Source organism: Providencia sp. PROV255 (assembly GCF_028478065.1).
Taxonomy (GTDB): Bacteria; Pseudomonadota; Gammaproteobacteria; order Enterobacterales; family Enterobacteriaceae; genus Providencia; species Providencia rettgeri.
The window spans coordinates 461,370-519,040 of the sequence record NZ_JAMPMI010000009.1 but is presented as its reverse complement, the minus strand read 5'-3'; the positions used below and the strand labels follow the sequence as shown (position 1 = coordinate 519,040).

General features: G+C 41.2%; 49 protein-coding genes and 1 pseudogene (2 of these 50 cut by a window edge). 25 read left to right on the top strand and 25 right to left on the bottom strand.

The window, feature by feature from the left end:
* On the top strand, window positions 1–74 hold the final stretch of the coding sequence (queE, locus tag PR725_RS11575) for a 7-carboxy-7-deazaguanine synthase QueE (protein ID WP_109911999.1). The gene continues 598 nt to the left of window position 1, outside the view; the window shows 74 of its 672 coding nt (coding positions 599–672); the start codon falls outside the window, past its left edge; the stop codon is at window positions 72–74.
* Between the two features lie 65 nt (window positions 75–139).
* Here the strand turns inward: queE and PR725_RS11570 are convergent, their stop codons facing one another.
* Together PR725_RS11570 and queD are read right to left on the bottom strand one after the other, a co-directional pair.
* Complete coding sequence (locus PR725_RS11570) at window positions 140–757, bottom strand: YagU family protein (RefSeq protein WP_004913904.1); 618 nt, start codon at window positions 755–757, stop codon at window positions 140–142.
* Between the two features lie 368 nt (window positions 758–1,125).
* Window positions 1,126–1,491: a 6-carboxytetrahydropterin synthase QueD gene (gene queD / locus PR725_RS11565; RefSeq protein WP_004913900.1), complete on the bottom strand. Its 366-nt coding sequence runs from the start codon at window positions 1,489–1,491 to the stop codon at window positions 1,126–1,128.
* A gap of 344 nt (window positions 1,492–1,835) precedes the next feature.
* Here queD and cysJ point away from each other — a divergent pair, with 344 nt between their 5' ends.
* The 15 genes from cysJ to rpoS all read left to right on the top strand — a co-directional run bounded on the left by cysJ (window position 1,836) and on the right by rpoS (window position 17,610).
* Window positions 1,836–3,641 carry an NADPH-dependent assimilatory sulfite reductase flavoprotein subunit gene (gene cysJ, locus PR725_RS11560; RefSeq protein ID WP_123382446.1) on the top strand — a complete coding sequence of 602 codons (1,806 nt, stop codon included), beginning with the start codon at window positions 1,836–1,838 and terminating at the stop codon, window positions 3,639–3,641.
* Window positions 3,641–5,374 (top strand): assimilatory sulfite reductase (NADPH) hemoprotein subunit, encoded by a 1,734-nt coding sequence (gene cysI / locus PR725_RS11555; RefSeq protein WP_110732231.1) that lies wholly within the window; start codon window positions 3,641–3,643, stop codon window positions 5,372–5,374. The genes cysJ and cysI overlap by 1 nt, the downstream gene beginning before the upstream one ends.
* On the top strand, window positions 5,371–6,105 hold the full coding sequence (gene cysH / locus PR725_RS11550; RefSeq protein ID WP_110732230.1) for a phosphoadenosine phosphosulfate reductase: 735 nt from the start codon (window positions 5,371–5,373) through the stop codon (window positions 6,103–6,105). Before cysI ends, cysH begins: the two co-directional genes overlap by 4 nt.
* 497 nt (window positions 6,106–6,602) lie before the next feature.
* The gene (gene cysG, locus PR725_RS11545; protein ID WP_110732229.1) at window positions 6,603–8,015 is read left to right on the top strand and encodes a siroheme synthase CysG; all 1,413 of its coding nucleotides are present in this window, start codon (window positions 6,603–6,605) and stop codon (window positions 8,013–8,015) included.
* Window positions 8,016–8,028: 13 nt separating this feature from the next.
* Window positions 8,029–8,937, top strand: a complete 909-nt coding sequence (gene cysD / locus PR725_RS11540; protein ID WP_004913887.1) for a sulfate adenylyltransferase subunit CysD — start codon at window positions 8,029–8,031, stop codon at window positions 8,935–8,937.
* A 36-nt stretch (window positions 8,938–8,973) separates the two neighbouring features.
* A complete protein-coding gene (gene cysN / locus PR725_RS11535) occupies window positions 8,974–10,416 on the top strand; it encodes a sulfate adenylyltransferase subunit CysN (protein ID WP_109912004.1) in 1,443 nt (480 codons plus the stop codon).
* A 5-nt stretch (window positions 10,417–10,421) separates the two neighbouring features.
* Window positions 10,422–11,030, top strand: a complete 609-nt coding sequence (cysC, locus tag PR725_RS11530; RefSeq protein WP_109912005.1) for an adenylyl-sulfate kinase — start codon at window positions 10,422–10,424, stop codon at window positions 11,028–11,030.
* Window positions 11,031–11,190: 160 nt separating this feature from the next.
* On the top strand, window positions 11,191–11,478 hold the full coding sequence (gene ftsB, locus PR725_RS11525; protein WP_004260736.1) for a cell division protein FtsB: 288 nt from the start codon (window positions 11,191–11,193) through the stop codon (window positions 11,476–11,478).
* Window positions 11,479–11,545: 67 nt separating this feature from the next.
* Window positions 11,546–12,283 (top strand): 2-C-methyl-D-erythritol 4-phosphate cytidylyltransferase, encoded by a 738-nt coding sequence (gene ispD, locus PR725_RS11520; RefSeq protein ID WP_004913881.1) that lies wholly within the window; start codon window positions 11,546–11,548, stop codon window positions 12,281–12,283.
* Window positions 12,284–12,292: 9 nt separating this feature from the next.
* Window positions 12,293–12,805 (top strand): 2-C-methyl-D-erythritol 2,4-cyclodiphosphate synthase, encoded by a 513-nt coding sequence (gene ispF, locus PR725_RS11515; RefSeq protein ID WP_004260732.1) that lies wholly within the window; start codon window positions 12,293–12,295, stop codon window positions 12,803–12,805.
* Window positions 12,771–13,829, top strand: a complete 1,059-nt coding sequence (gene truD, locus PR725_RS11510; protein ID WP_109912006.1) for a tRNA pseudouridine(13) synthase TruD — start codon at window positions 12,771–12,773, stop codon at window positions 13,827–13,829. Before ispF ends, truD begins: the two co-directional genes overlap by 35 nt.
* Window positions 13,807–14,568 (top strand): 5'/3'-nucleotidase SurE, encoded by a 762-nt coding sequence (gene surE, locus PR725_RS11505; RefSeq protein WP_198634965.1) that lies wholly within the window; start codon window positions 13,807–13,809, stop codon window positions 14,566–14,568. The genes truD and surE overlap by 23 nt, the downstream gene beginning before the upstream one ends.
* Window positions 14,565–15,191, top strand: coding sequence for a protein-L-isoaspartate(D-aspartate) O-methyltransferase (locus PR725_RS11500; RefSeq protein WP_004913875.1), 627 nt, complete (start codon window positions 14,565–14,567; stop codon window positions 15,189–15,191). The genes surE and PR725_RS11500 overlap by 4 nt, the downstream gene beginning before the upstream one ends.
* 307 nt (window positions 15,192–15,498) lie before the next feature.
* Complete coding sequence (nlpD, locus tag PR725_RS11495; RefSeq protein WP_109912008.1) at window positions 15,499–16,569, top strand: murein hydrolase activator NlpD; 1,071 nt, start codon at window positions 15,499–15,501, stop codon at window positions 16,567–16,569.
* Between the two features lie 54 nt (window positions 16,570–16,623).
* On the top strand, window positions 16,624–17,610 hold the full coding sequence (gene rpoS, locus PR725_RS11490; RefSeq protein ID WP_102140104.1) for an RNA polymerase sigma factor RpoS: 987 nt from the start codon (window positions 16,624–16,626) through the stop codon (window positions 17,608–17,610).
* A gap of 79 nt (window positions 17,611–17,689) precedes the next feature.
* Here the strand turns inward: rpoS and miaE are convergent, their stop codons facing one another.
* The 11 genes from miaE to PR725_RS11435 form a co-directional block, all read right to left on the bottom strand.
* Window positions 17,690–18,454, bottom strand: coding sequence for a tRNA isopentenyl-2-thiomethyl-A-37 hydroxylase MiaE (gene miaE, locus PR725_RS11485; protein ID WP_117162675.1), 765 nt, complete (start codon window positions 18,452–18,454; stop codon window positions 17,690–17,692).
* A 1-nt stretch (window position 18,455) separates the two neighbouring features.
* A complete protein-coding gene (gene mutS / locus PR725_RS11480; RefSeq protein ID WP_123382378.1) occupies window positions 18,456–21,023 on the bottom strand; it encodes a DNA mismatch repair protein MutS in 2,568 nt (855 codons plus the stop codon).
* 426 nt (window positions 21,024–21,449) lie between these two features.
* Window positions 21,450–22,748, bottom strand: a complete 1,299-nt coding sequence (locus PR725_RS11475; RefSeq protein ID WP_210782330.1) for a c-type cytochrome — start codon at window positions 22,746–22,748, stop codon at window positions 21,450–21,452.
* Window positions 22,741–25,017: a xanthine dehydrogenase family protein molybdopterin-binding subunit gene (locus PR725_RS11470; RefSeq protein WP_248445563.1), complete on the bottom strand. Its 2,277-nt coding sequence runs from the start codon at window positions 25,015–25,017 to the stop codon at window positions 22,741–22,743. The genes PR725_RS11475 and PR725_RS11470 overlap by 8 nt, the downstream gene beginning before the upstream one ends.
* Window positions 25,014–25,487, bottom strand: a complete 474-nt coding sequence (locus tag PR725_RS11465) for a (2Fe-2S)-binding protein (protein WP_004913857.1) — start codon at window positions 25,485–25,487, stop codon at window positions 25,014–25,016. Before PR725_RS11465 ends, PR725_RS11470 begins: the two co-directional genes overlap by 4 nt.
* 381 nt (window positions 25,488–25,868) lie before the next feature.
* On the bottom strand, window positions 25,869–27,188 hold the full coding sequence (locus PR725_RS11460; RefSeq protein ID WP_272569068.1) for a cytochrome c: 1,320 nt from the start codon (window positions 27,186–27,188) through the stop codon (window positions 25,869–25,871).
* Window positions 27,189–27,199: 11 nt separating this feature from the next.
* Entirely contained in the window at window positions 27,200–27,766 is a 567-nt protein-coding gene (locus tag PR725_RS11455; protein WP_004260707.1) for a (2Fe-2S)-binding protein, read from the bottom strand.
* Window positions 27,763–30,681, bottom strand: coding sequence for a xanthine dehydrogenase family protein molybdopterin-binding subunit (locus PR725_RS11450; protein WP_110732224.1), 2,919 nt, complete (start codon window positions 30,679–30,681; stop codon window positions 27,763–27,765). The genes PR725_RS11455 and PR725_RS11450 overlap by 4 nt, the downstream gene beginning before the upstream one ends.
* A gap of 427 nt (window positions 30,682–31,108) precedes the next feature.
* Complete coding sequence (locus tag PR725_RS11445; protein ID WP_109912017.1) at window positions 31,109–32,344, bottom strand: c-type cytochrome; 1,236 nt, start codon at window positions 32,342–32,344, stop codon at window positions 31,109–31,111.
* Window positions 32,341–32,892, bottom strand: a complete 552-nt coding sequence (locus tag PR725_RS11440) for a (2Fe-2S)-binding protein (protein WP_109912018.1) — start codon at window positions 32,890–32,892, stop codon at window positions 32,341–32,343. The genes PR725_RS11445 and PR725_RS11440 overlap by 4 nt, the downstream gene beginning before the upstream one ends.
* Complete coding sequence (locus PR725_RS11435) at window positions 32,889–35,684, bottom strand: xanthine dehydrogenase family protein molybdopterin-binding subunit (protein WP_109912019.1); 2,796 nt, start codon at window positions 35,682–35,684, stop codon at window positions 32,889–32,891. Before PR725_RS11435 ends, PR725_RS11440 begins: the two co-directional genes overlap by 4 nt.
* Window positions 35,685–35,879: 195 nt before the next feature.
* Here PR725_RS11435 and PR725_RS11430 point away from each other — a divergent pair, with 195 nt between their 5' ends.
* Both PR725_RS11430 and PR725_RS11425 read left to right on the top strand, forming a co-directional pair.
* The gene (locus PR725_RS11430) at window positions 35,880–36,443 is read left to right on the top strand and encodes a nucleotidyltransferase family protein (RefSeq protein WP_004913840.1); all 564 of its coding nucleotides are present in this window, start codon (window positions 35,880–35,882) and stop codon (window positions 36,441–36,443) included.
* A gap of 9 nt (window positions 36,444–36,452) precedes the next feature.
* The gene (locus PR725_RS11425) at window positions 36,453–37,463 is read left to right on the top strand and encodes an XdhC family protein (protein WP_109912020.1); all 1,011 of its coding nucleotides are present in this window, start codon (window positions 36,453–36,455) and stop codon (window positions 37,461–37,463) included.
* A 69-nt stretch (window positions 37,464–37,532) separates the two neighbouring features.
* On the opposite strand, the gene PR725_RS11420 is transcribed toward PR725_RS11425, so the two are convergent.
* The 5 genes from PR725_RS11420 to gltS all read right to left on the bottom strand — a co-directional run bounded on the left by PR725_RS11420 (window position 37,533) and on the right by gltS (window position 43,430).
* On the bottom strand, window positions 37,533–39,194 hold the full coding sequence (locus PR725_RS11420) for an alpha-keto acid decarboxylase family protein (RefSeq protein WP_272537874.1): 1,662 nt from the start codon (window positions 39,192–39,194) through the stop codon (window positions 37,533–37,535).
* 256 nt (window positions 39,195–39,450) lie between these two features.
* Window positions 39,451–39,804: a RidA family protein gene (locus PR725_RS11415; protein ID WP_004913831.1), complete on the bottom strand. Its 354-nt coding sequence runs from the start codon at window positions 39,802–39,804 to the stop codon at window positions 39,451–39,453.
* Window positions 39,805–39,806: 2 nt separating this feature from the next.
* Complete coding sequence (locus PR725_RS11410) at window positions 39,807–41,048, bottom strand: D-amino acid dehydrogenase (protein ID WP_272569060.1); 1,242 nt, start codon at window positions 41,046–41,048, stop codon at window positions 39,807–39,809.
* 56 nt (window positions 41,049–41,104) lie between these two features.
* A complete protein-coding gene (locus tag PR725_RS11405; protein WP_004913826.1) occupies window positions 41,105–42,013 on the bottom strand; it encodes a LysR family transcriptional regulator in 909 nt (302 codons plus the stop codon).
* Between the two features lie 211 nt (window positions 42,014–42,224).
* Window positions 42,225–43,430, bottom strand: a complete 1,206-nt coding sequence (gene gltS, locus PR725_RS11400) for a sodium/glutamate symporter (RefSeq protein WP_272569057.1) — start codon at window positions 43,428–43,430, stop codon at window positions 42,225–42,227.
* Between the two features lie 857 nt (window positions 43,431–44,287).
* Here gltS and mdlC point away from each other — a divergent pair.
* The 3 genes and pseudogenes from mdlC to PR725_RS11385 all read left to right on the top strand — a co-directional run bounded on the left by mdlC (window position 44,288) and on the right by PR725_RS11385 (window position 46,670).
* Window positions 44,288–45,916 carry a benzoylformate decarboxylase gene (gene mdlC / locus PR725_RS11395; RefSeq protein WP_211889191.1) on the top strand — a complete coding sequence of 543 codons (1,629 nt, stop codon included), beginning with the start codon at window positions 44,288–44,290 and terminating at the stop codon, window positions 45,914–45,916.
* A 48-nt stretch (window positions 45,917–45,964) separates the two neighbouring features.
* A pseudogene (locus PR725_RS11390) lies at window positions 45,965–46,138 on the top strand (aminoglycoside adenylyltransferase domain-containing protein); the annotation flags it as partial.
* A gap of 61 nt (window positions 46,139–46,199) precedes the next feature.
* Window positions 46,200–46,670 carry a RidA family protein gene (locus PR725_RS11385; RefSeq protein ID WP_231137032.1) on the top strand — a complete coding sequence of 157 codons (471 nt, stop codon included), beginning with the start codon at window positions 46,200–46,202 and terminating at the stop codon, window positions 46,668–46,670.
* Window positions 46,671–46,727: 57 nt separating this feature from the next.
* Here PR725_RS11385 and PR725_RS11380 read toward each other — a convergent pair whose 3' ends face one another.
* Both PR725_RS11380 and PR725_RS11375 read right to left on the bottom strand, forming a co-directional pair.
* Entirely contained in the window at window positions 46,728–48,071 is a 1,344-nt protein-coding gene (locus PR725_RS11380; protein ID WP_109912024.1) for an NCS2 family permease, read from the bottom strand.
* Between the two features lie 32 nt (window positions 48,072–48,103).
* Window positions 48,104–49,879 carry an adenine deaminase gene (locus tag PR725_RS11375; protein ID WP_109912025.1) on the bottom strand — a complete coding sequence of 592 codons (1,776 nt, stop codon included), beginning with the start codon at window positions 49,877–49,879 and terminating at the stop codon, window positions 48,104–48,106.
* Between the two features lie 144 nt (window positions 49,880–50,023).
* Here PR725_RS11375 and PR725_RS11370 point away from each other — a divergent pair, with 144 nt between their 5' ends.
* The 3 genes from PR725_RS11370 to PR725_RS11360 all read left to right on the top strand — a co-directional run bounded on the left by PR725_RS11370 (window position 50,024) and on the right by PR725_RS11360 (window position 52,920).
* Window positions 50,024–50,950, top strand: coding sequence for a LysR family transcriptional regulator (locus PR725_RS11370; RefSeq protein WP_109912026.1), 927 nt, complete (start codon window positions 50,024–50,026; stop codon window positions 50,948–50,950).
* A gap of 164 nt (window positions 50,951–51,114) precedes the next feature.
* The gene (locus PR725_RS11365; RefSeq protein ID WP_196719109.1) at window positions 51,115–52,008 is read left to right on the top strand and encodes a hypothetical protein; all 894 of its coding nucleotides are present in this window, start codon (window positions 51,115–51,117) and stop codon (window positions 52,006–52,008) included.
* A gap of 177 nt (window positions 52,009–52,185) precedes the next feature.
* On the top strand, window positions 52,186–52,920 hold the full coding sequence (locus PR725_RS11360; protein ID WP_272569053.1) for a vWA domain-containing protein: 735 nt from the start codon (window positions 52,186–52,188) through the stop codon (window positions 52,918–52,920).
* Between the two features lie 117 nt (window positions 52,921–53,037).
* On the opposite strand, the gene efeB is transcribed toward PR725_RS11360, so the two are convergent.
* The 5 genes from efeB to PR725_RS11335 form a co-directional block, all read right to left on the bottom strand.
* On the bottom strand, window positions 53,038–54,312 hold the full coding sequence (gene efeB, locus PR725_RS11355; RefSeq protein WP_164528494.1) for an iron uptake transporter deferrochelatase/peroxidase subunit: 1,275 nt from the start codon (window positions 54,310–54,312) through the stop codon (window positions 53,038–53,040).
* An 11-nt stretch (window positions 54,313–54,323) separates the two neighbouring features.
* Window positions 54,324–55,226 (bottom strand): EfeM/EfeO family lipoprotein, encoded by a 903-nt coding sequence (locus PR725_RS11350; RefSeq protein WP_109912030.1) that lies wholly within the window; start codon window positions 55,224–55,226, stop codon window positions 54,324–54,326.
* Window positions 55,219–56,052, bottom strand: coding sequence for an FTR1 family iron permease (locus tag PR725_RS11345; protein ID WP_196719112.1), 834 nt, complete (start codon window positions 56,050–56,052; stop codon window positions 55,219–55,221). The genes PR725_RS11350 and PR725_RS11345 overlap by 8 nt, the downstream gene beginning before the upstream one ends.
* 11 nt (window positions 56,053–56,063) lie before the next feature.
* The gene (locus tag PR725_RS11340; protein ID WP_110732217.1) at window positions 56,064–56,399 is read right to left on the bottom strand and encodes a cupredoxin domain-containing protein; all 336 of its coding nucleotides are present in this window, start codon (window positions 56,397–56,399) and stop codon (window positions 56,064–56,066) included.
* A 95-nt stretch (window positions 56,400–56,494) separates the two neighbouring features.
* The gene (locus PR725_RS11335) at window positions 56,495–57,052 is read right to left on the bottom strand and encodes an iron transporter (RefSeq protein ID WP_004913787.1); all 558 of its coding nucleotides are present in this window, start codon (window positions 57,050–57,052) and stop codon (window positions 56,495–56,497) included.
* Between the two features lie 282 nt (window positions 57,053–57,334).
* Between PR725_RS11335 and PR725_RS11330 the strand changes: the two genes are divergently transcribed.
* Window positions 57,335–57,671 carry the 5' portion of a DUF7916 family protein gene (locus PR725_RS11330; RefSeq protein WP_272569049.1) on the top strand. 593 nt of this gene lie beyond the right edge of the window, so only the first 337 of its 930 coding nucleotides appear in the window; its start codon is at window positions 57,335–57,337; its stop codon lies beyond the right edge, outside the window.

Sequence of the window (57,671 nt, the reverse complement as noted above, 5' to 3'; positions counted from 1 at the left end):
TGTGTATTGCAACCTGCATTCAACGTAACTGGCGGTTATCGATTCAGACACATAAGTATTTGGATATTCAATAATAAAAATAGCGATAACCTAGCAGTAACCCCCAATAGTTTGAAAACGCTTATTGGGGGTCTTTAAATTATCTAAATGGTTGGTTTAATGGTACTTCAGGATCTGGCTCGTGAGTAATACGGTTACGTAAGTCACGGCGAATAATTTCAATAGACCAAAACCAAATTAAATGACCAAATATTTCTGACACATTCTCATACCATGGCAGGTCGAAAAGTGGAGGGGTGAGCCCCATTAGAGGGAATGAAATCATGTGGACAAATAATTGCGCCAGTGCACCTGCTAACAACCCTTGCCATAGCTTAATTTTAGGGAATATTTCAGCAACAATGCAATACCCGACCGCAAACACGATAGAAAATATGATGTGAGTAACACCCACAGAGTTAAAAACGTGCCCAGCAAAGGTATAAACTGCAGAGTTAGGATCTGCAATTCCTAACCAATCTCTTAAGAAAATATAAGGTGGATTGAGGAAATTGCGTGAGCAGTCAATTTGTTCTGCTGCACGAATCAGTGTTTCAGGTGAACAAGCGGCATTAAACATATCCGTTGGACTTCTTGGGGGTAATGGAACTTCAGCGCCCCACTTGACAAACGAAGAGACAATACCTGCAATTAAACCGATAAATGCTGCCAGCCCATAGCGCCTTCTGGACTTAGGTGTTTGTTGAAATAGATTCATTTTCCCTGCCTTATTAAAAGTAAATAATGATAAATAATAGATCAGGTTATAATTTGATGCACTATGTCAAATAAATGTTTTTATATCCTTAATGTTAAGGGGGGAATATCAGCCACTGATTTATTGCCTTAATCTCGACCTTAATAACGTATGGATCTTTAGGATTTAGCCTGTAAAAGGCAGTCAGGAAGCTTTCTATACAGCGTTGGGCATTGATATTGGTGATGAGTGATGGGTGATGAGTCGAAAGTGAGGATATAGGGATTTAGCCCCTCATTTATGTTCAAAACCTATTAGGCTTGCCGCTAAGTCAGCGGTCTGAGGAGCGTGTATCCCTATGTTATATGACTTTTTTAGCGCATTAACTTTTAAGCTTCCCCGCGATAGACGCAGCCTGCATTGCAGGTTTCTTTTACAGTAACCGCACTTAATAATGGTAGTAAAGGCTTAGTTTGTTGCCAAATCCACTGGGCTAACACCTCACTAGTTGGGTTTTCTAACCCTTCTATATCATTTAAATAGTGATGGTCTAAGCGTTCCCAAATAGGCTTAAAAGCGGCTTTTACATCGGAGAAATCAATAATCCAACCACTATGTGAGTCGACTTCACCGGTGATTTCTAAACGCACCATGAAAGAATGGCCATGGAGTCGGCCACACTTATGACCCTCTGGTACATGAGGAAGTTTGTGGGCGGCTTCGAAAGTGAAATCTTTATAGATTGTTGTGCTCATATGTGGCTCCTTGTTGTGAATAAACAGCGTATTGTACTGCATTTTTAGGTGAAAATATCTTTAATTACTAAAATAGCGTTAACCGCTTTTATCAATATGATCCATCAGTTAATTGCTTTAGGCTTTTTAGTTATTAATTATGGCTATCGTTTCTTATCCCATTATCTAGGGTTGTTATAACCTAACGGCATACCCTATATGTTTCAGGTACTGCGGTATTTTTTGCTTTATTACCCTAATTATTTGGGGGAATGAGCAGATGTTAGGTTGTCGGTCTTTTCTGGGGTAATGACATGGCATCGTTTTTTTAAATCAAAGATGAATAACGCTGGGGTTACAAGATAATGACAAAAAAACAGCCGCCATTAGCGGCGCTGCCAATATCTGTTGAGCAATTAACACGTTTACAGACGGCCGTTGATGATTTTTCATCTCATCAACTCGCATGGCTTTCTGGGTATTTGTGGGGAGTGGTAAATCAAAATACGCAAGTTGATGCATCGGTCAGTACGCCTGCAGTTACGCAAGACACTATCACAATTATCTCAGCATCACAGACAGGAAATGCACGTCGCCTATCAGAGCAGCTCAGAGAGCGCTTGGTTGCTGAAAAAATTAGTGTGAATTTAGTAAATGCAGGGGATTATAAATTCAAGCAAATCAACCAAGAGAAAGTGTTGGTTATTGTAGCGTCAACGCAGGGTGAAGGGGAGCCCGCCGAAGAAGCAGTTGCATTGTATAAATACCTTCATTCTAAAAAAGCGCCTAATTTATCACAGACCAGCTATGCGGTTTTCGCACTGGGGGATTCCTCTTACGAAAAATTTTGCCAAGCAGGTAAAGATTTCGATTCGCGACTTGCATCATTAGGGGCTATATCGTTAACCGAGCGAATTGATGCCGATGTTGAGTATCAAGCGATTGCGAGTGAGTGGGTTGAAAACCTCACACAAATTTTAAAAGCTCGCGTTCCTGCTCAAAGTGATAGCCAATTATTGGCGACTCAAACAGGAAGTGTGAATGAAATTCATTCATCACCTTATAGTAAAACTGCGCCATTAACAGCGTCTCTTCTGAGTAATCAAAAGATCACCAGTCGAGACTCGCATAAAGATGTTCGCCATATTGAAATTGATCTCGGTGACTCTGGTTTACGTTATCAACCTGGTGACGCGCTAGGTGTTTGGTTCGATAATGACCCTGCTTTAGTTGATGAGCTGGTGGCTTTGTTGTGGTTGCAAGGTGACGAAGAAGTCTTTATTGGTTCACAGCGCCATTCACTACGCGATGCACTAATTTATCAATTAGAACTGACACAAAATACCCCAGTAATTGTTGAAAAATATGCTCAGTTGTCAAAAGATGATGCGTTGTTGTCATTGATTAGCGATAAAGCCGCTATTTTGCACTACGCACAAAATACGCCAATCGTAGATATGGTACGCCAAGCGGCATCTCAGCCTACTGCCCAAGAATTTGTTGACCTACTGCGTCCGCTAACCCCTCGTTTGTACTCGATTTCTTCTTCCCAATCTGAGGTAGAAAATGAAGTTCATGCAACGGTTGGGGTTGTCCGCTATGAGATTGATGGTAAGGCACGTACTGGTGGTGCATCAGGTTTCTTAGCTGACCGCTTAAATGAGGATGATGAACTTCGCATATTCATTGAACACAATGATAACTTCCGTCTTCCACAAGACCCAAATACGCCTGTGATCATGATTGGCCCTGGCACCGGGATCGCGCCATTTCGTGCTTTCTTACAGCAGCGTGATAATGACGGTGCGACAGGGAAAAACTGGTTATTTTTTGGTAACCCACATTTTGTTGACGACTTTCTCTACCAGGTGGAATGGCAGCGCTATGTCAAAGACGGTTTATTAACCCATATTTCATTAGCATGGTCCCGCGACCAGCAAGAAAAAATCTATGTACAAGATAAACTTCGCGAAGAAGGTGAAGAAGTATGGCAATGGTTACAAGAAGGTGCGCACATCTATGTATGTGGTGATGCAAACCGGATGGCCAAAGATGTCGAACAGGTATTATTAGATATCGTCAGTCAATACGGGAACATGGATAGTGAAGAAGCTGATGAATTTTTAAGTGAGCTGCGCGTAATGCGCCGTTATCAGAGGGATGTTTATTAATGAGCAATGAACAACAACAAAAGCCCTTAATTGTCGAAGGTAAACTTGCTGACAGTGAACGCATGAAGCAAGACAGTAATTACTTACGTGGAACCATTAAGGATGACTTAAAAAATGGGTTAACGGGAGGTTTTGAGGGTGATAATTTCCTGTTGATTCGTTTTCACGGGATGTATCAACAAGATGACCGTGATATTCGTGCCGAGCGGGCGGAACAAAAACTCGAACCTCGCCATGCAATGATGCTGCGTTGTCGTTTGCCGGGCGGCATAATTACGCCCAAGCAATGGCTTGATATTGATAAGTTTGCCACGGAGCACACGCTGTATGGCAGTGTGCGTATTACGAATCGGCAAACATTTCAGTTTCATGGCATCCTCAAAGGGGATGTAAAGCCTGCCCATCAAATGCTAAGTCATGTTGGTTTAGATGCCCTTGCAACGGCGAATGATGTTAACCGTAACGTGTTATGCACTTCTAACCCTGTGCAATCCGAATTGCACCAACAAGCCTATGAATGGGCAAAGAAAATATCTGAACATTTATTACCGCGCACTAGTGCTTACGCGGAAATTTGGTTAGATAAAGAAAAGATAGTGACAACGGATGAAGAGCCAATTTTAGGGCAAACTTATTTGCCACGAAAATTTAAAACCTCAGTCGTGATCCCACCACTAAATGATGTGGACTTGCATGCAAATGATATGAACTTTGTTGCAATTGCCCAAAACGGTGAGTTGATCGGTTTTAACGTGTTGGTGGGCGGTGGCCTTGCTATGACTCATGGGGATACCGCAACATTTCCTCGCTTAGCCAGTGAGTTTGGGTTTATTCCATTAGACAAAACATTAGCCATTGCAGAAGCGATAGTCACCACTCAACGGGATTGGGGCAATCGAACTGAACGTAAAAATGCAAAAACCAAATATACCCTTGAACGTGTAGGAGTCGATACTTTCAAAGCAGAGGTCGAAAGGCGCTCTGGTGTAACTTTTGAGCCCATTCGGCCTTATCAATTCACTGAACGTGGTGACAAAATTGGCTGGCTCAAAGGGATTGATAATCGCTGGCACTTAACATTGTTTATTGAAAATGGTCGATTAATTGATTTAGAAAATAAGCCATTAAAAACCGGTGTGGCCGAAATTGCGCGTATTCATCAAGGTGATTTTCGTTTAACGGCAAACCAAAACTTAATTGTCGCGGGGGTGCCTGAAAGTGAAAAAGCGGCAATTGAAGCGATTGCCAGATCTCATGGGTTAATGAGTGATGACATAACGGCGCAACGTGAAAACTCCATGGCTTGTGTATCATTTCCAACTTGCCCGCTCGCGATGGCGGAAGCCGAACGCTTTTTACCTGAATTTATTAGTCAGGTGGAAAGTATTATGGCCTCTCATCAAGTGGCCAATGAACATATCGTTTTGCGGATAACGGGTTGCCCTAATGGCTGTGGGCGAGCGATGTTGGCAGAGGTTGGGCTGGTCGGTAAAGCTATTGATAGATATAACTTACATTTAGGTGGAAATCGCATTGGTACTCGTATTCCACGCATGTATCGTGAAAATATTAGCAGTGCGGAAATTCTAACCATTTTAGATGAATTAATCGGTGACTGGGCAAAGGCACGCTTGCCTGACGAAGGGTTTGGCGATTTTCTTATTCGCACCAATGTCGTAAAACCGGTATTGAATTCAGCCATCGATTTTTATGAGGTAAAGGAGGCGGTATGAGTCGACTTGAGCTAGCAACACTCACCGCACTCGATAAGCCCCAACAAGTCGCTTATCTCGCGGAGTTTAATTCCCAGTTAGAAGCTATGAATGCATTGCAACGGGTTGAGTGGGCGATTGAATATTTACCCGCAGAGTTTGTGTTGTCTTCCAGCTTTGGTATCCAAGCGGCACTAACATTGCATATGGTGACGCAAATTGTGCCAAATATCCCAGTTATTTTAACGGATACCGGTTATTTGTTCCCAGAGACCTATCAATTTATTGAGGCGTTAACAGATAAGTTGAATTTAAATTTACAGGTGTATCGAGCAAAGCAGTCACCTGCTTGGCAAGAAGCGCTATATGGTCAACTTTGGACGCAAGGGCTTGATGGTATTGAGCGTTATAACCAATTGAATAAAGTTGAGCCAATGGAGCGCGCGTTACATGAATTACAGGCACAAACTTGGTTTTCAGGTTTACGGCGAGAGCAATCAGCAAGCCGCGCAAATTTGTCTGTGCTAGGTATCGGAAAAGGCATTTTTAAAGTTTTACCAGTGATTGATTGGAATAATAAGCAAGTTTATGAATATCTAACAAAATATGATTTACCCTATCATCCTCTGTGGGAGCAAGGGTATTTATCGGTTGGTGATACCCATACAACTCGCAAATGGGAAGAGGGAATGAATGAAGAAGATACTCGTTTTTTTGGATTAAAGCGTGAATGCGGGCTGCATGAAAACTAAATACTCGTCATAATTCAAGCCGCAGCGTTGTTGGCTACGTGCATTCGCACTAGTCACATACTGGTGTATGCTCCTAGTGACTCATTTACTTGCCGCCTAGCTGCAACGTGAATTATTTAGAGTATTAATTTAGTCATAATTCAAGCCGCAGCGTTGTTGTCTACATGCAACTCGAATTATTTAGGGTATTGAATATAAGCAAATAATAACTAAATAAATAAAATATTTGTTTAATTACAAAGGAATACTTTTGTATTTAAAAAAGTATTTCAAGCTAATTATTAAATTAAATCAGTAATTAGTTAACTTGTTAAATTTAATCTAAGTTTTATTTTTTATTTGTATTTATCGATTTTCTATCAGGGTTGTGATGATTATTTGGCTTATTCCTTTCAGTTACAAGAAAGAGCTTTTTGTCATTTCAAACCTATTGTTTGAAGCCATATAGTCAATTTTATATTTCTTATAATCAGTTTATATAACGATGGGTGAGCAAGATGGATTATTTACCATTATTTGTCGATGTCCGCACGCGAAAGGTCGTGTTAATTGGCGGCGGTGTTGTCGCAGCACGAAAAGCAGAATTGCTAATAAAAGCACAAGCTGACTTAGTGATCATCTCACCGACGTTATGTACACAGTTACAAGCGGAGCACCAACAAAATAAATTTGTTTGGTTAGCTGAAGATTACCAATCCATTCATTTAGATGATGCTTTTTTAGTTATCGCAGCAACAGATGATGCATTACTGAATGAAACCGTTTTCTATGACGCTAATGAACGGAAAGTATTCGTTAACGTGGTTGATGACCAGCCGTTATGTTCATTTATTGTACCTTCTATTATTGATCGTTCCCCGGTGATTGTGGCGATCTCTTCAGGAGGGACGGCACCTGTTTTGGCTCGTTTACTTAGAGAAAAACTGGAAACGATGCTACCAACTTCCTTGGGAAAGATGGCAGAAATAGCCGGCCGCTGGCGTCATAAAGTCAAAGAAACACTAACGAGTATGCGTGAAAGGAAGCGCTTCTGGGAAAAAAGTTTCAGTGGACGTTTTGCTTCGCTAGTTGAAAAAGGGCAATTCAGTGAAGCGGAACAACAATTGGAACGTCAATTGTATGAACCTGATAACCATGGCGAATTAACCTTAGTCGGTGCCGGTCCGGGAGATGCGGGGCTACTGACGTTAAAAGGGTTGCGAGTTTTACAAAGTGCAGAGGTGGTTTTGTATGACCATCTGGTGAGTGAAGAAATACTCGAACTAGTTCGTCGCGATGCTGACAAAATTTGTGTTGGGAAACGCGCAGGAAATCACAGTGTTTCCCAAGAAGAAACCAATGCTTTGATCGTGAAATTTGCTCAACAAGGTAAAAAAGTGGTGCGCCTGAAAGGTGGTGATCCTTTTGTGTTTGGGCGAGGGGGAGAAGAGCTACAAGTTGCGGCACAAGCGGGGATCCCATTTCAAGTGGTTCCTGGTGTAACAGCGGCGATTGGTGCAGCCGCTTACGCGGGGGTTCCGCTGACTCACCGAGAGCATTCACAGAGTATTACGTTTATTACAGGTCATTGTCGTGAAAATGGAATGGAACTTGATTGGCAGGCGCTTGCTCGAGGGAACCAAACGCTAGCTATCTATATGGGCACCGTAAAGGCCGCGAAAATCAGCGAACAGTTGATTCAATTCGGCCGTGCTGAAAATACCCCTGTTGCTGTTATCGGCTGTGGCACTCGGCGTGAACAAAAAGTAGTGACTGGCAAATTAAACGAGCTTGAAGTATTAGCACAGCAGGCACCCGCTCCTGCTTTGATAGTGGTTGGTGAAGTAGCTGCATTGCACCAACAACTCGCGTGGTTTGGTTCTCAAACCGAAGACATCAGATGGCGCAGTGCCGTATTGGAACTGGCTTAAGTAAGGGGCTATCGTGAACGACAAAAAATTGACTCATTTACAGCAGTTAGAGGCAGAAAGTATTCATATTATTCGTGAAGTTGCCGCCGAATTTGCTAACCCAGTCATGCTGTACTCTATTGGTAAAGATTCCTCTGTGATGCTCCATTTAGCACGCAAGGCATTTTATCCGGGAAAACTGCCATTTCCTCTCTTACATGTTGATACGGGGTGGAAATTTCGTGAAATGTACGAGTTTCGTGATGCAACAGCAGAAAAATACGGTTTTGAGCTACTTGTTCATCGTAACCCTGAAGGAGAAAAGCTGGGGATCAACCCGTTTGTACATGGCAGTGCTAAGCACACCGATATTATGAAAACTGAAGGCTTAAAGCAGGCTTTGGATAAATATGGTTTTGATGCTGCATTTGGCGGTGCTCGTCGTGATGAAGAGAAATCACGCGCAAAAGAGCGGATCTACTCTTTTCGTGACCGATCTCATCGTTGGGACCCTAAAAACCAGCGGCCTGAGCTGTGGCATAACTATAATGGGCAGGTCAATAAAGGGGAAAGTATTCGTGTTTTCCCACTATCAAATTGGACAGAACTCGATATTTGGCAATATATCTATTTGGAAAACATCGATATTGTTCCCCTGTATTTTGCAAAAGAACGGCCAGTTATTCAGCGGGACGGTACTTTGTTAATGGTGGATGATAACCGTATTGACCTACAAGCGGGTGAAGTCATTAGTCAGCAAAAAGTGCGTTTTAGAACATTAGGTTGTTGGCCACTGACGGGAGCTGTGCCATCAGAAGCACAAACGCTGCCTGAGATTATAGAAGAAATGTTGATTTCTACGACGAGTGAGCGACAGGGGCGGCTGATTGATAGCGACCAATCCGCTTCGATGGAGTTGAAAAAGCGCCAAGGTTATTTTTAGTGGGCAAGGTTAATACGCAAAGTCAGGAGAAAAATCATGGCACAAGCCGTTTATAATGAATCAATCGCTCATCAAATTGAACAGCAAGGTGGTGTAGAACCTTATTTATTGGCGCAGCAACATAAAGGATTATTACGCTTTTTAACCTGCGGTAATGTGGATGATGGTAAAAGTACCTTAATCGGCCGTTTGCTGCATGATACTCGCCAAATTTACCAAGACCAACTGTCAACTTTGCAAAGTGATAGTAAGCGGATAGGGACTCAAGGGGAAAAACTTGACCTTGCTCTGCTGGTGGATGGCCTTGCTGCTGAACGTGAGCAGGGGATCACCATCGATGTGGCTTATCGTTATTTTTCAACAGAAAAGCGCAAATTTATTATTGCGGACACCCCCGGCCATGAGCAATATACGCGCAATATGGCGACAGGGGCATCAACTTGCTCACTTTCTATTTTGTTGATCGATGCTCGAAAAGGGGTACAGGAACAAACGCGTCGCCATAGTTTTATTAGTACATTGCTTGGGATCCGCCATCTTATTGTTGCCGTCAATAAAATGGATCTGGTGGATTACAGTGAAGCCATTTTTGAAAAAATAAAGCAGGATTACCAAAAGTTTGCAATGGAGTTGCCTGTGGATTTAACGGTCTGGTTTGTACCGATCTCAGCCCTAGATGGCGATAATATTGTAAATGCTAGCGATAATTTTAAGTGGTATCAAGGTGATACGCTATTATCGATATTAGAAAATGTTCAAGTGGAACAAAAAGCTTCGGAGCAAGCTTTGCGTTTCCCTGTGCAATATGTGAACCGCCCAAATTTAGACTTTCGCGGATACAGCGGGACATTATCAGCAGGGATCGTGGAAGTGGGTCAAAAGGTCAAAGTGTTGCCATCAGGCGCCACTTCAGCAATTAAAGAAATTGTGACTTTTTCAGGGGAACAAGATTTTGCTATACCGGGGGAAGCGATTACATTAGTACTTGAGGATGAAATTGATATTAGTCGTGGCGACTTAATTGTTGCACAAGATGAAACCTTACAAACGACGCAGCATGCTTCTGTCGATGTCGTGTGGATGTCTGAACAGCCATTAGTTCAAGGCCAACAACTTGATATTAAAATTGCGGGAAAACGCAGTCGAGCAAAAGTAGAAAATATTCAATACCAAGTTGATATCAATAATTTAACCCAGAAAGTAGCGACAGAGCTGCCGTTGAATGGGATTGGTTTAGTCGAGTTTTCCTTTGATGAGCCATTGTTACTGGAAAACTACCAACGCAATGCAGACACTGGTGGAATGATTTTTATTGATAGGCTCACAAATGTGACGGTTGGCGCGGGTTTAGTCCGCGAAACACAAGCCCCTGTTTTTGATCAACCCAGTGATTTTAGTGAATTTGAAATTGAGCTAAACAAATTAGTACGCCGCCATTTCCCACATTGGGGTGCGCGTGATGTATTGGGTGGGAAATAATACGGATGACAAAAGAAAACCATATTGTTTGGCACCAACATCAAGTAACTCGCCAATTACGTGAAAGTAATAATGGCCATAAAGGTGCTGTGTTGTGGTTCACCGGGTTATCAGGTTCTGGGAAATCGACATTAGCAGGGGCAATAGAGCACCAATTGACGTCCATGGGAATGAAAACCTATTTATTGGATGGCGATAATATTCGCCATGGTTTATGCCGTGATTTAGGGTTTAATGAGGCCGATAGGCAAGAAAATATTCGTCGAGTGGGGGAGGTGGCGAAGTTAATGGTTGATGCAGGGTTAATTGTTGCGACCGCATTTATTTCGCCTTTCCAAGCGGATAGACAAAAAGTTCGTGATTTATTTGAACCTGAGCAATTTTTTGAGTTGTACGTGGATACCCCCGTAAGTATTTGTGAACAGCGAGACCCCAAGGGGTTATATCAACAAGCACGGGAAGGAAAAATAAAACAATTCACGGGGATTGATTCCCCTTATGAAATACCTCAAAACCCTGAGCTGCATCTGGATGGACAACAACCCATTTCGGATTCCCTTTCCCAAATCATTGCGCTTTTATTGCGCAATCATGTCATTCAGCTAGATTATTAATACAGCTTAAATACCTCCTTTATTTTATCTGATGGTAAAATAAGGCGGTATTTTGCGTATTCAAACCCGACTTAATCTGACTTTTTAGCACAATTTTAGTATCACAGTAGCGTCAATCGTTGAGTTATGGGATGATTAGCAAATCATTTCAGGGGGCAAGATGGGTAAATTAACGCTACTATTAATTGCGATATTAGCTTGGTTACAGTATTCCTTATGGTTAGGCAAAAATGGCATACATGACTACGTACAAGTCAAAGATGATGTCGCCGCTCAGGAAATTGTAAATTCGCGCTTAAAAATGCGTAATGAACAGCTATTCGCTGAAATCAACGACTTAAATGATGGCCAAGATGCGATTGAAGAACGAGCCCGAACAGAGCTTGGGATGATCAAACCTGGAGAGTCATTTTATCGAATGGTTAAAGAAAGTAATAACCAGAAATAGACACAATAATATGATGTCAAAATAGTATACCCATTAGCCTGATAATTTCTGATGTAAGAATTCAACAATGACAAATCCAAACCATGCCCCACAAAATAATCTTCCGCGAATTGTTGCACTGATTCCTGCTGCTGGGGTAGGTAGCCGTATGAATGCAGAGTGCCCAAAACAATACTTGCAGGTTGCAGGTAAAACAATCATTGAGCACACCATCAGCGCATTGCTAGAAAATGATAAAGTGCAAGAAATTGTGGTTGCGTTGAGTGCGGAAGATGATTATTTTCAACAACTTGAAATTTCTAATGACCCTCGAGTGACGACGGTTATTGGTGGCAAAGAACGCGCCGATTCAGTATTAGCGGGACTGGATTTTTTAATTGCTAATCCCCAATTTTCAGATTGCTGGGTATTAGTGCACGATGCAGCGCGTCCCTGCCTTCATCAATCAGATTTAAATGAAATTATTCAATTAGCAGCGGAACAAAATTGTTGTGGTGGGATCCTCGCTGCCCCAGTGCGTGATACCATGAAACGTAGTTCAACAGCCAACCAATTAATTGACCATACCGTTGAACGTGAAGCGTTATGGCATGCCCTTACACCACAATTTTTTCCGTTAATATTATTACGGGATTGTCTAAGTAAAGCCTTGAAAGAAAACGCAGTGATCACCGATGAAGCTTCTGCGCTAGAATATTGCGGCCACCAACCTGTGTTAGTTGCTGGCCGCGCTGATAATTTAAAAGTGACGCGCCCAGAAGACCTCACTTTAGCGGAATTTTATCTTTCAAGAATGAACAACTAAGGAAAAAAAATGAGAATCGGACACGGTTTTGACGTACACAAATTTGGTGGCGAAGGCCCTATCATCATCGGTGGCGTGCGTATCCCTTATGAACAAGGTTTGCTCGCGCATTCTGACGGTGATGTGGTCTTACACGCGTTAACCGATGCAATTCTCGGCGCTGCTGCACTGGGGGATATTGGTAAATTATTCCCTGATACGGACCCTGCATATAAAGGGGCGGATAGCCGAGTCTTATTGAGAGACGCATTTTGCCATGTGCGTGCCAAAGGGTATCGCATTGGTAACATTGATATTACTATCATGGCTCAGGCGCCAAAAATGTTGCCTCATATCGCTCAGATGCGTGTGAATATTGCCGAAGATCTTGAGTGCCACATGGATGATGTGAATGCGAAAGCGACCACAACAGAGCAACTCGGTTTTGTGGGGCGTAAAGAAGGCATTGCCTGTGCTGCGGTTGTTCTTTTAATAAAAGATAATAGTAATGAAAGTAATGAATGTTCAGTACCTGCATGGTAAGCCATTATCTTCTGGCACGTTAAAAAGTGTCCCTGAAGATTTTATCGTCAAAGAAGATTTAGGCTTTGAGCTAGATGGCGAAGGCGAACATGTTATGGTTCGTGTGGAAAAAACAGGCTGTAATACCGTGTTTGTTGCTGAACAACTAGCAAAATTTGCTAAAATTTCAGCGAGAGCTGTCAGTTACGCAGGTTTAAAAGATAGGCATGCAGTGACAGAGCAGTGGTTTTGCCTGCAAATGCCGGGTAAAGAAACACCTGTTTTTTCGACTTGGCAACTCGAAGGCTGCCGAATACTGGCTGTTACTCGGCAAAAACGCAAATTACGTATTGGTTCCTTGAAAGGAAACCAGTTTGAAATAACGTTGCGTGATATTTCGGATGCAAAAGATGTTGAACAGCGTTTACAGAAAGTTGCATTAACAGGGGTGCCTAATTACTTTGGTGAACAACGTTTTGGGCGTGATGGACAAAATTTAACGCAAGCGTTACGTTGGGCAAACCAAGAAACCAACGTACGTGAACGCAACAAGCGTAGCTTCTATCTTTCAGCTGCTCGTAGTGCAATGTTTAACCATGTGGCAAGCGAACGTATTGCAAATAATACCGCTCAACACGTGATGTTGGGAGACGCATTGCAATTAACCGGTAGAGGAAGTTGGTTTGTCGCGACACAAGATGAGTTTGCTACATTGCAACCTCGCCTAGAGTCCAACGAATTAAGCATTACCGCGCCATTACCGGGTGATGGGGAGTTGGGAACTCAGGATGAAGCACTGGCATTTGAAACTCAGTGTTTAGCGGATTATCAACCCTTTATCTCTTTAATGCAGCGTGAACGAGTTTCTCCAGCTAGACGAGCGGTGATAACTAAACCTAAAAACTTACAGTGGGAATGGTTGGACGACTCGACGGTAAAACTGAATTTTTTCTTAAACTCAGGTTGTTTTGCAACCAGTGTTGTGAGAGAAATTATTAATCAAAATGGGCAGGATAATGTCGATGCTAAAGATTTTATTGAGTAATGACGATGGGGTAAATGCGCCCGGGATTCAAACCCTCGCGGCAGCGCTACGCCAATATTATCATGTTCAGGTGATTGCGCCTGATCGCAATCGTAGTGGGGCTTCTAATGCATTAACATTAGATAAACCACTTAAAATTCAAACGCTAAGTAATGGTGATCTTGCTGTACAAGAGGGAACGCCAACAGATTGTGTCTATATTGGAGTTAATAGAGTAGTACGTCCACGTCCTGATATTGTTGTCTCTGGTATTAACTGTGGCCCTAATTTAGGGGATGATGTTATTTATTCAGGTACTGTTGCAGCAGCAACTGAAGGTCGTCATTTAGGTTTACCTTCAATTGCGGTATCGTTAGATGGCGAAACGCATTATGAAAGTGCGGCGAAAGTGACATGCGATATTCTTGCGCTCTTACAGAAGAACCCATTGCGTGCAGGGAATATCTTAAATATAAATGTACCGGATATCCCGTACGAAGAAATTAAAGGTATCAAAGTCACTCGCTGTGGCAGTCGTCATGCCGCTTCTGAGGTGTATAGCTTAGAGGACCCAAAAGGGAATACATTGTATTGGCTAGGGCCAGTTGGGGAGATCCGTGATGCCAGTCCGGGAACGGATTTTGAGGCTGTACAAAATGGGTACGTTTCAATTACGCCATTACAAGTTGACCTAACCGCTTATAAAGCACACTCACTAGTGGAAGAGTGGCTCGAAAAATCAGGAGTGTCAGTACAATGAAAACAGGGCTCATGAAAGAACTTTTGGCTCAATTACGCCAACAGGGAATTCACGATGAGCGCCTATTAGATGCCATTTCACTTGTTCCTCGGGAACGGTTTGTGGATGAAGCGCTCTCCCATAAAGCCTATGACAATATCCCATTACCTATTGGTCATGGGCAAACTATTTCACAGCCCTATATTGTTGCTAAAATGACAGCGCTATTGGCTTTAGCACCGGATGATCACGTTCTTGAGATAGGAACTGGTTCAGGGTATCAAACCGCAGTATTGGCTCACTTGGTTAAGCACGTTTTTTCTGTTGAGCGGGTGAAGAGCTTGCAATGGGCGGCTAAACGGCGCTTGAAGCAACTTGATTTACACAATGTTTCAACTCGTCATGGTGATGGTTGGGAAGGTTGGCAATCAAAAGGCCCCTTTGATGCCATCATTGTTACTGCAGCACCAACAGAAATACCAACTCTACTATTAGGGCAATTAAAAGATGGTGGGCGAATGGTTCTACCTGTCGGTGATAAAGAACAAGCACTAAAGCTAATTACCCGACGAGGTAATGATTACCATACTAATGTTATCGAAAAAGTTCGTTTTGTCCCATTGATCGCGGGTGATCTTCTTTAATCTACTTGCAATGATATTTAATAAAAGCCTGACTATTTTTATAATGGGTTTAAATAAAATATCATTGCAAAGGTTTCATTAACTCAAATAGCAGTAAAACCATTCCAAATATGATACTTTACCCAACTGAATTTGAGAGAATAGCTTAAAGCGTTAGGTCATACTCTCAATTTATTATATTTTTAATATATTTAACTTGTTCACTATTTTGTATTTCTGCTTTAATAAGTGAAATATTTTATGATAACTCTATTGCTGACATTGTTTTGAATTGTCACGTCAGATTTTTCTTCACGGGAGAAGAAGCATGAAAATTGTTAGCCCTATAAGCAGAATTCGATGGGCCGTCATCTTTTCATTTAGCGGAGCGCTATTGGCTGGTTGTTCTACACCGTATCATACAGCAGCACCTATTTCGAGTGTGAATGATAGTCAGTCTCGCCAGCAAACGGTGCAAAGGACGACACCGGCCTCGTCACCAAATACGGGTATGAGCACGGCAATGCCGTCGTCTCGTCCTAATATATCGAATAATTCAAATACACAACCTGTAAGTCGTAGCTCAGCACCGGTAACAACCAATGGTGAAGGGCGGATTGTCTATAACCGCGACTATGGCAGTATTCCAAAAGGTAGCTATAGTGGCAATAGTTATACGGTTCAGCGTGGTGACACACTATTCTATATTGCATACTTAACAGGTAATGATTTCCGTGAGTTAGCATCGCGAAACAATATTCCAGAACCATACAGCCTCAATGTAGGACAGGTTATTAATATTGGTAACACAAATGTGAACTCGAGCACTCAATTAGCCGCAAATTCATCAAATAGTCATCAGCAAGCGGTTGATCTTCGAACAACTAATGAGTATCCTGCAAATAGTGGTGGTCAAACCTCAGGTAAAATGTTGCCTAATAATAAGAAACCTGCAACGCAAGTTTCAACGACAACAACAACCTCGACAACAACCGCTTCTACCGCAGTCAGTAGCACGAATAATTCGTCAATAAAATGGCGTTGGCCAGCTGATGGGAAAATGATTGAAGGTTTCTCTGACGCTCAAGGCGGGAACAAAGGGGTAGACATAGCCGGTTCTCGTGGTCAAGCTGTGCTCGCTGCTGCGCCAGGAAAAGTCGTTTACGCAGGTAATGCTTTGCGTGGATACGGAAATCTAATAATTATAAAACATAACGATGACTACCTAAGTGCTTATGCCCACAATGACACATTGCTTGTGCGTGATCAGCAGGACGTCACTGCAGGTCAAAAAATAGCTACTATGGGTAGTACTGGAACCAGTTCAGTTAGATTACACTTTGAAATTCGTTACAAGGGAAAATCAGTAAACCCGTTGCGCTATTTGCCGCAACGATAAACTGGGCAGAGTGCTTTGACATTCTGTCCGCATTATCTAGGGTAGGAGTCACTGATGAGCCAAAGTTCGCTGAAAGTTAACGAGTTATATAATGACCTCGATGAAAGTAATTTAAATGACACTTTTGACGAGAGTCAGTTTAAAGAAGAGGATCTGGTTACTGAGCTAGATGACGAAATGGATTTACTCCAGAACACAAATCAGCGTGTTCTGGATGCCACTCAAATTTATCTTAGTGAAATTGGGTTCTCACCACTCCTTACAGCAGAAGAAGAAGTTTTCTATGCAAGACGTGCATTGCGTGGTGATATTGCATCACGACAGCGTATGATAGAAAGCAACCTCCGTCTCGTTGTAAAAATATCACGTCGTTATAATAATCGAGGTCTTGCATTACTCGATTTGATTGAAGAAGGGAACCTTGGGTTGATTCGCGCAGTTGAAAAGTTTGATCCTGAAAAAGGGTTTCGCTTCTCAACGTATGCAACGTGGTGGATCCGTCAAACGATCGAACGCGCTATCATGAACCAAACTCGAACTATTCGCCTTCCTATTCATATCGTTAAAGAACTCAATATTTACCTTCGTACTGCACGTGAATTAGCCCAAAAGTTGGACCATGAGCCAAGCCCTGAAGAGATCGCTGAGCAGCTAGATAAACCTGTTGAAGATGTCAGTAGGATGTTACGTTTAAATGAACGTATCACATCTGTTGATACACCAATTGCAGGGGACTCAGAGAAATCTTTGCTTGAGGTATTGTCTGATGATAATGATTCAGGTCCAGAAAATACAATTCAAGATAATGACTTAAAAGATAATATTGTTAAGTGGTTATATGAATTGAACCCAAAACAGAGGGAGGTTTTAGCACGACGTTTTGGGCTTTTAGGCTATGAAGCTGAAACTCTGGAAGAAGTTGGCCGTGAAATTGGGTTAACAAGAGAACGTGTTCGCCAGATCCAAGTTGAAGGTTTAAAGCGATTAAAGGATATTTTACATGGTGAAGAGTTGACCCTAGAGTCGCTATTTAATATGTAAGGTGTTAATTAGATAGCTAAAGGCTCCTATAAGCTAAGGTTTATAGGGGCCTTTTATTTATAAGTAATAAAGAATGAACTTAGTTAATGGGGAGTCCACTATGAAATTTAAAATCATCATCAGGTGTCGAAATTAATTCTGCTTCAATAGTACCAAAATAATTAACTCGCTCAGTAATATCTTGTTTGCTAATTAATTGCGCTAAGTGTAAATAATCTTGATAGTGGCGAGCTTCTGAGCGTAATAACGAAATATAAAAATTTGCCAGCTGTTCATCAAGAAATGGGGCTAGTTTAGCAAAGCGCTCACAAGAACGCGCTTCGATATAAGCACCAATAATTAGTTTATCAACTAAGGTTTTTGGATCGTGAGGGTCGATATGGCTCAACAACCCTTTAGCATAACGGCCTGCAGTGATACCATCATATGGAATATTACGTTCATGCATAATCTCTAAAACTTGGTAAAAATGATGAAGCTCTTCTTTGATCAGCAAGACCATTTTATCAATTAAATCTTGGCTATAAGGTGATTGTTTTTTTGCCAATATTTGTTTAGAAACCTGATTTTTGTTTCTTAATGTATGGATGTCACCAACCCTGTCATAAGCAAATGATTCATAAGGTTTAAACCATTCAAGTAGCACTGCAGCACTTTCTTTATCGACAGCATACTTGCGAATTAAAAACATGGCACTTTGCGCGGCTTTTAATTCACATAACAGATGATCTTTTAAAATAATGGGCAAGTTCTCAGGCAAACTGGCTTTTTCTACCCACAAATCAGGCGTTTCACATTGCAAAAACTGCCTGATTGGTGCGAGTAATTGTGTATACTCATCCATCTTAGTTATCCATATCTTTTAACCGATAAATCCAATCTAGAGCTTGGCGGGGTGTGAGCTTATCTGGGTCAATCCCTTCCAATGCGCTGAGTACGGGTGAGGGTTCAGCATCTTCTGTGGTTAAAAAACTAAGCTGGGCGCTATCTACATGACTTGCATTGGCATTGTTTGAGATAACTTCGAGTTCTTTAAGCTTTTGTTTTGCCCGTTTAATCACATCTTTTGGTACACCCGCAAGAGAAGCGACAGCAAGGCCATAGCTTTTGCTGGCGGCGCCATCTTGAACATTATGCATAAAGGCAATGGTATCACCGTGCTCAATAGCATCTAGGTGAATATTGACCGCACCTTCGAGTTTTTCAGGTAGTGTTGTTAATTCAAAATAATGCGTTGCAAATAACGTCATTGCCTTGATTTTATTAACTAAGTTTTCGGCGCAAGCCCAAGCAAGGGAAAGACCATCATAGGTTGACGTTCCGCGACCAATTTCATCCATTAGTACTAAGCTATGTTCTGTTGCATTATGAAGAATATTCGCGGTTTCTGTCATTTCGACCATGAAGGTTGAACGGCCAGATGCAAGGTCGTCAGAGGCACCGACGCGGGTAAAAATACGGTCGATTGGGCCTATCACCGCTTTGCTTGCAGGGACAAAACTACCGATGTACGCTAACAGGGTAATCAATGCTGTTTGGCGCATATAGGTACTTTTACCGCCCATATTTGGACCTGTGATGATCAATAAACGACGTTGTGGCGATAGTGATAACGGATTGGAGATAAACGGCTCACTGAGTACTTGTTCAACCACAGGGTGGCGACCTTCAGTAATTTGGATACCTGGTTTTTCAGTGAGTTGTGGACAAGCATAACCTAGAGTTTGTGCTCTTTCAGCTAGGTTGGCTAGGACATCTAACTCAGCGAGAGCTTCGGCACTGGTTTGCAGCGCAGCAAGATGAGGTAATAGTATGTCAAATAACTCATCATACAGTGCTTTTTCAATGGCTAACGCTTTTCCTTTTGATGTCAATACCTTATCTTCATACTCTTTGAGTTCAGGAATGATATAGCGTTCCGCATTTTTTAACGTTTGGCGACGGACGTAATGGATAGGTGTTAAATGGCTTTGGCCTCGGCTAACTTGAATATAGTAGCCATGAACAGCGTTATAACCAACTTTTAGGGTATCGATCCCCAATTTTTCTCTTTCGCGTATTTCGAGCCTATCGAGGTAGTCAGTTGCTCCATCAGCAAGGGCGCGCCATTCATCAAGCTCACTATTATAACCTGGGGCGATAACACCGCCATCACGTACCAACACGGGTGGTGCATCAATAATGGCTTTTTCAAGTAAGTCTTGTAGCTCATCAAACTGGCCAATACGATTTTGAAGGGCTTGTAAATACGAACTACTCGATTGGCTCAGTATTTGATGAATATCTTGGTATTGCTGGAATGCGTAACGCATACGGGTTAAGTCACGTGGGCGAGCGGAACGCAGCGCTAAGCGCGCTAATACCCGTTCTAAATCGCCGATTTGACGTAAAAATGGTTGTAATTCAAAGCCGCATTCTTGCAGTGCACTGATAGCTTGTTGGCGGTTATTTAATATTTGAATGTTACGTAATGGGGTATGTAACCAACGTTTTAGCATACGGCTACCCATCGGAGTCACACACCTATCTAAAATGGCGGCGAGTGTGTTTTCTGTGCCACCTGCAAGGTTTTGGGTGATCTCTAAATTGCGACGAGTTGCTGCATCTAAAATGACATTATCATTTTGTTTTTCCATCACAATGCTGCGAATATGGGGCAGTGACGTGCGTTGTGTGTCTTTCACATATTGTAATAAGCAACCCGCAGCTCTGAGCGCTTTATGGGCATCTTCAACCCCAAAGCCGATTAAATCTTTCGTACCAAACTGTAAACCGAGCTGTTGTTTTGCCGTATCAAGCTCATATTCCCACAATGGGCGGCGGCGCAAGCCTTTATTGTGTTCAATTAATGCCATACTGGCGAAGTCTTCTGGATACAGAAGTTCAGCCGGGCGGGTGCGTTGCAGCTCAGCTTGCAGTGCTTCTTCATCGGCGATTTCACTAATAATAAAACGCCCTGAGGTGATATCTAACGTTGCGAAACCAAAACCTTGTTGGTCTTGCCATACTGCGGCTAACAGGTTGTCTTGCCTTTCATTTAATAGCGCTTCATCGGTGATAGTTCCCGGGGTGACAATACGTACTACTTGGCGCTCAACCGGCCCTTTGCTGGTGGCTGGGTCGCCAATTTGCTCACAAATGGCGACGGATTCCCCCATTTGTACTAATTTGGCTAAGTAACCCTCGGCAGCATGGTGGGGAACACCGGCCATAGGGATCGGTTGCCCTGCAGATTGCCCCCGCTTAGTGAGGGAAATATCCAATAATTGAGAGGCTTTTTTAGCGTCATCAAAAAACAGTTCGTAGAAGTCACCCATGCGATAAAACAGCAGTATGTCTGAATGTTGTGCTTTTAGTTTTAGATACTGCTGCATCATTGGTGTATGGGATTCGAAACTTTGCTTATCAGTCATAGTATTGTCTGTTTTAACGTATTGAGTTAACTAAATTCTGTGAGTGTATTTGACGATTATTTTCAGAGACTAAAATACCACAAATCGCAACAAATGAGAGTAGGCAAACGTGTTAGCCATGCAATTCTCTATAGTATGACGTGATTATCACAGGGACAATGCGTGTTTGGTCATTAATAGTCTGAAATATTGTTAAGTAGAGTGTATGTTTTTTCCTCATCTAGAAAATAGGTTCACGATAACCACTAAATAATAATTGGTAGATATCTGCTTAGTTTGAGAGTTATTTAGGCATTACAGAAAATAATAAGTCGTGCTTTTAGTTATTTCTTTTTTGAGATGGAATATCTCATTTTCTTGAGTAGATATAAATAGCGTAAATAACAGTCATAGATATGACCGCTATTTACGCTAAAGATGAACGGATTATTTAGCTGCTGTTTCCGCGCGTAGCTGGCTAACTTGTTGTTCCAAATCAGGCCATGGTGACTTGTCAGTAAACGTTGTTCTTAGATAATTTAAGAGTACTGCTATTTGCTGATCACTTAAATTATGACGAAAAGCAGGCATGCTGCCGAGCCCTTCTGTTGCCTCATACTCAATTCCATTTAATACAACGCGAATGGCATTATCTGGGGTATCTGCATAAAGATTCGTATTTAAGGCTAAAGCGGGTCGTACACCTGACATTTGCGCACCTTTCGTTTGGGCATGGCATGCCATACAGGCCCCTGAATACAACCTTGCCCCTTCAGAAGAGAGAGGTTCAATTTTATCTTCTGTTTGCTGTACGATTGTTACGGCTTGCGATGTGACCTGCGGATGCTCAACTTCAGAAGTCAAATAAGTAGCAATAGCTTGTCTATCTTCTTCGGTTAGTTGAGAGGTTCCTTCTCTGATGACTGGTGCCATCGGGCCTGCTGCGACACCATGGTTAGCTGAGAATCCCGTACGCAAAAACTCCGCCATATCCTGATGGCTCCAAGCAACAGGTGAGGCTTGGTCACCTCGCAGCGCTGGTGCACTCCATCCTTCAGCATCTCCACCCATCAAGTGGCTATCTCCGCCTTTTTCACCAAATAATATATCACGTGGGGAGTGGCAAGCGCTGCAATGGCCGAGCCCTTCGGCAAGGTATGCACCTCGGTTCCACTCATCAGTTTGTGAATTGTTTGGTTTTATTGGCCCAGCGGTTAAATACAGCTGATTCCATGCCCAAATTCCTTGGCGGATATTAAAGGGAAAGTTTAATGATGTCTTTGGAGGTTGATAACGAACAGGTTTTTGGCTCATTAACCATGCATAGAGGTCATATAAATCATCATCGGAAGTATGAGTAAAAGCCGTGTAAGGGAACGCAGGGTATAAATAATTCCCCTCACGATCAACACCATAACGCATAGCCCGTTCAAACGCTTCATATGACCAGCTGCCAATGCCTGTTTCTATATCAGGTGTTATATTTGTGGTGTAAATCGTGCCGAAGGGGATCTCCATCGCAAAGCCCCCGGTATTTGTTTCACCGCCAGGCCGCGTATGGCAAACGGCACAATCGCCTAGTGCCGCTAATTTTTCACCACGGGCAATTTGAGCGTCAGTAAAACTTTGTGTCGAATTAGTGTGTAATGGCTCAATGGCAGATTGCCAACTCAGCGCGAGTCCCCCCACCGCAACAATAACGATAGCAAGCGCACTGTAGCCAAATATTTTTTTTGCCTTACTCATGAGCCACTCCTTGGTTCTTGGCTGCCATACCTACTGCTCGCAGAATACGTTCAGGGGTAAATGGAACTTCTCGCATACGCACACCTAATGCATCAAATAGCGCATTTGCTACCGCGGCGGCGCTTGGTACTGATGCAGATTCGCCCGCTCCCATAGGGGGTTCATTGGGATACTCCATTAATTGAATATCAATTTCGGGTAACTCATCGAAACGTAGAATAGGGTATCCGCCCCATTCAAGGGAGGTTGTGCCTGATTTATCAAAGGTGGCAAACTCTTTTAATACCCGGCTACAGGATTGAATAATGTTTCCATGGACTTGGTGTTTAACGCCATCTGGGTTAACCATTTGGCCACAATCATGGGCGACATAGATTTTTTTGATAAGCACTTGTCCTGTTCGGCGATTAACAGTTAAGTCGCAGACCCAAGCTGCCCATGCAGCACCAAAACCCGGAAATTTACTGTGGAAATAACGCGCCCAGGCAAACCCTCGACCACTCACAATTTCTTCGGTGACAGGGGATGGTTTTTGATGCATCGGCCCATCAACCCAATTCGCCTGTTTTTTCACGGCACTAATTAAAGCGATAGCTCGAGGATCATCTAAATATTTTAAGCGGTATGCTATAGGATCTTGCTGCGCTAAATAAGCAACTTCATCAATCCAAGATTCATGAGCAAATACATTTGGAAGTGCTGAAACTCCGCGCATCCATGATGCCCTAACAACAGGCGCGGTATCTTTAGCGATAACGCGCATATGTGGGTATCGATATTGAGGGATAGCCGTGCGGTCTCCCATCTGTTGAATATCCGGTTTATTTTCTTTTTTCCCAGTTAAAATCAACGATAAAGTAGCGGCGTTATTTGATGGATAACGAGTACTGAGTTCGTAAGCGCTGACATCATTATTTTGATCAATTCCCCCTCGAATTTTAATCAATTGGCCGGTGCCTTTTGGCTCCCAACCCGCTTCTTGTTCTCGCATTAATTGCACTCGCACAGGTCGTCCTGTCGCTTGAGACAGTAAAACGGCATCGGCTGCCACGTCATCAGCACAGTTACGACCATAGCACCCTGATGCTTCCATGCGATGAATGTGTATTTGATATAGTTCTCTATCGAGTTGTAGTGCTAAATCTTTTCGCAGGTCATGAGGGTTTTGTGTGCCTGACCAGACATCGACTTTATCGTCGCGGACATCTGCGATAGCGCAAGATGGCCCAATTGATGCGTGTAAATGGTATGGCCAAACATAGTCTGCATTCACAGTTTTATGTAAATTGGCTAAGGCGCTGTCAACACCGTCATCATCTCGTAATACTCTATCTTGGCTGGGTAATGCATCAAGGGTGTCATGAAGCTTATCGAGGGTTAAATCGGGTAATCCTTGCCATTCTTTCCATTGAATTTTTAACTGACGCATAGCGTCTATCGCTTGTTCTTCACGTTCGGCAACGACACCAACAAAGTCATTAATGCGTACAATTTTTACAATGCCTTTTAGGTGAGCAATAGAACTTTCATCAATCGAAAGCAAACTATTTCCAAGCGGTGCGCTACTGTCTGCACCTGAATAAGGAGGACGAATAACTCTTCCATGTAACATATCAGGTACTCGCATATCATGTACCCAAGTCAACTCACCCGTTACTTTTGCACGAATATCTACGCGTTGAATCGGCTTTCCGACATAAATAGCTTCAGAAGCGGGTCTTAAAGTTACGTTTTCATCTAATTCAAAATGGAGATCTTGTCCTTTTGCCAATTGCGCATAACTCAAACGACGTTCAGGTTGGGCGGTGACAAAAACATATCCATGCTGTGCTCGAACGGCTTCCATTGGCACATTTAACGCTTTGGCAGCAAGAGATGTTAGCTGCATGCGAACTTGAGCAGCAGCATGGCGTAAGGGGATAGACGTGACCTGAATGGTCGCACTGGCGATAGTCGGCCCTTGATCCGGTGTACTTTGTGGATCCCCAAGTATCATTGTTACTGATTCAAAAGAGACACCAATTTCATCAGCGACAATTTGTGCAAGTGAGGTACGAATTCCTGTACCTAAATCCACGTGACCATTAAATGCAGTCACCGAACCATCAGCGGCAAGAGCAATAAAACTATCGACATAATTAAGAGGAATAGCCGCATTTTTGTTTGGTATCTTTTCTGCTGCAAATGAAATGGAAGGCAACATGTTACTGACAACGATGAGCCCACCAGCTTGCAGCAAACGGCGTCGAGTGATATCTAAAATGCTCATGCTTTACCACCTTGTGCGATGATCATTTTAGCTTTTTTAGCTGCTTTTAATATTTCTACATGGGTTCCACAACGGCATAAATTAAAAGCGAGTTCTTTTTTTATCTCTTCTTCACTTGCATTAGGGGTACGTTTAAACAGAGCAACCAATGTCATTATCATGCCATTCGTACAATAACCACATTGTGCTGCTTGCTCATCAATAAATCCTTGTTGCACAGGATGGAGTGTCTCGCTATCACTAATGCCTTCAAGCGTGGTAATTTTTCTATTTTCTACTGTTGATACCGGTGTCGAACACGAGCGAACGACTTTGCCATCGATAAGTACACTACAAGCGCCACATTCGCCTAAACCGCAGCCATATTTAGGGCCATTGAGTTTTAAATCATTACGTAATACGTAAAGAAGTGGTGTTGATGGAGAAATATTGCTTAGTTCAATCCATCTTCCATTGATATTTAGTTGCATATATTTTCCTTTCACATTGCTAATCACAATAAATGATAATCTAATGTTATTATTTGTATATTAACTATAACATGGGTTATTAATTTGAATTGTGACTGTATGTGCTAAGGGAAATTTTTGTTAGGTATTTAGTAAGTACTTATTAATGAAGGTTAATATTGGAAAATACTCATGGATTGAGTGAATGTTTGAGTCAGGCGAAGTGAGAGGAAACCCAGTTTATATATTGGTTTTCTTTTAATAGAAATAAGTGAATATCTTTAATTTGAAATTCTTATTTAATGTGGGGTGCGTTGATATATTTCACTTGAATGTATCAATGAAAATAATAATGTCGCTTCCCTTCAATAAATAAGTTATTTGAAGAGAAGCGACGAATGATTACTGCGCCGCTTTTTTCAGTTTCTCAATTTGTTCGGCGGTGACGGGTTTACCTTGTCCCCCCCATTCGGCGCGCGCCCATGATATTAAATCTGCCATTTCTTGTGGCGTTAAATCATCAGCAAAACTTGGCATCGCATACATACGTTGCCCATTTGGGAAAGTGGTGGTTGGAATACCCGTTAACACTACACTGATAAAGGTTTCAGGGCTGTCCATCGCTAAGATGGCGTTACCTTTTAACGCTGGAATACCATTAGGTACACCTTCTCCGGTGATCCCGTGGCAGCCTGCGCAGGTAGACATATACATTAAGCGGCCAGTTTCCATGATTTGACTGACATCACCCACTTCTGATGAGTTTGCCTCTGGCAATGGAGCAGGCGAAGCTTTGGCGCCAAGTATTTTTCCTTGTTTATCCGTCATTAAATAAATCGCCATGTCATCAACATCGCTTTTTTTCATCTGACTAGTCGAAAAATGAGTCACTGTGCTCATATCTGCAAATGCAGAGCCTTGCGGGGCATTACCTGTAAGTAAAAACTGGCTCAAGGAGGCGGTATCGTATCCATGTTTGGAAAGCGCTTCGGCCGTGATATCCGGGATCGCTAAGCCCGCTTCTTCACCCCCTTGAAGTGACCGTGAAAACTCGACACCCATCATTAAGTTACGTGGTGAGTGACAAGCGCCGCAGTGCGCTAGACCTTCAACAATATAAGCACCTCGGTTCCACTCGGCAGAACGTTGTGGGTCATGAGGCGCATTTTGTTTAGGGAAATTGAGCAAAGTCCAGAAGTTCATAAATGGGCGAACGGGTAGGACAAATACACCTGTATTTTCTTTGTTTGGCACATTGATTGGCGGAAGTGACATCACATAAGCATACAGGGCATCAATATCATTCGATGTCGTCATATGGGTAAATACAAACGGCATGGCAGGGTAGAGATTACCTCTTTCTTTGCCAATTCCGTCTTTCAAAGCACGATGGAAATCAGCACGGGTATAGTTACCGATACCAAATTGCTTATCAGGCGTTATATTTGTGGAGTAAATGGTGCCGAAAGGGGTTCCGATAGCGCGCCCGCCCGCAGCCAATGGCCCTTCAGGTAATGAGTGGCAACCAAAGCAATCTCCAGCGGTGGCCAATTCTTGCCCTCTTGGCAGTAATTTGGCGACTTCTTCTGAAGTCAGTGGTTTATCTAAATTAGGGCCGATACTGGAAGTACGAAAAGCACCAAATAGGATCGCAAGCATTAATACGATAAATAATAAGATAATAATATAAATGCTTTTACGTAGAGAGCTGGATTTAGCCATGATGTTTCTCCCTAGTCGATCACGCAGCCGGGAGTGTCGAGAGCGACTTTCCTCACAGCTTCATAATAGCGTACATAACCTGTACAACGGCAAATATGCTCATTGAGGGCTTCTTCAATCGCATGTTCGAGTTGGTCTCGCTTCACTGGGTTTTTCTTCAGTTTATCAAGAAATACTGTCGCACCTGTGACGAAACCGGGAGCACAATAGCCACACTGGAATGAAAAGTTTTCGATGAAAGCTTGTTGAATTGGCGTTAACTCAACGACTTTGCCTTGTTCATCCAGTTTGGCTTGCCCTTCGATGGTAACAATATTTTTATTGTTGAAATAATGGGCACCAAAAATACAAGTGCGACTTTCAACCGTTGTGCCATCGGGCTGAATTTCCATAATGGTGCAAGCATGGCAGATCCCTTGGCCGCAACCAAAGTGAGTGCCGGTGAGGTCAAGGTATTCATGTAGAAACTCAATCATTGGCATCCCAACAGGGACATCAATAGGACCAATTTTTTGGCCGTTAATAGTCAGTGTGAGTGGCTTGCGCTCAATAATCGGAACGGCATTGTTGATTTTCATGAGAGTGCCTTTTTAATTTTATCTACCGTAATAGGGAATTCATAGAAACGCTTGCCTGTCGCATGGGTTAATGCGTTACTCGTCGCAGGTAAGATTGGGATCATGCCCAGTTCAGCCATGCCTTTTGGTGGTGAAGTTTCTGATAGCGGAGGTAAGTAATCAATGGTTTGCTGCCAAACCGCAACATCTTTTGCTCGCGGCAGGACATAGCGATTAAAGTTCCATGTTCCGTTACCTGGCCCATCTTCATACAGTGGTAATTCTTCCATCAATGCGTGGCCAATACCCATCGCGGTCCCCCCTTGAATTTGGCCTGAAACCAATTCAGGGACAATCATCGTACCGGGGTCCATAATCATATGATGGCGCATGACATCGACCTCACCCGTCATGGTGTTGACATTGAGCTCGACTAGGCAAGAAGCGGGTGTGACCGTTGTTGGGTCCGCTTTTGCGCGTTGTGTTGGAGGGTAATAGGCAATTTTACGTTTAATAAAATGGTAACCGCCAGTGGTCATCTGTTTTTTCAGTTCCTGTGGCGCACCGTCACCATAACGAACGGATATTGCATCAAGAGGGAGGTTTTTCAAACCGACAGTTGGGATATCGAACTCTGCGCGAGCCCACTGCCAGCTTGAATAGCCATGAACAGCAACCCCGGTGATGAGTCCCATCTCATGGGCTCTTTTGGCTAAAATGTCAAAAGGAATGGGTTTCATTCCGCCGCCACCAATACCATCTGGCCCGACACGAATGTCTGCAAATTCAACATTTAAGCCGTTGAAAGCACCGCCACCAGGGCCTTCGCTCCAAATGCTTTTGGCTGCAGGCCATAGGGTATTTTCCAATAAGAAATGGCCCGCTTGGCGTGTACCAAACCCAATATAATAAACACCACTCGATGAACTCATGTCAGGGATCAGAGCAGGTGTCCAATAGGGATCCGTTTTTGACAGTTCGTCTTGTTTTTTCTGATCTGCCCAACTGGTTTTGAGTGGCAGTTCTGCAAATTCAGTTACCCCAAACTCAACCACATCAGGGGCTTTGCTGAGTGCTTGCCATACCATCACTTGCTGTGCGGTTGTACCACCGGTACCAATCTCTTGCATGCAATGGCGCATAGTGAGTTTACCATTGGTATCAAATTCAAGAGAAAGAATCGTAGGAACACCGCTAGAGCCATAAACTTGCTGCACTTGCGCAAAGCCAACACCATATAGCTTACCGGGGTTTTTCGCTTCATAATCAACTTTATTTTTCTCACGATCGACCCAAATCGGGTGCTTTTCCGCAAGATTTAACATTTCGACATTGCGTGGGTCACCGGCTATTACACCTCCTTGTGTATTTGGATAACCTTCTAAAATGGCATTACGGCGGCGCAGTTCAATCGGGTCAATATTGAGGTTATGAGCGATTTCATCGACCATCAATTCAGTGACTGCCATCGATTGTAAGGAACCAAAGCCACGCATTGAGCCCGCTTCGACAGCCGGAGTGGCCATGGCGAGAGCGGTAAGGTCAGATTTAGGGAAATAATAAATAGATTGGGCGCCACGTACCGCAACGTGTGATACGGCAACGGAGAGGTTTTCACGGCCGCCACCATTACAGTTATAAGTGCCTTTTAATACATCAAATTTGCCCGTTTTTTTATCACCAATGATGGTGACATCCATTTCAATGGAGTGGCGTTTCATTCCCATCTGGAATTGTTCATAACGGTCATTTGCCATGCGAACAGGCAAGCCATCAGCGTAGAAACTGGCGACCATGGAATAGAAAGGAAAAACCGAATAATCTTTTGAGCCATAACCGACGGTCGAACCAGTTAATAGCACAATGTTCTCGACGGAAAAATGTTTGTTGTGCTTCGATAACTCAGCAGCGGCGTTGACGACTCCTGCAGGAGACTGTGTCGCGGTTAAGATATGCAGTGTTTTGGTTTGAGCGTCATACCAAGTATTACAGTTATCAGGCTCCATTGCACAAGGGTCAATGGATTGTGAAAAACCATGGCGCTCAATCACAAACTTATCGGGATCCTGACGAGCGGCTGCGATTTCTTGCTCAATTTGCCGTGCGTAATCCATCGCTTTTTCTTGTTTATCAGGACTTTTTTCTGCCTGATGAAGGGCTTGAATAAAACCACCACCACGATCTTTACGGATCACTGGCGGAATAGAAATGGCGTGTTTTGGGTCATAAGGTGGCCAAATAGGTGTATTGCCATCGAATCCGCCTTTAATACCTGAATCTTGATAAGGGGAAAAGATAGAAGGCGAAAGTGGAGTGTTACCACCAATACGCACATATCGCGCGGCACCGTAATTAGCGGGCGGTTTTGGCCCTGTCACCGTTCCATATTTTACGGTATTTGTCGCAAAGCGTAACATCCGCTGCGCTGCACTGTATTTATCGAAATCATGATAAATCAAGATAGCAACTGGGTGGCCAATAATTGGCGGGGTATCCCCTAGAGGCACTAAAATATTAGTGCCATAGAAGCCTTTTCCCATACTGGTGTCTTGAGGGATATTTAAGCCATCACGGATAAGGTCTTCTTGTAAAACAACTTTATCAGGCTGTAAATTTGGACCTAACATTGAAATATCAATGCCTTCAAAGGTTTTATCTGCCTCTGTTGCTTTTAACATAAAGGCATAGCTTTGTTTTTTAGGCCAGCCAGGGATGTCTTTAGCGCGGTAATCACGAGCAAAATTTTTACGGCCAGTGACCTTTTCAACGCCATCCCAGCGAAAACGTGCTTTACCATTTTGACCAATCCAATCAGTTGATGGAGAGTCAGAATCGAGCTCCATTGCTATCGCAAAAGGGAGTTTGCCGACCATCACTGCAATGCCCGCAATAGTGCCTAATTTGATAAAATTGCGTCTAGAAATATGTCCCGACATAGTGTGCTCCCTGATTATATTTTTAGGGTTTTTTATTATGAACAATGGAGATAAATAATACTTTTTAGCCATGCACTGTAAGATTGTTTTATTTCGATTAAATTGGCTCACAATTCGATGACTAATATCAGATAGCTCAGTAAGTTACATAAATAGTATGGGTATCTGTATTGATATATCAAGAACGAGTAAAGGGATTTAGACAAGAAAGTGAATAATACTGTTGGAGTCATCTTAATATGACAGTATTGAATAAAATAACTGAGTTTTATTCAAATGTAATTTATTTAAATGATAGTAGTTCTTATTAATGAATAATTAAATCAATATGTATTTTATTATATAAAGCATATTATTATATGGACATTAATTAGAGAATTAGCTGGCTCGTTAAATATTAACAAGCCAGATAGTTCATTTTTCGTCATTATTGACGCAAAGATTTAATCTGCTCTGGGGTGACATCCGCAGGTTGTCCTCCCCATTGAACGCGAAGGAAGTTCACTAAGTCGCTAATTTGTTGGTCATTTAGCTTATTGGCAAACCCGGGCATACTTTGCATGTTTTGGTTATTAGGGAATGGTTGTTCAGGCAAACCATCTAAAATCGCATTAATTAGGTTAGTGCTATCCGCATCACGCAATGTCGAATTTCCTTTCATTGCCACCGCCACATTCGGTTTACCACTGCCATCATAGGAGTGGCAACCTGAGCAGGTTTCTAAATAAATTTGGCGTCCTTGAGCGTTACCTTCCCCCATTCTTAATGGCGAAGTTGCTGGTGGGTTATCGCCCATTAAATAGGTGGCTATAGCGCTATTATCCTCTGGGGTTAAATGTTGTGAACTCAGATAAATTACAGGGTGCATATCACTGTAGGCGGAACCTTGCGGAGCGAGCCCAGTCATGAAAAACTGCTGTAAATCTTCTTTTGTCCATCCTCGCTCTGCAAGCGCTTTTGGGGTAATATCCGGCGCCACAAAACGACCTAACGCACCGCCTTGCATAAAGTTATCTAAATCCATTTCACCCAGTTTTCCTCTTGACGTATGGCATTCAGCACAATGCTCTAATACGTTAACTAAATACCGACCACGTAACCATTCAGGGGAGCTACCTTGTGAGCTATTTGGGAGTGGTTTATCATTAAAAAACAATAAATTCCAGCCAATCATGGCCATACGTTGGTTTAGTGGGAATGGCAATGAATTTTCAGGTGGCGCGACATCAACCGCTGGTTGGCTCATCAAATAACTGTAAATAGCGTCAGAATCTTCACGAGTGATCCCTTTGTAAGACGTATAAGGCATTGCCGGGTAAAGATTTTTACTCGGTGGAGAGATACCTTGGGTCAGTGCTTTATAAAAATCATCTTTTGTCCAGCGACCGATACCAAAGTCGGCTGAAGGGGTTAAGTTACTGCTGTAGATAGTACCAAATGGGGTATCGAGTGGAAAACCACCGGCTAATGGCGCGCCATCAGCACTGGTGTGGCACGCAGCGCAGTCACCGGCAAGGGTGAGATAACGGCCTCGCTCAATTTCCTGTGGCGTCGCTGTCACTTTTTGTACCGGACCATCTAAGGTACGGCTTTCATACCAATACAGCACCGCCCAAACGATGATAGCGATGGCTATCAACCATAAAATAATTCGTTTGATCATTTTATTGCCTCCTTGATAAGACCAGGAGTCGCCAGAACAACGTCACGTACCGCTTCATAATAGCGTACATAGCCTGTGCAGCGGCAAATATGGTTATTTAGGGCTTGCTTGATAGCATCTTCTAAGTCCGCTTCTGCAATGGGGTTTCGCTGAAGTTCTTCAATAAACACGGTAGCCGCATTCACAAACCCTGGGGTACAGTAGCCACACTGAAAACTAAAATGTTCAACAAAAGCTTGCTGAACTGGGGATAATTTTACTTCCCCGTTTTCTTCTTTGGTGGCAGCCCCTTCGATAGTTCGAATGCTTTTATTATTGAAAAAATGCGCGCCAGTAATACAGGTGCGGATCTCTTCGCTGGTGCCGGATGGGTTATCTAAGATAACGACGCAAGCATGGCAGATCCCTTGGCCACAGCCTAGACGAGAACCCGTTAGGTCAACATATTCATGAAGGAAGTCGATCATCATGAGGCCTTCAGGCACGTCCATTGGTCCATACTGTTGGCCATTAATGGTTAAAGTGAGGGGAAGGAAATTTAGGCTCATGATATTACCTCTAAAATGTCTTTTGCGCGTACAGGCAAATGCAAGAAATGATGACCAGTTGCATCTGCAATGGCATTGACGATGGATGAAACCACCGGGATCATAACAACCTCAGCAACGCCTTTTGGCGGGTCTGTATCCGAAAGTCCTGGTAGGACTTCATTGGTTTGCTGCCAAACGGCAACGTCGCTGGCTAGAGGGAGATGATAACGGTTGAAGTTCCACGTCCCATTACCGGGACCATCTTCGTAGAGAGGTAAATATTCATGGAGGGCATGGCCGATCCCCATTGCTAAACCACCTTGAATTTGCCCTGAAACCAGTTGCGGCACGATAAGGTTACCGCACTCCACTACGCTATGGTGATTCAGCAATTCGACTTGTCCAGTTGCCTTATCAATGGATAGCTCACTCACGGTAGCGACTGCACTGTAGTAAGTGACTCCTGCATTATTTCTTTGTGTATCAGGGTAATAGGCTTTTTCACGGTGGCAAACTTGGTATTCTTTATCGGCAAATCGTAGTGATAGCCCATCAATCGGTAAACGGCGAGTTTCACCCTGAATAGGGAAATCGGCTTCAGCCCATTGCCAGCGGTTAAATACGTGGCACACTGCGCCAGTTACCCCGCCCATTGCAAAAGTGCGTTCAATTAAGCGCTGTAAGCTAAGCACCTCAAGCCCATCAGCCGTTAAGCCTTCAGCAACCCAACGTGCATCTTCACGGCGAACAACTAGAGGGGCAGCTTGTCCGCCACCAATGCCTTCTTGCCAAATTGACATGGCAGCGGGCCATAACCCATGCTCAAATATAATGCGTGCGGCTGCGTCTGTACTATGAGTGAAATAATAGGCTGAATTACTGGCGCTTGCCGGTGAGCAGTAATTCGGTGTCCATAATGGGTTTTGCGCGAGGTGGTTTTGTTCATCTTGTGACATGGCAAACGGGTTACCTGTCGACACCATAGGTAAAATTGACCAATCTACAACCGAAAAATGAGCTTGTTCCGCAGGTTTTCCTAACCATTTAGCGCAAACCACCGATTGGGACGTGGACATGCCCGTACCAATTTCTGCACCACTATGGTAAATAGCAATTTTACCCTCAGGGGTAAGTTCTACACGAGCAAAGGAGGATTCCGCACCTGTCCCGAAGTCTTTTTGCACACAAGAAATCCCAGTACCGAATAGTTTACCGCTATTTTTTGCTTCAAAATCAGCTTTACGCTTGGTTCTGTCAGTCCACATTGGATGGGCAGCGCAGCGGGTTAACACTTCATCGGCACGAATTGCACCGCCAGGGATTGCCCCTTGGGTATTTTTCATCCCAGACTTGATGATATTTTTAAGACGGAACTCAATGGGGTCGGCTTTGAGTAGTTTTGCAGCTTCTTCCATCAACATATCGGTTGCTGCCATGGCTTGTAAGGTGCCATAACCGCGGGCTGAACCCGCATCCACGGCTCGTGATGCAATACCGACCGCAGATAAATCACTACGCGGAATGTAATAGATAGCTTGGGCGCCTGTTGCGCCAACCATGACAACGGAAGGTGTAAAATTACAGCGGCCACCGCCATCACCAATAAAAGACGCTGAAAGGGCTTCGATTTTCTGTGTTTTCTTATTCACCGCTAAGGTGTAATCCATATCAAAAGCATGGCGTTTGATGGTGGATTGAAATTGTTCATAGCGGTCATTAGCCAGACGAATAGGAACTCCGTCACCATATAACGTTGCCATCGCACCATAATACGGGAATGGGGTATGGTCTTTAGAACCATAACCAACTGTGAAACAAGGGTGTAGGAAAATTTGTTTAATTGGGAAATGCGATTTTGCCAGCATCTCGGGTAATGATTCCGCCACTTCCTGAGGGGACTGCGTAGGAATAACCAGATGGAATGACTGTGTTTTGACGTCGTACCAACCGTTAGCGTTATCAGGCTCTAAGGCAGCAGTATCAATCGATTGAGAAAAGTATTTTCGTTTGATTACGAGCCAGTCTTCTGGCGGATTTTCCAACTGTTTGGCGAGTTCATCAGCATATAGCATGCCTTGTTGATCTAATTTCCCACCTTCACGGCCTTCTGGCCAAACGGGCAAGTGTTTTTTCATGCCAATAGGGGAGATTGGCATATCTTTTAGGCTTGAGTAAATATCAGGATCATAAGGATTTTCACTGCCAATTCGCACGCCACGGTAGCTTCCCCATGGGTCCCGTTCCAGTGGGCCGGTAAATGCACCGTATTGGATAACATCGTCACGGAATTTTAGGGTTTCTTTGGCAAAGCGGAATTTAGCAAAATCATGGTAAATCAATAATGCAACGGCTTGGCCAAGGTAAGCGGGGGTTTTCCCTTCCGGAAGCAATAAATCATCGCCATAAAATTCAGGGAAAGCGACACCATCTTTTTCTAAGTCGCTCGCGGTTACGATGCGGTCAGGCATGAGGCCATCTTTCAGCAGATCAAGATTAAAGCCTTGGTAAATTTTATCGGCTTGAGTTACGCGTAGTAAAAATGCATGACCTTGCTGTTTTGGCCAGTGAGGAATATCGCGTGCGCGAATGTCTCTGGCAAAGACTTTCTCCCCTTGGACTTTGGCAAACCCATCAATACGAAATTTGATTTGTTTATCGACTGGATTCCAGTCAGGAGATTGAAGGATTTTTTCTTCGAATAGCACATCAAAAGCACGGCTATACAAAGGGGCTAAATAAACAGATATTCCCGCTATAACGGCACATTTTAGAAAGTGTCTGCGGGAGAGTTCGACATTGCTTTTGCTCATAATACACCCTTACACTTATTTTTATTACATCGGTATTTTTATTTTTATAGTCATATCGAAAAAATTATTTGTATCACGTTAATATTATACTTCTCTTAATAATTTTCAAATTAATGATAGGTAGTTCTTGTGATCTTACTGAATATACTTTATTTATGAGATACGCAATCAGTATATCGATTTAGAATAAAAACCATGAATATTTGTATTTTGATATTGGCAGCAGGAAAAAGTGAGCGTTTTCAAAACGCTGGAGGTAAAGGCAGTAAATTAAATTTTGGGCTAGGGAAAAGCACGGTATTTGAAAAAACACTTTTTAATTCAATAGATAGCGGAATTCCTATTCATGTAGTAACTCGGCCTGAGAATGAAGGCGTCATTAATAATTGTTTACAATTTAATATTCCATACTCATTGATAAATAGTACTGGGTTAGGTGATTCAATCGCATTTGGTGTTAAAAATACTTCAAATTTAGATGGGTGGATAATTCATTTAGCAGATATGCCATACATCAATAGTAGATTATTTATACGTATAGCAAATGAATTAAAACAACATACGTTAGTACGGCCAGTATATAATAGTTTACCGGGGCATCCAGTGGGAATATCTGCAAAATATTATTCAGATTTAATTAAATTGTCCGGCGATGAAGGGGCAAAATCAATATTACAGGATAATTTTGTCTATAAACTGGACATAAATGATGAAAATGTTGTGAAAGATATTGATTATCCAAGTGTTGATAACGAATAAGGGATGAATATGTTGCGTGAAGATGTTTTTGTTATCTCTCAAGCCGTTGCTTGGATAAAAGAGCAACCAATTTGGTTATGTACCGTATTAAATACCTATGGTTCTTCGCCGAGAAGCCCGGGTTCTTTGTTGGTTGCAAAACAGGACGGTCAATATATAGGTTCACTTTCTGGTGGATGTATTGAAGAGGATTTTATTCAGCGCATAAAAAATAATAATTATGTGAGTAGTAGCCAAGTTGTTCGCTATGGAAGAGGCGGGATTGAGACTAAAGTTAATTTACCGTGTGATGGTAGTTTAGATGTTTTGATTGAATATCTACCAAATAATGAAAAATCACTTAATTATCTCGTTGAGATCCAAAATGCGTTATTAGGTTATTCTGCCATTATCAAAAAAGTTCTATTGCCGCAGAGTGGTGAAATTCATATAGCTAATAAGTCAGAACAACCAACACAGATAGAACGTGATGGCGATAAAATTCAGTTATACATTGCGGCTCCTCCTCGCCTAATCATTGCAGGTATTTCCACTGTGGGGGCTTATTGCGCTAATTTTGCGTTAACATTGGGTTTTGAGGTCATTATTTGCGATCACCGAGAAGAAGAAATAGCGCGGTTTGCACCACAAATTCCATCTCAAGTTGAGGTTATTTCTTTATTTCCCGCCCGCTATTTAGAAGAACAGGGTTGCTCTCCAAATACTGCCATTGTTTCCTTAACCCATGATCCCCGTATTGATGATTTAACACTGATGGAGTCGGTTAATACAGATGCTTTTTACATTGGTGCAATGGGGTCAGTAAGAACTAGTGCTCGCCGTCGTGAACGGCTTATAGCATCCGGTGGGATGACGGAAGAGGAAATAGAACGCATTCATGCTCCGATTGGTATTCCAATTGGTAGTAAAACACCGCCAGAAATTGCTTTAGCGATAATGGCCGACATTGTTGCTTATAAAAATGGCGTGATCTCATCAGAGATCACATGTAAAACGAAAAAGTTAGTGAGTATAAATTAAATACAATGTAATTTTATTTCTAATAGCTCACGCCATTTTAGATGGCGGAGCTAGCTACAAACAATATAGTTAGTATGTAGAAGTAATAGCTTCTCCCATTTTTACTAAATACTTTGATGCGTCATACCTGTCTGTCATTATTTCAATGTAAGCTGCGCTATCGAGAGTTTCAATATGTTGTAAGGCATCATTGAGTTCATCGCAGGTTGCTACTTTTTGGCAATACCAATCATCGCACCCAAATGCCGAAGGCAGTTGTGCATAATTCCATTGAGTAACATCGTTATAATAATATTCAGGTTCTTTACAAAATAGTCGTTCGATAAGGTAGCCGTCGTTATTTAGAACAAAAATAATAGGCTTAAGCCCAAATCGTGAAAATTGACTAATTTCTTGTATTGTTAATTGGTGAGCACCTTCACCAGTTATTAAAATAAGACGGCTGGAGGGAGATGCTAAAGCTGCTCCTAATGCAGCAGGAGTGGCCCAGCCAATTGATCCCCATAAAGATTGAGAATGAAATGATGCCCCCTTAGGTAAAAGTGCAAATGATAAGCCCATGGTAAATGTTCCTGTATCACCAAATATAATATCGTTAGGCTTGAGCATTTTTTCTAAACGAGGGTATAAGAATGTTTCCGTTATTTCTTGTGTTTTTGAACTTATTGGTGTACCAAGTGATTGTGCTTTAGGGTAATTATTATGATAAAAATAATAATTAGAAGTTGATATCAATTTATCTTTTAACGATGAGATGACATCCTTCATATAAATCTCATCGTAGCGTTGGCCACTAATCACAACGTAATTATCCATAATGTGTATTATGTTTCCCTCTTCAATATTAGAGGTGTAACAAGCAGTATTAAAATCTGACATTATAGTGCCGATATTTAAAACACAATCACAGTTTTCTACAAATGAAGTCACTTGTGGATTGATGAACTCCCCCGCATACATTCCAATATATTGTGTATTAGTTTCATCTAAAACACTCTTATCCATATAAAAGGTTGTATAGGGAATATTGGTTTTTTCGATAATAGTTTGTAAGCTTTTTTGTAATCCTAAACGTAGAGATATTGACCCTGCTAATAAACAGGGTTGCTGGCTATTTATTAATTTATTTAAGATGAGATGGATAATGTTTTTTAGTATTTCTGGATTGGTTTTTGGTATTAATGGAACCATATTATGAGGTGACTTAACTACAGTTTTTACAGCATAATCAGCAGGTAATCCAAAATAAACTGGGCGACGCTCGTGTAAGGCACAAGTGATTAATCGCTCTGTTTCTTCAATACAATTTTCTGGGGTTATAATGGCATGGGCGCAGACAATATGCTGGCTCATTTTATAGAAAACATCATAATCACCATCACCTAAAGAATGATGGTTAATTAGACGTTTTTTCTTTGATTGGCTTGGTGGCATTCCGACAAGATGAAATATCGGTAACCTTTCTGCATAGGAACCCGCTATTGCGTTGAGTGCGCTTAATTCGCCAACGCCAAATGTGGTTGATAATGCAGCGGCACCTTTTATTCGAGCATAGCCATCAGCGGCATAGGCTGCATTTAGTTCGTTACAATTACCAATCCAACGCTGTCGAGAACTAACACAAACAGCGTCATTAATAGGAAATGAATAATCACCAGGAACACCAAAAATATCTTCAATGCCTAAGTCATATAACTTCGATAAAATATATTCAATCACGGTTTCTTTCATTTAGTCTCTCCAGTTAATAATTATTTTTTCTTCATTTATAATTTTTTATTAGCTATTTATTTTTATTGAAATTGATTTGATAATAGTTAAGGAGGGTGAAAATGAAAGTCTTTATTTTATAATAAGTCTAACGAAATTGATTAAATTCATTATTTAATCGGATATTATAAAATCAAATAGAAGATTAAATTGGTAGAGTAATAAAAAGCAGTCAGCCTCACTGCTTTTTTATATTTAAAATATCACTAAACAGAGATCAACGCTGAGCCGCAATCACCATAATTTCAACAAGGACTTGCTCTCGAGCCATATTTGCTTCAACTGCTGCGCGGGCTGGGCTATTTTCTACAGGCATCCAATTTTCCCATACTGCATTAAAGGCCGAGAAATCTCTCGCCATATTTTTAATCCAAACTTGAGCAGATAAAATTTGTGTTTTATTACTGTTGCTGGCTGCTAATAACGTATCAATTTTAGCTAAAACATCTTCAGTTTGCTGGGTAATATCACCTGTTAGGTCATTAGGTACTTGCCCTGATAAATAAACTATCCCTGCATATTCAACACTGTCAGCTAAGCGTGGTTTCGGGTTGTTACGTTTGATGGACATGATTACCTCGTTAATCCAGTTAAAGAAATTGGCGTTTTTTGTTCTGTAATTAATTGAGTCAATATTTCCGCGCTGCCTGCGGCAAGAGTAAACCCTAAACTGCCATGTCCAACATTAAGCCATAAATTTTTATAGGTTGTTTTTCCTAATATTGGTGGGCCTTTTGGTGTTGAAGGGCGTAACCCACACCAGCTTTCAGCATCGTCAATTTTAGGTAGTTCAGGAAAGGTATGTTTAATAATCTTCTTAAGAGCTTGTATTCTATTTTCACGTAAACCATGCTTGTCATAACCAATATCAACCATCGCAGCAATGCGTAATTGCTCATTAAGTTTGGCATAGACAATTTTATTGCCGTAATCAGTCACGTTAATTTTCGGAACAATATGCTCAGCTTGCGGGTATTCGACACTTAGACTATATCCCTTTAACCCTAAAATAGGGACATTAATATTCAGTGGTTTTAATAACTCGCGGCTACCATTACCTGTGCAAACAATAAAATCATCAGCTTGGATAGTTCCCTGGTGAGTGGCTATTCCTGTAATGCTGTTATCTTGTGTAATGAAAGATTCAACACTGTGTTGCAAACAAAGCTTAAATTGCGGTTGCATGAGTAAATATTGCAGTAGATTTTTGCAGAATAAATAGCAATCTGCACTCTCATCATCAGGAGCATATATTGCCCCGACTAGTTGAGGCTGTATATTTTTTAATGAAGGCTCTAGCTCAATAATTTTAGCGGGTGTTAATACTTTTTGAAATTGTTTATCAACCGTTTCACTGGCTTTATGAAAACTCTTATTATCACGATGGATAATTAATTTCCCTGATTTTTCCCAAGCAAAATCGGCAATATCACCATTGTTACGCCATTTATTCATTATTTCTTGGCTCAGGAGTGATAAACGTAAAAGATGGGTACCATTAATTTTATTGGTATTACGGTTACAAGCTAATGTAAATTGCGCTAGCCAAGACCACTGTTGTAATGAAGGCGTTATTTTTAAATTTAAGGGGGAGTCATTTTTCCCCATCCAACGTAGGCCTTGTAAAGGAACACCTGCATCAGCAAGGGGAGAAACATAGCGATAGCTGAGTTGCCCACCGTTAGCAAAACTGGTGTGCATACCGACATCTGTATCTGATTCAACTAATGTTACGGTTTGGCCTGCTTTAATTAATGCATAGGCGGTGCTTAAACCAATCACACCAGCTCCAATAACCACTACATGTTTAGTCATAATAATCCGTAACCCATAATAACCAAGATGTTATTATTTAACGGTGAATAAGCTAACTAAACAATTGAGTTTTCATCACTAGAGTATAACTTTTGGTTAACTACTTTATTTCTTTTCTCAAGTGTGGATGCCAAGGTATTAACATAATTCTGTGCAGCTTTGGTTAATGGTTTATCTGCGCGATGAAAAACGGATACGGCAAGGTGTAAACCTTCCTGTAAAGGGTAAATCATTGATTCAGGCAATGTATGTTCGGCTGAAAAAATATCGGTAATACTGCAACCTAAACCTGCCTGAACAAATTCTGCAGCCATATGATAGGTATGCACACTAATATTCGATTCTGCAAACTCATGACGTTTTTGTAATAGCTGAGATAAAGAATCAGAACCAGGGTGGATCCAACGCTCTTGGTCGATATCAGTGAGCGAAACAGGTGAGTGCAATGGTAATTTGCTATCCACATAAACTAATGGGATATCTGCAATAGGTAAAACCGTAATACCACCTTCAATTTCAAGGTTAAAGCCAATACCAATATCGAGATCTTGTTGGGTTAATAACTGCAGAATATCGGTTGTATGATGTGTACCGATCGTAAGTTTGATATTGGGGTGCTTTTTAATAAATTGAGCGGTCACTTCAGGTACTAAGTTTAGCCCTAAGCTAGGTAAGCAACCAATGGCTAATTTGCCTTGCGGATCACGTGATAAGTTTTGCGCTAAAATTCTGAGCTTATCTAAATTATGATAAACTTCCTTCGCTTCTTCAAATAGCAGGTTTGCCTCAGCTGTAGGAATTAACTTCCCTCTTATCCGTTGGAATAATACTAAGCCAAGTTGTTGTTCTGCATGTTTTAAGGCCTTGCTGGCAGCAGGTTGTGAGATATGTAAAACCTCAGCTGCGCGAGTTAGAGAACCACAGGTCATGACCGCATAAAAAATATCGAGATGCCTTAACTTCATTTTCAGAAACCTATTATTTGCTTTTACTCACAGAAACCGACTATTGGTATTAATTCGCATATTCTACCGAATTAATACCAATTAATCTGAACAACTATTCATTTTGTGCTGAAAATGGTGAAAGGAAATTAGGCGGTTTAAATTAAATAGAGATAAAAAGTGAAGGCCAGACTATATACTTGGGTTATAGCCCAGCCTTTATGGTTGTGTACTAGGTAAAATACGTGCCGATTTCGATAAAGATTTTAATTAAGATACTATTTGAAATATCGACAATAAATGCACCCACCATAGGCACCACTAAAAAGGCTTTATGGGAAGGGCTGAATGCTTTAGTGACGGTCTGCATGTTAGCGATAGCGGTTGGTGTTGCACCCATTCCAAATCCACAGTGCCCGGCACTAATAACAACGGCGTCATAATCTTTGCCCATCATTTTAAAGGTAACAAATGTTGCAAATAAAACCATAACCACCGTTTGTACTGCAATAATAATCAGAACAGGGCCTGCCATACTAGCGAGTTGACCGAATTTTAAGGACATTAGCGCCATTGCTAAGAATAATGACAAGGCTACGCTACCTAATACATCAACGGTTGGTTCAAAAACTTCATGTTTAAATATATGTGTTAAGACATTGCGAATAATAATACCGACAAATAAGCACCAAACAAAGGTTGGCAATTGCATGACGGTATCTTTAAAATATTCGCTAATATAGCCACCAACAACAATACAGATAATTAGCATTGAGATGCTTTCAATAACATTATTGGCATTAATTTTACGTTTAACACTCGGTTGTTCGAAAGCTTCAACGATGGTTTCTTTTTCGAGTTCAGTACTTTTAGGGATCGCAACTTTTTTCAATAAATGGCGAGCAACAGGGCCACCAATTAACCCACCGAGGACTAAGCCTAAGGTTGCACACGCCATAGCTAATTCAACAGCACCTGTCACACCATATTTATCAGCTAATATTGGTCCCCAAGCCCCTGCATTACCGTGGCCACCCGTAAGTGTGATTGAACCCGCAATTAAACCAATAAATGGACTTTCATTAAGCATGACAGCCATTCCCATACCAACGGTATTTTGAATAGCAATTAATATAGTCACTGCTATCGTTAATAAGACAAGTGGCTTACCACCTTTTATTAAACGCGAAAAATCTGAGCTTAATCCAATTGATGAAAAGAACGTAATCATCAAAATGCTTTGTAGTGAAGCATCAAAAGTAAATGAATACCCTGCAGTTTTATCAACAATTAATAGAATGATAGCAACAATAAAGCCGCCAACAACGGCTTCAGGGATATGGTTTTTTTGTAGAAAAGGTGTGTATTTGACAACAAACATACCAATCAACAGCGCCAAACAAGCGACTAATAAAGTGTAGCTGGCATCTAGGATCATTATTTTACCTCAAGTTAGTTTACCAGAACTTTCACTGTTGTTATTTAACATTAGCGATAAATTAAGTTACTTTGTGCAACTTTTATTTAACAATGAGTTTTGTTTGGGTATCTATAACTTTTAGTTAACCCTAGCCTGAGTATTAAATGGGTGACAACGAGGTCTTATATGCAAATTTTCTTAGCTAAAAATAGCGAGAGACAGCATGAACAGCAGGTTTCTGTTGAAAGGGATCATTTTGAAGATGGCATGTAAGGATAAAATTGTTTTTTTTGGGAACTCATGTAACTGAAGGCTTATGCTACCAAGTAATTATAAGAAGTGTGATGTACAACATAAAAGAAAATGGACAGATTAGAGTGAAAAATGAGGTAAATAATCCATTATTGGATAATGAGTGAAAATATTGTCTAGCCTATAGATAGGACAATCTTCAGAGATCAGGGGACGGCGTTGCCGTTAGCGTTAAATATACGACCTTTTATCAATAGCAAATCGTTGATGGTTACTTTTGAATATAATAAGTACAAATATAATCATTAAACGCTATTTGATAATTTTGTTTTAGGTTTATATTTGGTTTTTTTTACCATCTTATTGAGACTGTCTAATTTGGATGTTATTTAATAGCTTGTTTTCATAAGTATATTGTCATTACCTTTCTTTTTGAGAGATATAAAAGAAAAATTCACCTGAATATATCGTTAATTAATTTTTTGCTATAGTACCTAATTACAATGGGTTAGATTATATTTTGATTATTTAATAATGAGATGGCATGTAAGTTTAACAGGGTGTTTCAAATCTAAATTTTTTATTTATTAGATAATTTGAAGATTATTTATGGAGTGTTTTAAATGCAAAAAACGATCCGTCAAGTCACCTATGATTTATTACGTAAATTGGGTATTACAACCATTTTTGGCAATCCAGGTTCGACAGAAGAAACATTTTTAAAAGATTTTCCGAGTGATTTTCGTTATATCCAAACATTACAGGAAGCCTCTGCTGTTGCCGCCGCAGATGGTTACGCGCAGGGAATGCGTAAAGTTGCGATGGTGAATGTGCATACTTCCGCAGGGTTAAGTAATGCCATGAGTAATATTTTGACTGCCTATATGAACCGAACACCATTAATTATTACGGCGGGAAATCAAACACGAGAAATGTTATTGATTGAGCCTTGGCTAACCAACATTGAGCCTGAAACGTTGCCAAAACCCTGGGTAAAATGGAGCTATCAACCAGTGCGTGCGGAAGACGTCCCCGCTGCTTTTATGCGAGCGTATGCAATGGCTCTGCAACCACCTGCTGGGCCAGTATTTTTATCTATCCCACTGGATGATTGGGATAAGCCCGCACTAGCACAAGAAGCTGTTGTTCGTTCTGTACCGCAGCGCATTGGTTATGATCCAGCTCGACTACAAGAGTTTGCTTCAGCACTATCGAATGCGAAGAATCCTGTACTTATTTATGGTTCCGCCATTGCAAGAGGGGAAGGTTGGGATATCGGCATTAAACTTGCTGAAAAATTAAATGCTCCAGTGTGGGCTGCGCCTGCATCTGAACGGCCGCCATTCCCAGAAACTCATCCTCTATATGCAGGTGGGTTACCTTTTGCGACAAAACCGTTATCTGAAAAACTCGAAGGACATGATTTAGCCATTGTTATTGGAGCTCCTGTATTTAGGTATTACCCTTATGTTGCAGGCAGTTATATCCCTGAAGGACTGAAATTACTACACATTACAGATGACCCAATCGAAGTGGCTAGAGCTCCTATTGGAGATAGCTTGTTAAGTGATGCTGTACTCGCACTAGAAGGGTTAATTAACTTGGTTGCGCCTCGTACTGGGACAAAAACGGTGGAAAAACAACCTCATGGAATGGCACCGTACCCAGCTGCAGCTGAACAAAGCAGTAATAGCCCAACACTGAGTGCAACGCAATTATTTCGCACCTTGAGGGAAGTTTCACCAAAAGAAACCGTCTTGGTGGAAGAGTCCCCTTCAAACCTCGGTGAACTTCATCGTGAATGGCCAATTGAATTTCCTGATTCATTCTATACTTTTGCAAGTGGTTCATTAGGCTGGAATTTACCAGCAAGTGTGGGAATTTCATTAGCCGAAAGGGACAGCGGGCGCCATCGCCCAGTGATGGCAATTATTGGTGATGGCTCTATGCAGTATTCAATTCAAGGCTTATGGAGTGCTGCGCAGCAGAACTTACCTATTGTGTTTATCATTCCGAAAAACAATGAATATGGCATTTTAAAATCATTTGCAGTATTGGAGGAAACACCAGGGGTTCCGGGGCTTGATATTCCAAATTTAGATATCGTGGCTTTAGGAAAAGGATATGGTTGTGCTGCGGTGAGAGCCAAAACGATAGAAGACATTAAGCAAGCCTGTGAAGAGGCATTTAGGCGTAATGGGCCGACAGTGATTGAAGTGCCTATTTTACCGTCAATTCCTCCACTGATTTAACTATGTATCGTTGATTAAATGGCTCCTAATTAGGGGCTATTTACTTCAAAGAGTGAGGCCGCTATTTGGGCAGCTGAATTAATGCCAGTGGAACTGACTTCGATCCTAGTGGTAGCAAAAAACGCCTATTTAACAGGGGATTCTGTTGATTGGGAAAATCAGTTGATGAGTGTCACGCAATGCGCGAATTATTTAGCTGAGCGTATTCGTATTTATTCTTAGGTAGCTTAAATCAATGTGTCTTTTGATGCTTTCTTAATACCAATCAAATGACGTTTGCTTGATGTTTAATGAATCAAAAAGCAAATGGCTTATACTGCATTATTGTTTTATTAATAATGAAATAAAAATGACTAAAAAATCGATAAACCCGGCTTCTATCTTTAATTCTTTGCAGTATGGCTTTAGCCAAGCTATAGAAATAACGGGAACCCGACAATTATTTTTATCGGGTCAGGTTGGAGTAAATGCCGCGGAAGAAACTGTTGCTGGGGGTATTTACGAACAAACCGTACAATCATTAATCAATATTGAATATGTATTGCATGAGGTAGGTGGTGATTTATCTCAGGTGGCTATGCTACGTATTTATATCAAAGAGGGCTTTAATAGCCATGAGGAACAAGCGGATATTGCGAAAGCATTAAAAGAAAAGTTTCCAAACAATCCTCCTGCTTCATCTTGGGTTATTGTTTCTGGGCTTTCCTTGCCGGAATGGTTAATAGAAATAGAAGCTCATGCAGTTTTAAACTAAATTAATTAGAATAGAAAAGCCGACAGTGGAAAAATCGGCTTTTCTGGCACTAATGGTTTAGTGTTTCACTAGTGTTGAGAAATAATAAACAAGAGGTACCGCAAGTATCCACAAGCTAATTGGAATTTCTCTCCACTTGCCAGCAACGGCTTTAATTAAGATATAGAATAACAACCCACCGGCGATACCCGTACCAAAGCTATTAGCGATTAGCGTAATCATCACCATCATTAATACGGGTAAGCCATCGGTAAAATTGCCTAAGTCTACTTTTCGTAAACCACTGAACATATTTAGTCCAATTAAAATCAGAGCAGGAGCCGTGGCTTGTGCTGGGATCATTAATGCGATTGGTGTAAATAGCAGCATTAATAAAAACATAAAGGCTGCAGCAAGAGCTGTCATACCTGTTTTACCTCCAGCCTCTGCCGCCGCTGAGGACTCAATAAGTGCGGTTGCGGCTGGAATACCGACCCATGGGCCTAGTGCTGCAGCAATTGAGTCAACGAGAAAGGGACGGTTAATATTGGGCATATTACCTTCTTTATCTAATAAACCAGCTTCTCCGCCAACCGCTAATGTTGTCCCCATGGTTGAGAAAAATTCAGCAGCAAAAAAGACAAATAAGAAAGGAAGAAACGCGATATTTAATGCGCCAATTAAGTCTACATGCCCTAATACAGGAGCCACAGAATGTGGAATACCAATAAAGCTTTCAGGTAATTTTGTGACACCAAAAGGAATACCTAAGAGGGTTGCAAATAAAATAGCCCATAAAATTCCGCCCGGTATTTTGCGAGCTTGTAGTGCAATTGCAACGAAAAAGCCAGCAAGTGCAACTAATGCTCCGGGGGAAAGAAAATCACCAAGCATTAATGCATTTGTTTTTGGGTTAGCGAGTACTAATCCTGCATTTCGAAAGCCTAATACGGCAACGAAAAGACCAATTGATGCAGTTAATCCGAGTTTAATTGATTGTGGGACAGAGCGCGTAACAACTTCACGCAAACCAAATTTAGTTAATAGGAAAAATAAGATCCCTGACCAACAAGCAATGCCGAGCCCTATTTGCCAGTCAATACCTTCACTGCCTGCAAGTGTAATACCGACAAGGACTGAGCCTCCAATACCAGGGCCAACAATAAAAGGTAAGTTTGCATAGAATGCCATTAATAAACTGGCAATGACGAAGACAATAATTGTTCCGGTGGTTGCGGCTCCTTTATCCATCCCTCCAACGGCAAGTAAACCGGGGATCACCACGAGCAAGTAAGCTGCGGCTAAAAAGCCGGTCACCCCAGCTAAACACTCTGTTTTTACTGAACTGCCGCGCTCACGTAAAGCAAAGCGCCTTTCTAGCCAACTCCCTGATGTTGGCGTATTTATTGAATTGTCAGCCATTAATTGGCTCTCCTATCATTATTATTAATTTTCTATGCGTGCTTAGCAGTATGGATGACAGCGTCAACGATTTGACGTGTTGTTCCATCCGTTAATCCTAAATCGGTTAAATGTGGGCCTGCATTGCAAGCAAGACAGGTTCCTTCAATAGCCTTAAAGACTCGATAAGGTGGCTCCCAATCAGCGATTTCACTGCTTAATTCACGCAATTGGCGAAATTGAGCAGCCAGCTCAGTTGCGGGTAAATCAGATAGCATACCGGCAATTGGCATAGCGACATGAGCTAAAACCTGACCATTTTGTACTAACGCCATACCTCCGCCACTCTCGATTAATAAATTAGCGGCGATGGCCATATCATCAGGGTCACGACCAAGGACAACGAGGTTATGTGAATCGTGTGAATAGCTAGTCGCAATGGCTCCGCGTAATTCCCCCCAACCCTCAAGTAAGGCTATCTGAGGTAAAGCATCGTGGCGGCCGTGACGGTGTTGAACTCGAATAAGGCTGAAATTATTCGGCACTTGTACCACGCTATTTTTGATTTGTACGTCAATTTCGCCCCATTGGGTAAAACGTGCCCCACGAATATGACGTAAACGCGCACTACCATTATTGATTCCATCAATTTTTAACGTGCAATCATTTGGGGTGATTGGCGAGAGTTGCATGGTGTCTCGCGGTGGTAAAATATCATTATGTGCACTTAATGCATTGATAAGTTGGTTATTTTCTGCAATTTTTTGGCCTGATACATACACGGCTTGTGCTTTCAACGTTTCCAATGAATCGAAGATGACTAAATTTGCTTTTCTCCCTGCAGCAATTAGGCCAAGGTCATGGCGTTGCAAGCGTATTGCAGCATTAAATGTAGCAAAGCGTAGTACGTCCGTTGCTGGCATTCCATGCTCAATTAACAGGTTTAATAACGCAATAATGCCACCTTTTTCAATTAATATGTCGGGAGGCACGTCATCCGTGCATACTGTGATTTGTGATGACAAATGCGGTAAGGATTTTAATGTGGCAACAATATCAGGAAGGAGGTAAGGATGTGAGCCACGAATTTGTAATGTAAGGCCCGCACGTAGCTTTTCAAGGGCATCTTCAGCCGAGGTTAACTCGTGATCAGAGGTGACGCCGGCAGCCAGATATGCTTGGAGATCAGCTCCTTTTAAACCTCTTGCATGGCCTTCTATAAGCTTGCCTGATGTAATTCCTGCATTTAGAATTTCTTCCATTCTGTCACTGCCATGGAGCACACCAAACATATCCATGACCTCGGCTACGCCACGAACTTCCGGCCAACTCAGCATGGTTGACATTTCATTCCCAGCAAAGTCTGCTCCAGACATTTCTAAGCCAGGTGTTGATGGCACTGACGAAGGGGCTGCAACCATGACATCTAGCGGTAAATTTCGGCTAGAATCAATAGCATAACGTACACCTCCTAGGCCTAATACATTGGCAAGCTCATGGGGATCCCAAAATACAGCCGTTGTTCCTTGAGCTAGAACTATTTCGGCATAACGTACAGGGGGTAAGTGTGAGCTTTCTAAATGGACATGAGTGTCTATTAAGCCAGGTGAAATGAAATAGCCTGATAAATCATGGGTTTCATTTGCGTCCGTACGGGTTCCAGTAGGATGAACGCTAGCAATTAGGTTGCCGGTGATCCCGATATCTGCAAGGCGAACTTCACCGGTTACCATATCAACAATATTGGCATTAGCGAGTAAAAGGTCAAAAGGCTTTTCGCCTTTAGCAGATTGAATGACGTGACGCCTATTTTGTTCTGTTATGCACATAAAGATACCATTCCTACAATTTATGATTGTTACTTTATGAGCAACGCAAACGTTTGCCAAGATGATAAAATTTATCATGTGATAAGAAATGGTTATAATGAATCGAGATATTGGCTAATCCAATAAAAGTAAAAGAACATTATTATGATAGAACCTTGGCAGAGGCTGCCTGCACTCACGCTCAAACAGCTACAGTATTTTGTGACGTTAGCGAAACTTCGTCATTTTACCGAGACCGCTAATCGTCTAGCGGTAAGTCAACCTGCTTTGAGTAGTGCTTTGCGGCAAATAGAGACGGTTATCGGAGGAAAGCTAATTAATCGCACAGCTTCATCCGTAACATTAACGGAGCTAGGTGCTGCAATTTTGCCACATGCACAGCAAATACTGAGTGTTTCTCATCGCGCATTTAGTGAAATTCAAAAAATAATCGCGGAAGGAGGGGATGGAACATTACGTATTGGCTTAGTTCCTTCCGTAAGTTCTCTGTTATTTCCTGCTGTGCCTGAACTATTAAATCAATATTTTCCGAGGCTTAATATTGAGTTTTATGACCAAACGAATGACGCTTTGATTAATAAACTTATCAATCATGAAATTGATTTCGGTATTGGGGTGTTAGATAGTTCAGTACCTCAGAATTTAGCTATTTTTCCACTACAAGATGACCCTTTTGTGGCTGTTATCCATAATGATGACGCAGTAGCGGATAATAGATTTCATATGCCATGGAAGCTACTCAATAACCGTGATGTGGCTGTATTTTCGAAGGGTAATATTCAACGCTTGGTCGCTGCGACAGTGGAAAGTCACCGTTTAAAATTAAAGATTCGCTATCAAGTGGATTACATTGAAACGCTATATGGCTTAGTTCGCTCAAAACTCGCGATTGCGATTTTACCACAGCTTTATACTGTACATTTACGTGATCCAGAATTGAAAGTTTTACAATTACAACAACCCGAGTTAACTCGTACAGTAGCCTTAATTCGCAATAGCCAACAAACGACGCCGTTAATGGATGAGGTTTTTCAGGTATTGTTAAAAGTATTGCGTGATAATAACGCATAAGTTATATCCATTAAATTGGTAACTACCGCATTTATCGTAAAGTTATTTTATTCGAATAACTGAATAATGGTTTCTAATATCCAAAATAATATTTTAAAGAGCGTCATACAATAGCTCTAATTTTTAGTTAATAAGTCAGGGTTAATGATTTTTGGAATAACATTATGAATACTATACTAAAATATAGCTGTTTTATAACTGTAACTATATTACTTTCCGCTTGTGACGATATGGAACTTTTAAGTGGTAAGGGTAAGTTTTATTATAGTAATCCAAGTACAAACACGATTACGTTTAAGCTAGATGGCAAAGGTTATGATGTTTTACCGGATGATAAAGGCGTTGTTTTACTTTCTAGTGGACCACACCAATTAGTTAGTGGTGAAGGTGACGTGACGGATTTCTTTGTTTTTGAAAATAACTCTGGCGGGATTATTAACCCAAATCATTTTGTTTACTACACCTTGTCTGAAGTTTATGCTGTTGATGGTAAAGAAGATAGGTTTAAACCTGCTAGCTATCCCATTACAATTAATGGGCACGAACTTGAGCTACCGGCCCGCAGTTCTAACGCAACGCTTATTGATGCAAATATATTTAGGTGTAGCTACCCAGTAGGAGAAAGCTTTCCTGATTCAATCACACTCTATGATGATAAGTTAGATGGAAATATTAAATCTAAATGCTTTGATAAACATGAATTAATTGCCTATTTAGATAATGAATATGGGCAAAAATTATTACCGGATCCTGCTAATCATGAAGCTGCAGATTCTATCAATATGGCATTTATATATGAAGTTCCAACTGTTACTTTTGATAATACGGATGTACAGATAAAAGCCGAAAAATTAATTCAGTTAGCTACACGATTAAAAAATACTGATGATGTTGATATCCATAAAGAATTAAACCAAGAATTTCACCATGCTATTACTGAGTTAGTACATGAGCAGGCTCGAAGCGCTTCATCAAACTCTGTTACAGAAAATATAAAGTATAATAATTTTATTCAAGAAATTAATGTTGTAAGAGAACATGGTATTTGGTTAAAATAGTAATGGTTTAAAGGGATATACTATTTATATACTTACTTAGGAAGATTATTTTCAAGTAATAATTTTTGGAATTAATTAAGAAAATGCTTATTAAGTATACAGAGTAATCTTATTTTAAATAACTGATGAAAAAGCCAGATTGGTATGGTTATATTAACCACACCAAGGAACTCGGCGATGAATTTATCCATACAATCCGTTTTCACCGTCATATCAGCTGCATTTTTGTTTTTATTTTCCTCTATTGCTAGTAGTACTACTATTATTAATACTAAAAAAGATCCCGATATTTTAGATTTAGTGTTTATTCTAGATAAAAGTGGTTCAATGTCAGGATTCGAAACCGATACAATCGGTGGATATAATAGTATATTAACTGAAAATAAGGGAAAAAAAGCAAAAACCTACATTACAACTATTTTATTTAATGACAAAACAAGTTTACTTCATAATAGAGAACCCATTGAAAAGGTTTCTAATCTAACACTTGATGATTATCCCGTTGGTGGCTATACCGCATTATTAGATGCGATAGGAGACGGCATTGAAAAAATGCAAGAAAATAGAAAGGTTACAAAAAATAATAATGTTCTTTTTGTGATAATTACAGATGGACAAGAAAATAGTAGCCGTAAATATTCTCAAGCAAAAATTAAAGCCATGATTAAGTCCGCAGAAACAGAAGATAAATGGGACTTTATTTTCTTGGGAGCGAATATTGATGCCATTTCTGAAGCAGAAAATATTGGAATTAAAAGTTCAAATGCCACTGGTTATGTCCAAGATGGGACTGGATACGACAAGGCTTACCGTGCGGTAAATAAAGCGGTGGAAGCTAAACAAAAGTCTGCGCCAATATCAGAGGATTGGAAACAAGAAGTTGAAGCGGATGTGAAGGAACGAAAAAAATAATAATATGTTCAAATCTACGCAGTATTTTATTATTTAAAATGCCTAATAGTTGATGATAGAGTTGCCAGTAAAGCCCCTATAGCAAGGGTAATAGGGGCTTTTATTTTATTATTATCATTATTTAGTTTGTTTTAAGGCTGTAAACATTTTTTCAGCAAGTATGTTTTGTGCCGACTCGATTCCTGGTAATACAAAGTAGTACCCACCACCAAAGGGCTTGATATAGCGTTCAAGCGGTTCACCATTAAGGCGCTTTTGAGTGTCGATAAAGCCTGTTTTTAAATTTTTCTGAAAAGAGACGAAAATTAAACCCATATCGAGAGCCCCTGTTTCGGTTAACCCGAGTGAATAGCTGTAGCTTCTTCGCCTTAGTTTTGCGGTATAACGTTCAGGATTACGGGGTTCTGCACGGCGCATATGGGAATCAAATAAAATACGGTCACCATGAGGGTCTTGGCCAAACTCAGGATCATCGTGCTCCTTTTTCATGCCGATAGGGGCTCCTGAATCTTTATGCCGACCAAAATCATTTTCTTGATCTTCTAATGGCGTTCTATCCCAAAATTCTAAATTAAAACGAATGAGACGTACTGCTTGGTATGTCCCTCCGTCACACCAAGATGGTTCTTGACTGCCTTTTGTTATCCAAATTAATTCGTTCATCAATAAATTGTCATCAGCGGGTGCATTTCCCGTTCCATCCTTAAAACCAAAAAGATTGATAGGAGTGGAATGGTTATCAATATCTCGTGCAGGTAAGAAGCCGTCGATTTTCCAGAGAGGAAAGCTGTATGGAGAAATATGACGCAAAATATCACGTAATGCATAGATAACGCTTTCTTGGCTATTCGCGCATATTTGTAGAAGAAGATCGCCACCACACCATTTCTGCTCTAACCTATCGTTGGGGAAACTGGTCATTTCACTAAGATATTTAGGCTTGATTTTATTTAATCCGAACCGGTTATCAAACAGAGAGTTACCTAAAGCAACGGTGATGGTTAGTGAGTCGGGTTGCTGTTGCGTTCCCAGAATACCGGATTCAGCGGGAGGCATTTTATCATTATTGATTGAAGGTGCTTTTTGGGATTGGGTTAAATCAGCAATGCGCTGGGTCAGTAGAGTAAAAACAGTCTGTAATTCTTCGATGGAATTTGCCGTCATATTAAATGCGATAAAGGAGGCATTTTTGGGTTCAGGCGTCAAAACACCGGCTTGGTGTGGCCCAAGATAATTGATTGCTTTGTCATAAGTGAGTTGGCAATCGGCGATTTTATCTTGTGCTTTTAATGCTGGGGCGGCTAAAACTGCGCTACTAATTGCGAGCATTTTTAGGGCATTACGCCGGGACATTCCGTTGGTTTGCAATATATTTCTCAGTTTAGCTTGCATAAATGTATGCCTTAATATTTATAGTAAACATCGACATCGAGCTCAGCACGTAATTTTGCTAAAGTTTCGGCTTGCTGAGTGAGTAATGAATAAAGCGCCATTTTGTCTTTGAGTTGTAATTGGCTATAAGGTTGATATGTCGTATTTGATAGTTGATATGACTGCATTATTTGGTTAATCAGTTGGTCATTTTTTTGTATTTTTTCAAGGGTCTCTGGCTTGATAAAAGGCTTAATAATTTCAATTATCTTTTGTGACCCTTTTAAATTAGCAGCAATATCAGTTAAATCAGACAAACTGTAGATATTTTCTTTACCGCCCAATTTTGTTTCTAAGATCATTTCAATAAAATCAGCTGAGGCTTGCACGAGCTTAGGAATTTCAATGGTTTCAGTTGCTACCCGTTTATACAAATCACGCCCTTTAAGTAATAATTCTTGGTTTGCCGTTGAGGCAAGTTCAGTATTTTTTTGCATAAATAATTGGTATTCAACAAGATGAAACCCCGTAAAGCGGTAATCAGTTTCTTTATCAAGGAAGTAATCGGCTCTTGGATTAATTGTTCTATCCGTATTACCAAATAAAATAATAATCGGGCGTACTGTTTCATAATGTTGGTGAGCCTGAATATACGCGGCTTGGGCTTGTTCTAGCTTTCCTTGTTGTAAACTCTGTTGTAACAATTCCAATTGCGTCACCATTTCTGCCAATTCAGCAGTGGCAAAGGCTAAATAGGTTTGGATAGCATGTTGATATTTTTCAGGAGTAGGAATATCCCCTTTAGCGATAATGATGTTATCCCCTGTTTGTACAGGGGATCTCAGTGCTTTACCTTGAACCAAGTTAGGTAGTGCCATACTGAGTATTAAGCTAATCGAGACCCATTTGATGTTATGCCTCAGTGAGCTAGACATTTTTTTTGCTCCGAGTAAACAATGGGATCACAATAGCCCAATAAAGGATAAAGGTAATGACACTGAGCCAAATAGGCTGTGAACGATAGGCAAAGAAAGATGAGATAAAATTACCAGCAATACCCGAATCGTCAAGAAATGCAGTTGTATCCCAAGCGGGATAAATTAAAAAATCAGGGATGGAAAAATCATATTCAATCAGTAAGTTAGCGCTTTCTTCTACCCCTTTAAGTAGGAGAGATAACGCGAGGAATAATAGAATAACGCCGGTAACCTTAAAGAAGATAGACCATGAAACTAAACGATTTGTTAATAAGAATGCATAGAGTGTAAGGCCTGCAATTGCAATTCCACCACCGACTTCAATAAAGAAAGCCGATGCATTAGACGCGGTTAACGACATAATAAAGCTAGATAAAAAGACGACGATTTCGCTTCCTTCACGGGCAATGGCAATGGCAATAATCAATGCGGCGCCCCACCAGTTATGGTGAGCCGCATTACGGCTTATTCCTGATTCAATTTCTGATTTCATTGAGCTGCCATGCTTGTTCATCCAATACACCATTTGGACAATCAGGATACAAGCGAGTAGCTCCATAAAAATCATAAACAGTGATTGCCCTGTATCATCAAGGACATTAAATATGCCATAGATGAGAAGTGCGAGTAAGATGGAGGTAATAACCCCAATAGCGACTCCGGCCCAAAGGTATTTCATACCATTATGTGCGTCAGGGTGACGTTTAATCCACGCATAAATAATACCAATGACAAGCAACGCTTCAAAACTTTCACGCCACACAACAAACAGAACTTGTCCCATGCTAAATCCTTTTATTTCGCAATGATCTCGCCTTTGGGGTGAGAAAGGTGGAAGTCATCAAAAAAAGTATATGTGCCAGGTTTCAATGGTGCGATAACAACAACAGAGCTTGCTCCGGGGGCTAAAACTTTTTCTTTTCTTAATTGAATACTTTCAAATTCTGCGGGCTCAGTGCCTGTATTGGTAATTTTAATGCGGATAATTGTTTTTGCAGGGACTTCAAGAACTCGCGGGATAAGATCACCATTTTTCATTTCTAATTCGACAGTATATTTTTCTGCAGCAAATGAAGATAGGGGAATTATTGTACAAGTGATAACCAGTAAAAAGCTCAGTAATGTTTTCATTTTGGCTTGGTTTATCCTTTTATAACGACAAACAAAAAAGGGCTTACGCAAGAAAATTCCCTTGGTTAAGCCCTTAACTAATTTAGGTTAAAAAATTAGTAACTACCTTTACGGCCAACACCTGCGTAGTCAAAATCCCAAGAGACTTCGAAAGGCTGGAACCAAGGGGCCACACCCGTTTCTTTATCAATATGACGGCCAAAGGCAACATCTTTATTGTGTGATGGCGGATAGATTTTATAGGTGACACGGTATTTACCATTGCCATCTAATTTGATGTTTTCCCCATAATGAGGGCCATCACTTGCCACCATAGGCATAAATGTGCCTGTTTGAGTTTGTGGTTTATCACCAAGTTTAGTGACTGAATATTCAATGGTTAGGTAAGGGATCCAATCGCCTTCTGCAAAGCCATTTGGGTTATCTTCAACAGCGTGGATATCTGCTTCTAAGTGGACATCTGCTTTATCTGCAGCTAAGTGAGACATTGCATGATGGCCTTCTTCGGTATCCATTGTAATTGGTTGTAGGTAAACACCTTGGATTTCCATTCCGTTTTTGATCACAGGGTGACCGAGAGGGTACTCTTGAGCTAATGCTGAGATTGAAAACAACGCGAGACCTGAAACAGCAGCTTTATAGGCGAGTTTCATTATTTTCGTCCTTACCATAAGTGATATAGAGCTGTAATGATAATCATTACTATTACTAAAAAACAAGTGGTAATTTACGATAAGTAAATTACTCGTCGCTAAAAATGTTTGTTTTTATATAAAAATCTAAGTGTTAGAAAAAGTTATTATTCTTTGAAAAATAACTTGCTAATAGTGTGTTCTATTAGGCAGTTTATTATTGTCTACATGATATATTTTGAAGGTGTGAATTTTACTGCGAAAGAACACTTCATTCATTTTGTTGAAAATAAAGGTATAGCCATGCAACGACGTTATCTTGACTGCTCTGCTTCAGAAATTGTAAAACTCAATAAAAAGAATCTATTAGAATCAATTAAAGCAAGTGAAGGGCGAATTTTGGTTTCTGAAACCATAGGCACAATTCAACCCGTATTAATGACAGTGACGAATGCTGAATTAGCCGCAAGCCAAGGTGCAGACATTTTATTATTGAATGTTTTTGATGTTAATCAACCGATTATGCAAGGCCTACCCGAAGGGGTTGAACCTGAGGAAATCATTCGCACACTTAAGCGCTTAACGGGACGAGCAATCGGTGTTAATTTAGAGCCTGTACCTGAGGGCTTTAATAATCCGA

Bases quoted from the DNA above. Each gene is read 5' to 3' on its own strand.
- PR725_RS11570 (WP_004913904.1), bottom strand. From the start codon at position 757: ATGAATCTATTTCAACAAACACCTAAGTCCAGAAGGCGCTATGGGCTG.
- queD (WP_004913900.1), bottom strand. From the start codon at position 1,491: ATGAGCACAACAATCTATAAAGATTTCACTTTCGAAGCCGCCCACAAA.
- cysJ (WP_123382446.1), top strand. From the start codon at position 1,836: ATGACAAAAAAACAGCCGCCATTAGCGGCGCTGCCAATATCTGTTGAG.
- cysI (WP_110732231.1), top strand. From the start codon at position 3,641: ATGAGCAATGAACAACAACAAAAGCCCTTAATTGTCGAAGGTAAACTT.
- cysH (WP_110732230.1), top strand. From the start codon at position 5,371: ATGAGTCGACTTGAGCTAGCAACACTCACCGCACTCGATAAGCCCCAA.
- cysG (WP_110732229.1), top strand. From the start codon at position 6,603: ATGGATTATTTACCATTATTTGTCGATGTCCGCACGCGAAAGGTCGTG.
- cysN (WP_109912004.1), top strand. From the start codon at position 8,974: ATGGCACAAGCCGTTTATAATGAATCAATCGCTCATCAAATTGAACAG.
- cysC (WP_109912005.1), top strand. From the start codon at position 10,422: ATGACAAAAGAAAACCATATTGTTTGGCACCAACATCAAGTAACTCGC.
- ftsB (WP_004260736.1), top strand. From the start codon at position 11,191: ATGGGTAAATTAACGCTACTATTAATTGCGATATTAGCTTGGTTACAG.
- ispD (WP_004913881.1), top strand. From the start codon at position 11,546: ATGACAAATCCAAACCATGCCCCACAAAATAATCTTCCGCGAATTGTT.
- ispF (WP_004260732.1), top strand. From the start codon at position 12,293: ATGAGAATCGGACACGGTTTTGACGTACACAAATTTGGTGGCGAAGGC.
- truD (WP_109912006.1), top strand. From the start codon at position 12,771: ATGAAAGTAATGAATGTTCAGTACCTGCATGGTAAGCCATTATCTTCT.
- surE (WP_198634965.1), top strand. From the start codon at position 13,807: ATGCTAAAGATTTTATTGAGTAATGACGATGGGGTAAATGCGCCCGGG.
- PR725_RS11500 (WP_004913875.1), top strand. From the start codon at position 14,565: ATGAAAACAGGGCTCATGAAAGAACTTTTGGCTCAATTACGCCAACAG.
- nlpD (WP_109912008.1), top strand. From the start codon at position 15,499: ATGAAAATTGTTAGCCCTATAAGCAGAATTCGATGGGCCGTCATCTTT.
- rpoS (WP_102140104.1), top strand. From the start codon at position 16,624: ATGAGCCAAAGTTCGCTGAAAGTTAACGAGTTATATAATGACCTCGAT.
- miaE (WP_117162675.1), bottom strand. From the start codon at position 18,454: ATGGATGAGTATACACAATTACTCGCACCAATCAGGCAGTTTTTGCAA.
- mutS (WP_123382378.1), bottom strand. From the start codon at position 21,023: ATGACTGATAAGCAAAGTTTCGAATCCCATACACCAATGATGCAGCAG.
- PR725_RS11475 (WP_210782330.1), bottom strand. From the start codon at position 22,748: ATGAGTAAGGCAAAAAAAATATTTGGCTACAGTGCGCTTGCTATCGTT.
- PR725_RS11470 (WP_248445563.1), bottom strand. From the start codon at position 25,017: ATGAGCATTTTAGATATCACTCGACGCCGTTTGCTGCAAGCTGGTGGG.
- PR725_RS11465 (WP_004913857.1), bottom strand. From the start codon at position 25,487: ATGCAACTAAATATCAATGGAAGATGGATTGAACTAAGCAATATTTCT.
- PR725_RS11460 (WP_272569068.1), bottom strand. From the start codon at position 27,188: ATGGCTAAATCCAGCTCTCTACGTAAAAGCATTTATATTATTATCTTA.
- PR725_RS11455 (WP_004260707.1), bottom strand. From the start codon at position 27,766: ATGAAAATCAACAATGCCGTTCCGATTATTGAGCGCAAGCCACTCACA.
- PR725_RS11450 (WP_110732224.1), bottom strand. From the start codon at position 30,681: ATGTCGGGACATATTTCTAGACGCAATTTTATCAAATTAGGCACTATT.
- PR725_RS11445 (WP_109912017.1), bottom strand. From the start codon at position 32,344: ATGATCAAACGAATTATTTTATGGTTGATAGCCATCGCTATCATCGTT.
- PR725_RS11440 (WP_109912018.1), bottom strand. From the start codon at position 32,892: ATGAGCCTAAATTTCCTTCCCCTCACTTTAACCATTAATGGCCAACAG.
- PR725_RS11435 (WP_109912019.1), bottom strand. From the start codon at position 35,684: ATGAGCAAAAGCAATGTCGAACTCTCCCGCAGACACTTTCTAAAATGT.
- PR725_RS11430 (WP_004913840.1), top strand. From the start codon at position 35,880: ATGAATATTTGTATTTTGATATTGGCAGCAGGAAAAAGTGAGCGTTTT.
- PR725_RS11425 (WP_109912020.1), top strand. From the start codon at position 36,453: ATGTTGCGTGAAGATGTTTTTGTTATCTCTCAAGCCGTTGCTTGGATA.
- PR725_RS11420 (WP_272537874.1), bottom strand. From the start codon at position 39,194: ATGAAAGAAACCGTGATTGAATATATTTTATCGAAGTTATATGACTTA.
- PR725_RS11415 (WP_004913831.1), bottom strand. From the start codon at position 39,804: ATGTCCATCAAACGTAACAACCCGAAACCACGCTTAGCTGACAGTGTT.
- PR725_RS11410 (WP_272569060.1), bottom strand. From the start codon at position 41,048: ATGACTAAACATGTAGTGGTTATTGGAGCTGGTGTGATTGGTTTAAGC.
- PR725_RS11405 (WP_004913826.1), bottom strand. From the start codon at position 42,013: ATGAAGTTAAGGCATCTCGATATTTTTTATGCGGTCATGACCTGTGGT.
- gltS (WP_272569057.1), bottom strand. From the start codon at position 43,430: ATGATCCTAGATGCCAGCTACACTTTATTAGTCGCTTGTTTGGCGCTG.
- mdlC (WP_211889191.1), top strand. From the start codon at position 44,288: ATGCAAAAAACGATCCGTCAAGTCACCTATGATTTATTACGTAAATTG.
- PR725_RS11385 (WP_231137032.1), top strand. From the start codon at position 46,200: ATGTTTAATGAATCAAAAAGCAAATGGCTTATACTGCATTATTGTTTT.
- PR725_RS11380 (WP_109912024.1), bottom strand. From the start codon at position 48,071: ATGGCTGACAATTCAATAAATACGCCAACATCAGGGAGTTGGCTAGAA.
- PR725_RS11375 (WP_109912025.1), bottom strand. From the start codon at position 49,879: ATGTGCATAACAGAACAAAATAGGCGTCACGTCATTCAATCTGCTAAA.
- PR725_RS11370 (WP_109912026.1), top strand. From the start codon at position 50,024: ATGATAGAACCTTGGCAGAGGCTGCCTGCACTCACGCTCAAACAGCTA.
- PR725_RS11365 (WP_196719109.1), top strand. From the start codon at position 51,115: ATGAATACTATACTAAAATATAGCTGTTTTATAACTGTAACTATATTA.
- PR725_RS11360 (WP_272569053.1), top strand. From the start codon at position 52,186: ATGAATTTATCCATACAATCCGTTTTCACCGTCATATCAGCTGCATTT.
- efeB (WP_164528494.1), bottom strand. From the start codon at position 54,312: ATGCAAGCTAAACTGAGAAATATATTGCAAACCAACGGAATGTCCCGG.
- PR725_RS11350 (WP_109912030.1), bottom strand. From the start codon at position 55,226: ATGTCTAGCTCACTGAGGCATAACATCAAATGGGTCTCGATTAGCTTA.
- PR725_RS11345 (WP_196719112.1), bottom strand. From the start codon at position 56,052: ATGGGACAAGTTCTGTTTGTTGTGTGGCGTGAAAGTTTTGAAGCGTTG.
- PR725_RS11340 (WP_110732217.1), bottom strand. From the start codon at position 56,399: ATGAAAACATTACTGAGCTTTTTACTGGTTATCACTTGTACAATAATT.
- PR725_RS11335 (WP_004913787.1), bottom strand. From the start codon at position 57,052: ATGAAACTCGCCTATAAAGCTGCTGTTTCAGGTCTCGCGTTGTTTTCA.